The following is a 54247-nucleotide window of genomic DNA, read 5'->3' as shown; positions in this document are numbered from 1 at the left end:
GGCGACGAACTTCGGGTTCTTGAAGTCCTTCTGTTCGGTGATGTGAGTGAAACCGTTGCCGGTGAAGAAGCCGCGCATGTTGTCGAAATGCGCTTCGCCGCCGTAGATGAACTCCGATTCGTAACCGTGGCGGCCGAGGATGGAAGCCAGCGTCGCAAAATTGCGCTGGGCCAGCGACAGCTTGACGACGGCTTGCGCCGGCGTCGGCAGGAAGCCGGTGGTCACCGCCTCGATGCCGCGGATCGAGCGGGTGCCGGTGGCGTAGAGCTGCTCGAACCACCAGCCTTGTTCCTTCAGCTTTTCCAGGTTGGGCGTCACCGGGACGCCGCCGAGCGACTGAACGAAGGTCGCGCCCAGGCTTTCCTCGAGGATGATCACCAGGTTCAGCGGCTTGGCACGGCGTACCGTCGCCTGCTGGTCGACCAGGGTCGGAATTTCCGGGTCGCCGACCAGCGGATGCGGGTTGCCGAGGCTGGTGCGGGCGTGGCGGAACTCGGCGAGCATGTCGGCGCTTTCCATCTTGCCGTAGATCTCGCTCGAATTGGCCTCGTGCTGCATGCCGTAGATCGCGTGCGTCACCGACCAGGCGGAATTCAGGATCAACGTATTGACCATCGGGTCGGCGGTGAGCGCGAAGGTGGCCGGGTTGGCCGGCCGGTGCTGCAGGCTGGAACGGATGGCCAGGGCGCAGATCAGCACCAGCAGCGGCCAGCTCAGCCACAGTTTCCAGCCCGACCACGGCGCCTCGCGCCGTTGCCAGGCACGCATGATCCGCCACGCCGACCAGCCGAGCAGGCCGGTGACCAGCAGACCGCCGACCAGGTGCAGGCGGAAGCCGCTCCACAGCATGGCGACGACTTCGTTGGGGTATTTCAGGTATTCGACGAAGAGCCGGTTCGGCCGGCTGTCGTATTCGTTGATGAAGGCCGGCGAGGCGATCTCGAGCAGCGCCAGGGCGGCGATCATCAGCGTCATCCAGCCGACGTTCAGCCTGCGCCAGGCCGGCCACAGGCGCTTGCCGGCGAGCAGCGGGGCGAGCAGCAGCAGGGGCAGGGCGAGCAGGGAAAGCTGGATCACGTCGACACGCACGCCCTGCAGCAGCATCGTGCTCCAGATGCCGGTGGCGGCGACCCGCTCCGACTGCCACAGCATCAGCGCCGCGCGCGACAGCGTCAGCAGCGGCAGGCCGACCAGGAAGAGCATGGCGATGCCGGCGTAGGGGCCGCAGAAATCGAGGCGTTGCCAGAGACGGGAGATAGGGGAGGCGGGAATTGCGGCTTGAGGCATGGAAATCTCGTTGGAAGCGGGCCGGAAAAGTCTGGATCAGATCGATTAAACGGCCATTAAGTTCGTCCGGGAGCGCTATTGTGCCTCAGCCCGGTAGTCGCAGGCAGGCGAGCAGGCCGCCGAGCGGTGAACGGCCGAGGCTCAGCTCGCCTGCGTAGGTTTCGGCGATGTCGCCGGTGATCGCCAGGCCGAGGCCGCTGCCTTCGACGTCTTCGTCGAAGCGTCGGCCGCGTACGCCGGTTTCGCGGATCTGTTCCGCCGACAGGCCGGGGCCGTCGTCGCCGATTTCGACGACGACTTCGTCGTGCTGCCGGCGGGCGCGCACGCTGACCCGCGATCTTGCCCATTTGCCGGCGTTGTCGAGCAGGTTGCCGAGCATTTCCTCGAAATCGGTCTGTTCGCCCCGCCAGTGCAGGTCGCGGTTGACGTCGAGCTGCCAGCTCAGGCCACGTTCGCGGTGCAGGCGCTGCATCAGGCCGATCAGGCTGTCGATGCAGTCGCCGACCGCCACCTGGCGGACGCTGCCGGCACCGCTGCCGGCGCGGGCCAGGTGGCGGTCGATCAACTGGGTCATGGCGCCGACCTGCTGGCGCAACAGGGCATTGCGCTGCAGTTCGCCATCGGCGGCGAGCAGCGACAGCGGCTTTTTCAGCGCGTGGCTGAGGTCGGCGGCGTGGCCGCGGGCGCGGTCGACGATGCGCGCGTTGCGGGCCAGCACCAGGTCGAGTTCCTGGGCCAGCGGCGCCAGTTCCGGGCCGTAGTCGTTGCCGACGCTGGCGGCGCTGCCGGTGCGCACCGCCGCCAGCCGGTCGCGTAGCCGGCGCAGCGGCAGCAGTCCGAGACGGACCTGCAGGATGCTGGTGAGCAGCAGCGAGACGATCAGGCCGAGTTGGGTGAGGAGCAGGATGCGGTCGAGGCGATCGAGTTCGCTGGCGATCTCGGCGGCCGGGCCATAGACGTGCAGGTGGGCCGCTTGTCCATCCACTTCGATGACGCGGACGATGCCCATGACGGCCAGTCCTTGCGGGTCGACCCCCTGCCGCAGCTCGGGGTTGCCGGGTACGGGCCGGTTGCTAGCGGTATCCAGGCGGCTGTCCCACAGCGAGCGCGAAGCCTGCAGTTCGCCGCTGCCTTCCAACTGCCAGTACCAGCCGGAGAAGATGCGGCCGAATTCGTCGTTGCTGCGCCCGAGCCAGTGGATCTGGCTGCTGCCGGGCAGGATGGAGAAACCGGCGAGCAGTCGCTCGGTCCGTTCTTCGAGGCGTTGCTCGAAATGCCGGAGCAGGGTGCCCTGCACGCTCTGCCGCAAGATCCAGCCGCCGACCGTGCTGACCAGCAGGGCGGCGATCGCGGCCAGCGCGACCAGGCGCGAGGCCAGACCAAAACGGTGCAGCCGGCTAGACGGCATCGACTTCGGTAAGGCAGAAGCCGCGCCCGCGTTCGGTCTGGATCAGCGGCACGCCGAGCTTGCGCCGGATACGGCCGATCAGGACATCGAGGGTGTTGGAATCCGGGTCGAGGTCGCGCGCGTAGACGTGTTCGCTGATTTCGTTGCGGCTGACGACGCAATCCTTGCGCTGGATCAGGTAGGCAAGGATGCGTTTTTCCTGGGCGGTCAGGTTGAGCGGCGCGCCGTCGAGCGTGAAACGGTCGGCGTTGGCGTCGTAACTGAGTGGGCCGGCCTGCAGGATCGGCGAACTGTGACCGAGGGCGCGCCGCTTCAGGACACGCAGGCGGAGCGCGACTTCCTCGTGCAGGAAAGGCTTGGTCAGGAAGTCGTCGGCGCCGGCGTCGAAACTGGCCAGCTTGTCGCTCCAGCGGCCGCGCGCGGTCAGTACCAGCACCGGCAGGCGGCGCCCCTGCTCGCGCCAGTGGCGCAACACCGAGACGCCGTCCTGGCCGGGCAGGCCGAGATCGAGCACGGCGGCATCGTAGTCCTCGGTGCTGCCGACGAAAGCCGCCTCGTCGCCGTCGTGCACGGTATCGACGATCATGCCGTCGGCGCTCAGCGCGGCGGCGACTTTCGCGGCGAGTTCGCGGTCGTCCTCGACCAGCAGCACCTTCATCGGCTGACTTCCTCGTCGTTGAGCAGCTTGCCGCTGACCGCATCGATGTCGAGTTCGAAGACGCGGCCGTCGTTGAGTCGGACTTCGACCTCGTAGAAATAGTGGCCGTCCTGATCGTATTCCAGTTCGACTTCGTGGATGGTGCCGCGGTAGCGCGCGGGTAGGCGGGCGAGCAGGTCGGGCAGCGGCATCAGCTTTTTCAGGACCTCCTGGCGGTGGCCGTTGCCGTCGATCAGCTCGCCACTCCGGGCATCGATGACGAACTCGCGCAACTGTCCGTCCTGCAGGATGAGCTGGACCTCGTAGATCAGCCGGCTGTCGGCCGCCAGCTTCAGTTCCAGCTCGAGGACCTTGCCCGGGTGGCGGGCGAGCAGCGCGCGCAGCGCCTTGGCCATGTCGAGACGCGGCATTGCCGGTGTCGCGTGCGGCAACTCCCCGCCGCTCACCGCATCGACCAGCAGCTTGCTGCGTTGACCGTCGCTCTTGAGCACGGTGACCTCGTAGATACGCCTGCCGTTGAGGTCGCGTTCGAGATCGACGTCGAGTACCTTGCCTGGATGCGTTTTCTGGACACCGGCCAGGATTTCCGCCAGCGGTTTGAGCTGGCCGGCCTCGACGGCGCGGCGGATGACGTATTGCTCTTCGGCGTGGGCGGGCGGCAGCAGGAGTAGGGGGATCAGGAGGGCGGGCAGGAGTTTCATGGGGCGCATGCTGCGGCAACCAGGATAAACGGTTGATGAATTGTAGCGTCAGGCGGCGTTTAGCGTCGGGGCGGCAGGATGGTGCCGTCGTCGACTGCAACTGTTTAGGTCATGTCCACCACTCGCAGCCTCTCTGTTCCGCTTTCCCTATCCGCTCCCCGGCTACGCTGGCCGCACGGCGGCTTCCTGCTGGCGATCCTGTTCGTTCTCGCCGGTGCCGCGCTGTTCGGGCGCTGGCCGCTCGTCGCCCTGCTCTGGCAGCAGGCGACGGCCGATGCTGCGCAACGCGAGCAGGCGGTGTGGCTGCCCGACTACCGGGTCGACATCGAAGCCCGGCCGTTGGCCGGCATCGCCGCCAATCTCTCCGGACTGACTTACGACCCCGATCGCCGGAGCCTGTTCGCAATCACCAACGCCCCCCCGGAAATCATCGAGTTGTCGCTGAGCGGTGATGTGCTGCGCCGCATCCCGCTGAGCGGGGTGCGCGATCCGGAGGCCATCGAGTATGTCGGGCCCGGCGAGTTCGTGCTGACCGATGAACGGCGACAGGCGCTGGTGCATGTCCGGATCGACGCGGGGACGCGGGCGATCGATGCCGGGCGGGCGCCGCGCCTGGCACTCGGCATTGGCCGCAACGGCAACAAGGGCTTCGAGGGGCTGGCCTTCGACGCCGCCAGCGGTCGCTTGTTCGTCGCCAAGGAGCGCGATCCTCAGCGCATTTACGAGGTGCGCGGTTTCCCCTTCTCGGCAACGGCGGCCGTCGACATTGCCGAAGATGCGGCGCGCGATGCCGCCTTGCCCGGCACCGACCTGGCCGGCTTGCACTTCGACGCGGCAAGCGGCCACCTCCTGGCCTTGTCGGAGGAATCCCGCCTCCTGGTTGAATTTGCCACCGACGGCCGGCCGCTGAGCAGCCTCTCGCTGGCCGCCGGCCGCAGTGGCCTGCAGAAGGCGGTACCGCAAGCGGAGGGGGTGACCCTGGACGACCAGGGGCGGGTCTACGTGGTCAGCGAACCCAACCTGTTCTATCGCCTCACCCGCCCGCCGCCCGTAAGCCCTGCAGGCTGACCGCCAGGCCGCCGCTCGGCTGGTTGGCCAAGTGCAGGCTGGCGCCGTGCAATTCGGCGATGCGGGCGACGATCGCCAGCCCCAGCCCATTGCCTTCGGTTTTGCCCGGTTCGGCGCGGAAGAAGCGTTCGCCCAGGCGGGCCAGGACGGCCTCCGGGACACCGGGGCCGTTGTCGCTGATCGTCAGATCGTAGCTGGCGTCGTCGCGGCGCGCGATGGTGACGCGGATTGCGCTGTCCGGCGGGGAATAGCGCAGGGCGTTGTCCACCAGATTGCGCACGGCGATCTGCAACAGGTCGTCGTCGCCCTGGACGAGACAGGCGGCGTCCAGTTGCGGGCTGGCGACGGCGTGCTCGGCATGGCTGGCGACAATGACGCGGTCGACCAGCTTTCCGAGGTCGACCGTCTGACTGTGCGGCGGGCAACTCAGTGGGTCGAGTCGGGCCAGGCGCAGCAGTTGCTCGACCAGTCGGCCGGCCCGGTCGACACCGGCTTCGATTTGCTGCAGCGCATGCTCGCGTACCGGCGAATCGCCGCTCAGTCGTGCCACCTGGGTCTGAACCTTGAGCGCGGCGAGCGGTGTGCGCAACTCGTGGGCGGCGTCGGCGGTGAACCGGCGTTCGTTGTCCAGCGTGCGACCGACGCGGCCAAACAGTCGGTTGATTGCCGCCACCAGCGGTTGCGCCTCGGTCGGGACGCGGCGGGTGGTCAAGGGCGCCAGGCTGTCCGGCGTGCGTGATGCGACTTCGCGGGCCAACTGGTCCAGCGGTCGCAGGGCACGCATGATCGACAGATAGATCAGCAGGACCAGCACAGGCGTGATGAGCAGCAGCGGCAGCACCGTCTGGGTGGCGACTTCGAGCGCGGCGCGGTCGCGCAGGCCGATCGCCTGGGCGACCTGGACCCGGTAGCGACCGTCGGCGGAAACCGCGTTGAGTACCCGCCAGGCTTCTTCATGGCGGATGATGTCGTTGTAGCCGGCGACGCCGAGGATGGGAAACTCCGGCGCATCCGGCGAGCGGGCGAGGATGCTGCCGTCGCCGTGGCCGATCTGGAATTCGAGTGGGGGTTCGTAGATGTCTGCGGCGCCACGCACCGTTGCCAGCCGCGGGATGAGTTCGGCGAGGTCATCCTCGTTGTCGTGGGTGATCGCCAGCAGCAGGCGGGCGGTCTGCGCCAGGCTGCCGTCCATCAGCTCCTCGGCTTCGTGTTGCGCCTTGCTGTAACTGAACCATCCGGTGAGCAGCCAGGTCGTCATGACGACCGCACCGATCACGGCGAGCAGCCGCCAGCGTAGCGAGTTGAGGCGTTGCGACGGCAGCAGGCGGCGCATCGTCAGTCGTCGGTCAGCTGGTAGCCGAGGCCGCGTACCGTTTTGATGAAATCGGCGCCGAACTTCTTGCGCAGGTGGTGGATATAGACCTCGACGGTATTGCTGCCGGCCTCGTCGCCCCAGGCGTAGAGGCTTTCCTCGAGCTGGCTGCGGCTCTTGATGTGGCCGGGCTGGCTGATCAGGGCGTGGAGCAGGGCGTACTCGCGGGCCGACAGCGGCACTTCCTGGCCATTGAAGCTGACCCGCTTGCTCGCCGGGTCGAGACTGACGCCGCGATGCTCGAGCAGCGGCTGTGCCTTGCCGCCGGCGCGGCGGAGCAGGGCGCGGATGCGCGCCTGCAGCTCGCCGAGGTCGAAGGGCTTGGTCAGGTAGTCGTCGGCGCCGTGGTCGAGGCCGGCGATCTTGTCCTCCGCCGTGTCGCGCGCGGTCAGCAGCAGTACCGGCGTCTGGTCGCCGCGGCCGCGCATCTCGCGCAGCACGGCGAGCCCGTCCTTGCCCGGCAGGCCTAGGTCGAGGACGCAGGCGTCGTAGCTGTGATCGGCCAGGGCGAGCAAGGCCAGTTTGCCGTCCGGCACCCAGTCGACGGCGTAGGCGGCGAGCATCAGCCCGGCGCGGATGCCGTCGCCGAGCAGGGTGTCGTCTTCAACCAGCAACAGTCTCAATTAGCGTGCCTCTCCGGCGGTTTTGGCGAGCAGGGCGCGGATTTCCTGGCGCCGGCCCTGGTCGGCCACTTCGCGACCCGGGCGGGCCGGGGCGGCGAGGGCTTTTTCCAGATAGCGGCGGCCTTCGGCGACGCGGTCCTGATCGATCAGATACTCGCCGTAAAAGAAATTCGGGTCAATCCCGTCCGGGTTGACGGCCAGCGACTTCCTGAACAGCGCCTCGGCCTTTTCCTTGTCACCGAAGCCGAGCGGCCAGCGCGGCACCTTGGCGTAGAGCGTCGCCAGGCTGGTGTAAGCGGAGCCGTTGAGCGACTTCTCGTCGAGCTTCAGGCTTTCCTCGAGCAGCGCCCGGGCTTCCTTGGCCAGCGACAGGCCGCCGAGGCCACCGCGCACGCCGGCCTCGCTGGAGACGACGATGGCTTCCCAGATCAGCGCGGCAGCGAGGTTGGGGTTGTTGCGGGAAAGCTGTTTTGCCTGGGCGGCCAGGTCGCGGTAGAGGTCGGCTTGCCGGTCTTCCGGCTGGCGGTACTTGATCTCCGCCCAGCGGTCCTGGATCGGGCGGATCAGTTCGTCGCCGGGGGCGGCGTGAATCAGCGTCGCGCAACCGAGGCCGACGGCGAAAAGCAGGGATTTCAAACGGGACATGATGCCTCCTGTGTTCTGTTGAAGGTCACGCCTTGGTGGCGTGTTGTTTGATCTTGGCCAGCTTGCCGCGCAGGCCCTGGTCGACGAGACCGGGGGCGAAGCCGTTGAGCCAGGCGAAAAAGCGTTCCGGGAAACCGATATGGCCTTCGGCGACATCGTTGGCGAGCATGGCGACAATGTGCCGGGCAACCAGTTCCGGGCTGTCGGTGGCGCTGCCCAGGGTGCGGTTCAGCGCGCGCACCGCCGGCGGGTTGATCGGCGTGTCGATGGCGCGCGGTGCGACATGGATGACGCGTACCGTGCTGTCAGCGAGTTCGCGCCGCAGCGCCTGGGAAAAGCCGCGTAGCCCGGCCTTCGCCGCCGAATAGGCGGTAAAGCCGGCGAAGGGCACGCTGCCGAAGGTCGAGCCGATGTTGACCACCGCCGCCTCCGGCTGTTGCGTCAGCCAGGGCAGCAGCGCCTGGGTCAGCCGGATCGGCGCGCCGAGATTGGTCGCCAGGATGCGTTCGACGTCGTTCCAGTCCTGCTCGGCGAGCAGGCCGAAATTGGCAACGCCGGCGTTGTTGATCAGGATGTTGGCGCCGAAGCTGCGGGCGGCCTGGACCGTGCTGTCGATGCCGCCGCCGTGCGTCAGGTCGGCTTGCAGCAACTGGTAGTCGCAGCCGGCCGGCAGGTCGATGCGGGCCAGTGCTGCCGGGTCGCGGCCGGTCAGCAGCAGGGCGGCACCGGCGTTCGCCAGTTCGCGCGCGAGCACCCGGCCGAGGCCGCCGTTGGCGCCGGTGAGGACGATGCGGGCGCCTTTCAGTTGCATGCTGCGACCTCGACCGGCAGGGCGTGGAAGATGTCGCCGTAGAGCTTGAAGAAGACCTTGGCGGCGTGCAGCACGTCGGCCTGATCTTCCGGCGTCATCAGGTCGAGGATGTTGGCCAGGTGCTGCGTGTGTTCCTGGTCGAGCGTGCCGTGCGAGCGCAGGTAGGAGAAGGCCGTGTCGGGCAGGCCCAGCGCTGCCTGGATGCGGTCGGCGGCATTCAGCGCGAGGTCGACGCTGGTGCCTTCGAGGACGAAGACCATGCCGAAGAAGCCGGCCGGGTTGCCGCGGTTGATCAGGTCGTAGGCGTAGGCGACCATCAGTTCGGCCGGCAGATCGGGGCGGCTGTTGCGCACCGCGTCGGCGTCGCCGCCGGCAGCGGCGATGTCGTTGAGGATCCATTCCTCGTGGCCGATTTCCTCCTCGATGTACTCGGCGACACCGGCACGCATCCACGACAGGCGCTCGGGCAGGCGGCCACCGAGGGTCATCAGCAGCGGCGTCGTGTGGCGTACGTGATGGTAGGCCTGGGTCAGGAAGGCGAGATAGCTGTCGAGGCTGGCGCGGCCCTGCAGGCATTCGCTGATGATCGGCGCGGAAAGCAGGTAGGCGCGGGCCTGGGCGGTTTCGAACTTGAGCGTGTCGTAGAAGGACATCGGGGACTCCTCTGAAGAATGGAGCGCCGCCAGGGCGGCACGGTGATGGTCGATGATGGCTTGCCGGCGCGGCCGGCCGTTGCCGGTGGCCAGGCCGTTGCCCGGGGTGAAGGCGGGGCTGGCGATGAAATGGGCGATCTGCGCGTAATCCGGCAGGTTGGCGTTGGCACGGGCGATGGCTTCGCCGAGCGCGCCGTCCGGGATGCCGGGCAGCGGCACGACGATGGCGGACAGCGCCGGCTGGCCGTCGCCGGTGACGACGGCCTGGATGATCTGCGGCTGGGCGAGCAGCGCCGCCTCGACCCACTCCGGCGAGACGTTGCGGCCGAACGAGGTGATCAGCAGGTTCTTGCGCCGGCCCTGCAGGTGCAGGTGACCGTTGGCGTCGAAGCTGGCGAGGTCGCCGGTCGGGAAAGCATCGTCGGTGGTCGCGGCCTGCCCGGTGTAGCCGAGGAAGGCGCGGGTGCGCACGGTCAGTTCGCCGTTTTCGATGCTCAGCCGGGCGTGGCCGAGCGGGCGGCCGACGCCGTCGGCGTCGTCGCCGGGGCGGTTGATCGCCAGTACCGAGCCGCCTTCGGTCAGGCCGTAGCCCTGATAGGCGGGAATGCCGAGGGCGCGCGCACCGGCCAGCAGTTCCGGGGCGACGCGAGCGCCGCCGACGGCGACGAACTGCAGCGTGGCCGACGGCTGGCTGCGGGTGAAACCGAGGTAAGTCGCCCAGGCCTTGAGCAGTTCGGGCACCAGGATCACGCTGCCGGCGCCGGTTTCCTTGACCTTGCGGTCGAGCGCTGCCGGGTCGAAACCCTGCATGCCGGCCCAGCCGAGTTCGGCGAGCGGCGGCAGGTATACCGGCATGCCGCGCAGCAGCGGCGCATAGACGCCAGCGACGTTTTCCAGCAGCAGGGCCAGCGGCAATACCGCCAGATGGCGTTCGAGCGGCAGGTCAGCGAGGCGCTCATGCACTGCGCAGGCCGTGTCGAGCAGGCCGTCGCGGCTCAGGCAGACGCCCTTGGGGGCGCCGGTGCTGCCCGAAGTGAAGGAAATCTTGGCGCTGCCCGGCGGCAGTTCAACCGGCTCGACGACCCGGCGCATCCAGGTCAGGCCTTGCCAGCGACCGGTGATGGCGAAGCCGAGGTCGAGGGCGCCGATGCGTTCCGGCTGGTCGGTGAGCACGGTGTCGGCGCCGGCTTGTTCGAGTGCGTTGCGCAGTTGTTCGCCATGAAAGAAGGCGGGCAGCGGTAGGTGTACGCGGCCGGCGTCCTGGCAGGCGAGATCGGCGATGATCCAGGCCGGGCTGTTGTCGGCAAGCACGCCGACGACGCGGCTGCCGGCCAGGCGTTCGCGCAGGTTGAGCAGTTCGGCGACGATCTCGCCGGCATTCCAGCTGCGCTGGCTGTCGAGCAGCAGCGGCGTGTCGGTCGGGCGGGCAACGAGTTCGGCTTGCCAGGAGAAATCAGCCATGGCGCTTCACCATTTCCAGGGCGAGGGCGATGCGGCCGGCGACGACGATCGGCCGGCTGTCGTAGTAGCTGCCCCAGTCGGCGGCATCGGCGCCGAGGCGCTCCGGGTCGGCCGGCGCCAGGGCCAGCGGCGGCAGGCCGAGGCGGCGGAAGATGCCGATCAGCTCGCGGGTGGCGGTAAAGGCGACCCACTCGTAGCCGAGCCGGTCGAGGTGGCGGGCCAGGTTGAGGATGACATCGACGCTGCCGCCGGGGCGGTCGGCGGCGAGGTTGCCGACTTCGACGATCGCTTCGCGTCGCACCGGCTGCCCGGCGAGGCGGGCGACGGCGGCTTCGATCGGTTCGTCGAGGTAGGTTTCGAGAAAGAGCCGGTCTTCGCCGGCACAGCGCCAGCCGGCGGCGGCCGTGATGCGCTCGTTGTCTTCGAGCAGCATCAGGTTGGGGGCGAAGCTGCGCACCGTGGCGCCGTAGTGGCGGCGGAAGATGTCGCCGATGAAGGCTTCCGCCTGCGCCCGGCGCGGCGCGCCGACGATGGTGTGACGGACCGTCGCCACCGGTCGGCGGGTCTGGAATATCTTCTGGATGGCAGCCACGATGATGATCTCGTTGAACACTATGGCGCCAAGGATGCGACCGGCGAATTAAAGGAAACTTAAGCGTTTGCTTTTTTGCCATGCGCGATTCGTCGCTTGCGTTCCGGAAGTTTGCCGCTTGGGGCATCATTGCCCTTCCAACTGAAAAGTACCCGGGGGGGATATGGCATACACGCGCAACGTCGGCCTCAGCGCATCCGAGGACCGGATCGAGAAACTGATCGCCGAGCGGCTGGCGCCCGGCGCCGACAAGGACAAGATCGACGCCCGCATCTGGGATCTGTTCGGCGAGGAATGGGCGGTGATGTTCACCGACCTGTCCGGTTTTTCCAGCGGCGTCGCATCGTTCGGGATCATTCACTTCCTGCAGTTGATCTACGAATCGCAGCGCCTGCTCTCGCCGTGCATCGATGCCCACGATGGCATCCTGCTCAAGGTCGAGGGCGACAGCCTGCTGATCATCTTCCGCAATGTCGTCAAGGCGATCGAGTGCGCCGACGCCATGCAGCGCGTCTGCCAGGACTACAACGTCGGGCGCGAGCCGGCGGAGCGCATCGGCCTCTGCGTCGGTCTCGGCTTCGGGCGGCTGCTGCGGATCGGCGACCGCGATGTCTATGGCAGCGAGGTTAACGCGGCAGCCAAGCTGGGCGAAGACATCGCCCGTGCCGGCGAAGTCCTGGTGACCGACGCGGTGCGCGATGCGGCAGCCGGTGTCTACGCGTTCGAACCGATCGCCACCGTGCCGCCGGGCGCCAATGCGGCTTTCCGGATGGTCCGCTGAGGCGCGTCAGTCGCTACCGGGCAGCAGCGGCAGTCCGCTTTCCTCGTAGATCGCCGCGAAATCGGTGAGCAGTTCGACGCTCTTCAGTTCGACCGGGTCGCCGGCCGTCAGCGTGGCGAGCTGCCAGCCGATGTCGCCGCTGCGCCGGTGAATTTCGATCAGCGCCTCGTCCTGGCTGACGAGCATGTACTCGAGCAGGGTCGGCAGGCTGCGGTAGGCCTGCAGTTTTTCCCGGCGGTCGGTGGCGGCGGTGCTTTCGGAAAGCACTTCGACGATCAGGCGCGGATTATCGACCACCTGGTCGGCCGGGCCGACGCTCAGGTGCTGCGGGTCGCAGGTGACCAGCACGTCGGGGTAGTAGATGCTGTGCGTCTTGGCGACGCGCAGCTTGGTGTCGGCGATGAAGGCGCGGCACGGCGAACCGCGCAGATGGTTGCGCAAGAGGGCGAAGATGTTGCCGGCGATGACGTTGTGGCGCAGCGAAGCGCCGGTCATCGCGTGGATGCGGCCAGCGACGTATTCGTGGCGCACCGGGCTGCGCACTTCGTGGGCCAGGTATTCGGTTTCCGTCACGTAGATGTCATCGGCGAGTTTCATGGCGCCCTCCTGCGGTCGACGGAAAAATTATGCAATAAATCACCGCCTTAGTGGGCGGCTTCCCAGTTCGGCCCGACCCCGACTTCGACCACCAGCGGCACCTTCAACTGCGCCACCTGGGTCATCAGGCGCGGCAGGTGGGTGCGGATTTCCCTCAGCTCGCCGTCCGGCACTTCGAGCACCAGTTCGTCGTGCACTTGCAGGACCAGTTTCGACTGGCGGGCGGTCTGTTCCAGCCAGTTCTGGACGGCGATCATCGCGAGCTTGATCAAGTCGGCGGCGGTGCCCTGCATCGGCGCGTTGATCGCTGCGCGCTCGGCGGCCTGGCGGCGGTTGCCGTTGCTTGAACGGATTTCCGGCAGCCACAGCCGTCGACCGTAGACGGTCTCGACGTAGCCGTGCTCGCGCACCGTCGCCCGTGCTTCTTCCATGTAGCGGGCGACGCCGGGGTAACGGGCGAAGTAGCGGTCGATGTAGGTCTGCGCGGCGCTGCGCTCCAGGCCCAACTGGCGGGCGAGGCCGAAGGCGCTCATGCCGTAGATCAGGCCGAAGTTGATGCTCTTCGCGACGCGCCGTTGATCCGGGCCGACTTCCAGCGGCGTGACGCCGAAGATCTCGCCGGCGGTGGCGCGGTGCACGTCCTCGCCGTGGGCGAAGGCTTCGAGCAGGCGGGCGTCGCCGGAGAGGTGCGCCATGATGCGCAGTTCGATCTGCGAGTAGTCGGCCGAGACGATGCTGCTGCCTTCCGGTGCGACGAAGGCGGTGCGGATTTTCCGGCCTTCGTCGGTACGCACCGGGATGTTCTGCAGGTTGGGTTCGCTGGAAGCGAGCCGGCCGGTGACCACGGAGGCCTGCGAGAAGTGCGTATGCACGCGGCCGGTGTCCGGGTTGATCATGCGCGGCAGCTTGTCGGTGTAGGTGCCTTTCAGTTTCGACAGCGAGCGGTGTTCGAGCAGCAGCTTGGGCAGCGGGTAGTCGAGCGCCAGTTCGGAAAGCACTTCCTCGTCGGTGGACGCGCCGCCGGAGGCGGTTTTCTTCTTCACCGGCAGGCCCAGCTTGCCGAACAGGATTTCGCCGAGTTGCTTGGGCGAAGCGAGGTTGAACGGCTGACCGGCGAGTTCATAGGCCTGCGCTTCCAGCGCCATGATCTTCTGGCCGATCTCGTGGCTCTGGCGGGCCAGCGTGTCGCCGTCGATCAGGATGCCGCTGCGTTCCATCTGCCAGATCACCTGGCGGGCCGGCAGTTCGATCTCGTGATAGATGCGCGAGAGGCCTGGCTCCTTGGCGAATTGCGGGTGCAGCACGTCATGGACGCGCAGCGTCACGTCGGCGTCCTCGGCCGCGTAGGTGGCGGCGCGCTCGATGTCGACCTGGTCGAAGCCGATCTGCTTGGCGCCCTTGCCGCACAGGTCTTCGTAGGCGATTGTTTCGAGGCCGAGGTGGCGACTGCACAACTGGCCGAGGTCGTGGCCCTTGTCGGATTCGATGACGTAGCTCTGCAGCATCGTGTCGTGGGCGATGCCGGCCAGCGCAATGCGGTGGTTGGCGAAGACGTGCTGGTCGTACTTGGCGTTCTGCAGCACCTTCCGGCGCTCGGCGTTTTCCAGCCAGGGCTTCAGTTTCGCCAGCACTTCGTCGCGCGGCAACTGTTCGGCGACACCGGGGCCGTTGTGGGCGAGCGGGATGTAGCAGGCCTCGCCGGGCGTGACCGACAGCGAGATGCCGACGATGCGCGCGGCGAAGCTGTCGAGGCTGGTGGTTTCGGTGTCGAGCGCGGTCAACGAGGCGTTTTCGATCTTTTGCAGCCAGTGCTCGAACTTTTCCCAGGTGAACACCGTCTCGTAGCGGACCTCGCTCGGCGCGGCGGGCGGTGTGGTGGCCTCCTCACCGGCTGGCGGCGCGTCGCTGTCGAGTTCGCGCGTCCAGGTGCGGAAGTTGTAGCGGGTGTACAGCTCGCGCAGCGTGTCGCGGTCGCGCGCCGTGGCGGTCAAAGCCGCCGGCGCCGGCAAATCCGGCAGATCGCAAACGACGGTGACGAGCTTCTTGCCGAGCGGCAGGAAATCCAGATGGTCGCGCAGGTTCTGGCCGACCACGCCGGAGATCTTGTCGGCGTTGGCGACGATGGCGTCGAGCGAGCCGTATTGCGTCAGCCATTTGACGGCGGTTTTCGGCCCGCACTTGGCGACGCCGGGGACGCCGTCGACGGTATCGCCGACCAGCGCCAGGTAATCGACGATCTTTTCCGGCGGCACGCCGAACTTGGCTTCGACGCCGGCCGCGTCGAGCATTTCCTCGCTCATCGTGTTGTACCAGCGGATCTTTGGCCCGACCAACTGGGTCAAATCCTTGTCACCGGTGGAAATCAGGGTGTCGATGCCGTCGTTCGCAGCCTTCGTCGCCAGCGTGCCGATCACGTCGTCGGCCTCGACGCCGTCGACGCACAGCACCGGCCAGCCGGCGGCGGCGATGGCGGCGTGGATCGGCTCGATCTGGGCGCGCAGGTCGTCGGGCATTGGCGGACGGTGCGCCTTGTACTCGGGATACCAGTCGTCGCGGAAGGTCTTGCCCTTGGCGTCGAAGACGACGGCCTTGTAGTCCGCCTTGTGGTCGCTTTCCAGACGACGTAGCATGTTCAGCACGCCATACAGCGCGCCAGTCGGCTCGCCGGCCGGGTTTCGCAGGTCGGGCAGGGCGTGATAGGCGCGATAGAGATAGGACGAACCGTCCACCAACAAGAGAAGAGGCATGGGATGACCGAGAGCGATAAACTGGTGATGGGCATCGAGACCGAGGCCTTGCTGAAAAGCGCGACGGCCCGCGAGTCCTGGCGGATTTTCGGCATTATGTCAGAGTTCGTCGAGGCGACCGACCGCCTGGCGGCGATCAAGCCGGCGGTGACGATCTTCGGTTCGGCCCGGGTCAAGGAAGGCACGCCGTACTACGATCTGACCGAGCGCGTTGCCCGCCAGCTTTCCGATTCCGGCTTCTCGGTGATCTCAGGTGGCGGTCCCGGCATCATGGAAGCGGCCAACAAGGGCGCCTTCCACGGCAAGTCGCCGTCGGTCGGGCTCAACATCCAGTTGCCGCACGAGCAGCAGAGCAATCCCTATCAGGACATCTCGCAGACCTTCCGCCACTTTTTCGCGCGCAAGTACATGTTCGTCCGCTTCGCCAGCGCCTACGTCGTGATGCCAGGCGGCTTCGGCACGCTCGACGAACTGATGGAAGCGCTGACCCTGATCCAGACCGGTAAGGCGCGCAAGATTCCGCTGATCCTGGTCTGCTCGGATTTCTGGAAGGGTTTGATCGACTGGTTCAAGGACACTCTGGTGCGCGAGAAGATGATCGACCCCGAAGACACCGAACTGATCCAGATCATCGACGACCCGGAAAAGGTCGTCGAAGCGATCTTCAAGCATTACGAAGCACGCCCGTTCAGCCCCTTGCCGAACGAGCGGGAGATGATGCTCAACCTGTAATAAAATGGCCGGCATACCGAAAGGAAAAACCATGCGCCGTCTTCTCCCCATCCTGCTCTTCGCCGCCTTGCCCGTCTGGGCGCAACAGGGCGAACTGCAACCGCTGCCCGCCGTGCCGCCTCCGCCGCCGGAAATGGAACCGTTCGACGCCGCACTCGAACCGCAGGTGACCATCGTCCGCAACGACAAGGAAACGCGCGAGGAATTCCGCGCCAACGGCAAGCTCTACATGGTCAAGGTGACGCCGACGCACGGCAAACCCTATTACCTGGTCGATCGCCAGGGCGACGGCGTGATGGTCGAAAGCGAGATCAATCCCAACCCGGTGCGACCGCCGATGTGGGTCATCCATAGCTGGTAAGCCTTGTCCGTCTACACCACGGTCGGCCGCGCCGAGCTCGCGGCCTGGCTCCGGCCGCTCGCCGCCGGCGAACTGATTGACCACGCCGGCATCGCCGCCGGCATGCAGAATTCCAATTATTTCGTGACGACGAGCGGCGGCCGCTTCGTGCTGACGCTGTTCGAGGCGATCGATCCGGCAGCGCTCGATTTCTACCTGCGCCTGCAGGCGCATCTCGCCGATGCCGGCCTGCCCTGTCCGCGGCCGCTGGCCGATGCACAAGGCCGCCTCTGGCGCACCCTGTGCGGCAAGCCGGCCGCCTTGCTGAGCTGCCTGCCGGGGCGGGCAGTCGAGTTGCCGGACGCCGGGCAATGTCGTCGCGTCGGCGCCGCGCTCGCCCGTCTGCACCTGGCAGCGGCCGATCTCGCCGGAGCGCCGGCCAACCCTTGCGGCGCCGCCTGGTGTCAGGCTTTGGGCGACAGCTTGCTGCCGCTGTTGCCGGCGGCCGACGCCGCGCTGCTTGCCGACGAACTCGAATTCCAGTCGCGGCAGGACCGCTCGGCGCTGCCGCAGGGCGTGATTCACGCCGACCTGTTCCGCGACAACGTGCTGTGGCGCGACGATGGCGAACTTGGCGGCCTGCTCGATTTCTATTTTGCCGGCGTCGATGCCTGGCTGTTCGACCTGGCAGTGGTTGCCAACGACTGGTGCGGCGACGCCGGGCGACTGGCGGCGCTGATCGACGGCTATACCGGGGTGCGCCCGCTGACGGCAGCCGAAAGGCTGGCCTGGCCGGCCTTGCGGCGGGCGGCGGCGCTGCGTTTCTGGCTGCTGCGTCTTGACGCAAAATTGCGCCCGCGCGCCGGCGAAGTGGTGACGATCAAGAATCCTGACGATTTCAAGGCCCTGCTGCTGCGCTTGCGCCTTGCCGCCGACGCGCTCCCCGGCTAGCATCCGGCCATGAGCGAAAGTCCGCAATTCCCGATTCCCCCCGCGCCGTTCAAGGGCGACAGCCGTGAGGTCGACGCCGGCGCTTGTTTCGACTGGTTGGCCCAGGGCTGGGCGATGTTCCTCGCCCATCCCGGCATCTGGCTGGGGGCGAGCATCCTGCTGCTGGTCATTCTGATGGCCATTTCCATCGTCCCGCTGTTCGGGCAGATCGCCGCCCACCTGCTGGTGCCGCTGTTCGGTGCCGGCATGCTGCAGATTTCGCGCGCCATCGCTGACGGCGGCGAACCGCAGATTGGCGACCTCTTCGCCGGCTTCCGCAGCCAGGCCGGGCAACTGGTGATGGTTGGCGTCTTCTTCGCCATCGGCGTCTTCGGCATCGCGCTGATCGCCTTCCTGCTGATCAGCGGCGGTTTGCTGGGCGGCGCGATTTCCGGGCGGATCGGCGGCTTCGGCATCGCCTTCGGCGGCTTCATGCTGGCCGGCCTGCTCGTCATGCTGCTCTCGGTGCCGGTGATCATGGCCACCTGGTTCGCGCCGGCGCTGGTCTATTTTCACGACATGCCGGCGCTGGCCGCAATGAAGGCGAGCTTCGCTGCCGGCGCGAAGAACTGGCTGGTGATGGTGATCTTCGGCACCTTCCTGGTGGTGGCGGCGTTTTTCGCCATGCTGCCGATCGGTCTCGGGCTGTTGCTGCTGCTGCCGATCTTCTCGGCGGCGGTGTACGCGTCCTACCGTGACATCTTTGTGGGGGCCTGAGCGATGCGCGCGCAGACGCTTCCTGCAGCCAGCGGCTGGCAATGGGTGCTCGGTGGTTTCGCCATCTATCGCCGCAGCCCGCTGATGCTGTCGCTGCTGGTCATCACCTACTGGTTCATCGTCGTCTTTCTCAACCTGTTTCCGATGCTCGGCGCGCTGGCCGCGTCACTGGTCATTCCTGGCTTGTCGGTCGGTCTGATGCTGGCGGCGCGCAATATCGAACGTCACCAGCCGGTTTCCATCCAGACCCTGTTCGGTGGTTTCCGCGACAATACCAAGACTCTGGTCGTGCTCGGCGCCCTCTACCTGGTGGCAACTTTCGCCGTGCTCGGCCTGTCGACCGTCGCCGACGGTGGCGCCCTGCTCAAGTTCATGCTCGCCGACAGCCGCGCCGAACGCGCCCTGGTCGAGGATGCCGATTTCAGCTTGTCGGCGCTGATCGTCGTCGTCGGCATGGTGCCGGTGCTGATGGCCTGGTGGTTTGCGCCGGTGCTCGCCGCCTGGCACCGGCTGCCGCTCGGCAAGTCGCTGTTCTTCAGTTTCGTCGCCTGCCAGATGAACTGGCGGCCCTTCGTCGTCTACGGGCTGGGCCTGCTGATCGTCGCCGCCATGTTGCCCGGCCTGGTGCTGGGCTTGCTGCTCAGCCTGTTGCCGGGGCTGCAGGGGCTGGCGACGACGCTGGTCACCCTGCTGATGGGTCTGGTCATCGCGCCGACCGTGTTCGCCAGCTTTTACGTGGTCTATCGCGACATCTTCGGCATCTCCGAAATTGTCTGAGCCGCTGGCGATTTTCGGCGGCACCTTCGACCCGGTGCATTTCGGGCACCTGCGCCTGGCCGAGGAGTCGATCGCCCATCTCGGGCTGGGCGGCGTGCGCTGGCTGCCGGCCGGCAACCCGCCGCACCGCGGCGTACCGCAGGTGACCGGCGAGCAGCGGCTGGCGATGGTGCGTCTGGCCACCGCCGGCAATCTCCGCTTCACCGTCGATGCGGCCGAAGTCGAAGCCAGCGCGCCAAGCTACACGGTGCACACGCTCGAACGCCTGCGCTGCGAACTCGGTGGCGTCCGGCCGCTGGTCCTGCTCGTCGGCGCCGATGCCTTCGCCGGTCTGGCGGGCTGGCACCGCTGGCGCGACATCCTCGAGCTCGCCCACATCGCGGTCTCGCACCGCCCGGGTTTCCCGGTCGAAGCCGCCAGCCTGCCGGCGGAACTGGCCGCCGTCTTTCAGCAGCGCCGGCTGGCCGATGCGAGTGGCCTGTGTAGCGCGCCGGGCGGCGGCATCGTCACCTTCGCGATGACCCAGCTCGCCATTTCGGCGACGCAGATCCGCAAGCTGCTGGCCAACGGCCTGTCGGCGCGTTATTTGCTGCCGGACGCCGTTCTCGACTATATTCGCGCCCATTCCCTTTACAGAAATCCCTGATGGACATACGCAAGCTGCAAAAAATCGTCGTTTCCGCCCTTGAAGACATCAAGGGCAAGGACATCGAAGTGATCAACACCACCAAGCTGACCTCGATGTTCGATCGTCTGGTCATTGCCACCGGCGATTCCAACCGCCAGGTCAAGGCGCTGGCCCGCAACGTTCAGGAGAAGGTGCGCGAGGCCGGCGGCGAAATCGTCTCGGTCGAAGGCGAGGACGCCGGGGAATGGGTGCTGGTCGATATCGGCGACCTGGTCGTCCATGTCATGCAGCCGGCGGTACGCAGCTACTACAACCTCGAGGAGCTCTGGCAGGTGACCCCGGCCCAGCGGCGCAAGCTGGCGGAAGTCGCCGCCGGCGAATGAAGCTGGCCATCCTCGCCGTCGGCCACCGGCAACCCGCCTGGGTCGATGCCGGTTGCGCCGAATACCTCAAGCGCATGCCGCGCGAGGCGGCGGCCAGCGTCGTCGAGATCAAGCCCGAACCGCGCGGCTCGAAAACCCGCGAACAACTGCTTGCCGCCGAACGCGGGCGGATCGAGGATGCCTTGCCGACCTCGTGCCGCCTGGTCGTCCTCGACGAGAAGGGCGACGACCTGACCACGCTGAAGCTGGCGCAGCGGCTCGAACACTGGATGCAGGACGGGCGCGACGTCGCGTTGCTGATTGGCGGCGCCGACGGCATCGACGAGGCGCTCAAGCAGCGCGCCGTCGAGAAGATCCGCCTGTCCAGCCTGACCCTGCCGCACGGCATGGCGCGCCTGCTGCTGTGCGAGCAGTTGTACCGCGCGGTCAGCGTGCTCAAGAACCACCCCTACCACCGGGAAGGCTGATGCGTCTCTACCTTGCTTCGCGCAGCCCGCGTCGGCGCGAACTGCTGCACCAGATCGGCGTCGAGTTCGACACCCTGATCGGCGACGTCGATGAAAGCCCCTTGCCCGGCGAGCCGGCTGCCGCCTACGTCGAACGCGTGACGCGGGCGAAGGCGGCGCATGGCCTGCACCTGCTCAAGGAACGTCACCTGGTCGCTCACCCGGTGCTGGCCGCCGACACCACGCTCGAATTCGCCGGCGAGATCATCGGCAAGCCGGCCGATGCCACCGACGCCGAGGCCATCCTGCGCCGCCTGTCCGGGCAGACGCACCGCGTCCTGACCGGCGTCGCCGTCGCCGATGGCGAGCGCTGCGCCTTCGTTCTCTCGGTCAGCGAAGTGCGTTTCCGCGAACTTGCCGACGACGAGATCCGCCACTACGTCCTCTCCGGCGAGCCGATGGACAAGGCCGGTGCCTATGGCATCCAGGGCCGGGCCGGGCTGTTCGTCGCCCATATCGCCGGCAGCTATACCGGCATCATGGGTCTGCCGGTGTGCGAAACCGGGGAGCTGCTCAAGCAGTTCGGCTGGGGATTCTGAGCCGCTTGCGGGCCGTGCTTCCCGGCACTGCCACGGCTCGCTACATTGCTCCTCATAACGACAACCGAGGAGAGAGATCATGGGCCTGTTTTCGCTGTTTTCCGGCGATACGTCGGTGGCACGGCCGACATCCGGGGCGCCTCAGGCGGGCCAGCCGCAGAGTGGGCGCTTCGACTGCAACGTTCCGCCGACCGACTTCAGCCAGCTCGGCGTCGCCGGCGAAGCCGGCCTGCTGCTTTCCTTCGTGCCGCCGGAAACCGATTTTTCGCGGGTCAGTACGGCCTGGCAGCGCTTGTCCGGTAGCGGCCGTTCGGTGCTCAGTCTGTCGTCGACCGGCGCCCTGTGCGGCCAGGCTGGCGCTTCTCCCTACTGCGAGATGCAGGGCACGCAGGGTAGCTGGTTGTGGCTGCCGCAGGGCCTGATCGCCCGCCACGAGGTGCATGTCGTCGATCTCCACGTCAAGGACACGGCCACCGCCAGCCAGCGCGTCGCCGCCATCCGCCGCGAACTGGAGCAAATCCGGCCGGGCATCCCGCTCTCCGGCGAGCGCAGCTTCGCCCTCGTTTTCTGTGACGGGCTGTCGGCGTCCGAAGGTTTCCTGATGCAGGCCTGGTACCAGAGCGGGCGTTTCCCCTGTCTGGCGATCGGTGGCTCCGCCGGCGGCCGGCTCAATTTCAGCGGCACCTACATCGGCGCCGGCGGCTCGGTGCTGCAGGGCAAGGCGGTGCTGGTCTTCTGCCAGATGGCGGAGGGCAAATCCTTTGCCCCGTTCAAGAGCCAGAACTTCGAACCGACCCAGCAAAGCTGGCTGGTCGCCGAGGCCGACCCGGTCGCCCGTACCGTCACCTCGCTGTTCGGCAGCGACGGCCGGCCGCAGCCCATCCTCGACGTGCTCGCCGCGCATCTGCGTTGCGACCGCGGCGATCTGGCCCGGCAGCTGGAAGGCAAGACCTTCGCGGTCAAGGTCGAGGACGAGTATTTCATCCGCTCGGTCGCGGAAATCCGTAACGACCGCATCGCCTTCTTCTGCGACCTCGAATTCGGCGACCGCCTGCACCTGCTCAAGGCCACCGATTTCATCGCCGCCACGCGCAACGACTGGCAGCAGTTCGTCAGCCGCCACGGTCGGCCGAGCGCCGTGCTGCTCAACGATTGCGTGCTGCGCCGCGTCGGCAACAGCGGGCGGCTGAGCGAGGCGCGCTTCTTCGACGACGTGCCGGCCGCCGGGTTCTCGACCTTCGGCGAAATCCTCGGTGTGCCGATCAACCAGACCCTGTCGGCGCTCGCCTTCTTCGACCAGCGTAATGAGGCGATGGCGCGTTTTCCGGTCGATTACGCGGCTTATGCCGGGCATTACGCGCAGCGCGCGTTGCACCGCTGGACGGCCTTGAACAGTATCCAGTCGGCGGTGACCGAGCGCGTCGTTGACTACCAGCAGGCGATAGCGCCGCTGCTTGCCGCGCTGCCGCAACTGGAGCAGGCCACCCTGCACCAGGCCGATACCCTGGAGATCGCCCAGCGCAGCATCCGTTCGATCAGCGACGCCGCCACCCAGACGCGCTCGGCACAGTCCCGGCTGGGCAGCGAACTCGACGATCTGGAACGCATCTCGCAAGGAATCAGCCAGATCACCGGCGGCATCGGCGCGATTGCCGACCAGACCAACCTGCTGGCGCTCAACGCGGCGATCGAGGCGGCGCGGGCCGGCGAGGCCGGGCGCGGTTTCGCGGTGGTCGCCGACGAAGTGCGCAAGCTCGCCCAGTCGGCAAAGGATCAGGCGCAGGCGACGACCAAGAGCATCAGCGAGGCGGTGACGACGATCGCCAAGATTCGTGCGGTAGCCACCGAAACCGTCGGCACGACGCAGGAAATGGCCGACAAGAGCACGCTCGCCGCCGACCAGATCGTCAGCATGAGTCAGAATGCCGGCAAGGAACGCGACGAACTCAACGCCAGTCTGGCCCGCCTCGAGGAACTGGCGCAGGGGATGGAGGCGATGCAGGAAGCGGTTGAACAACTGACCCTGCTGCAGCGCCTGGCGACTTCCTAGCGCGTGTTCGCAGTAAGCTGCCGCCCGCCGTTTGCTGCGCTCCCGCCCTGGACTGTCGCCAGGATGCGGCGCGCCGCCTGGAGTGCGCCGTCCGGCTGCGGGCAAGGTGGTGCCGGTAGTGCCAGCAGGGTTTCCAGGTCGCGCACGATGTCGCCCCGGCGCAGGCGGTCGGCGGCGATTTCGCGGCAGCGGCCATGCTGCTCCAGCCAGTCGATCAGGCAATCCTGCTCCGGCCAGTCGTCGCGTCGCAGGTAAAGCACCGGTGTGCCGCAGCAGGCGGCTTCGGCAAAAGAACCGTAGCCTGGCTTGGTGATCACGGCATCGACCGAGGCGAGCAGGTCGGTGAAACTCAGCCCATGGTCATCGAAGGCGACCGCGTCCGGGTGCCGGCATTGCCAGCTGGCCGGTACCAGCCAGCGGGTGGCGGGCAGCCGCGGCCAGTCGTCGACCGGCAGGCGATGGTCGAAGCCGCCGAGGGCGATCAGGATCTTGCGCCCGGCACCGAATCCGAGATCGTGCCGGGTGCCGCGGGCGGCGATCGGGGCGATCGGTTCGACGCGGGCCAGGTCGTGCATCGGCATCCCTGGCGTCAGGCGCAGGAAGGCGTCGGCGTCGCGGTAGGCGGCGAGGATCTGGGCATGGATCGGCGGCGCCCAGGGTTCGCCGGGAAAATGGTGGGCAAACAGGTCGGCCCAGTTCAGCGAGCAGATCGCCAGCGTCGGAATGCCGGCCTGCCGGGCGCCGGCCAGCGGCAGGTAGGCAACGTTGCTGAGCACCGCGTGCGGCGCCAGCGAACGCAGGAATTCCGCTTCCGCCGCAACCCGCGCCGGCCAGTCGGCGTGTGCGGCGCGGTAGGCGGCGGCGCTGGCCTCCCGGTCGACGCGCAGAGCGTCGTGCATCACGTAGCCGAAATCGCTGGCGGCTTCGATCAGGGTGAAGGGCGGGGCGATCCGTTCGCGCAGTTTGGCGAGCGGCAGCCGGCTGCGTACGGTCAGGCGCAGCTCGGGCGCGATCTCGGCCAGCGCGTTGAGGACCGGCGCACTGATCGCCAGGTGGCCTAAGCCGTGGGCGGTGATGTCGGCAAACAGATGCATGGTTCAGTCGGTCTCCGGAAAGGGCGATTCGGGGTGGCGGAAGCGCTGGCGGTAAGCGGCCGGGCTGAGCCCGACCTGGCGCGCGAACAGGCGGCGGAAGGCCGAGCTGTCGCGGTAGCCGACCGTTTCGACGATGCGTTCGACGCTGTCGCGGGTCGTTTCCAGCAGTTCGCGGGCGTGTTCGATGCGCAGCGCCTGCAGGTAGGCGAGCGGCGCCATGCCGGCGGCGGCGACGAAACGCCGATGCAGGGTGCGGTAGCTGACGGCCAGCGCGGCGGCGAGTTCGTGCGTGCTGAAATCCTGGGCGGCGCGGCGACTCATCCAAGCCGCCGCCGCGTCGACCAGCGGGTCGGCGAAGCGCTGCGGCAGGGACTTGAACGGCCGCTGCGAACGGCGGGCGCCGTCGATCAGCATGATCCCGCCAACCTCGCGGGCGAGCGGGGCGCCGAACAGGCGGCGCAGGACATGCAGCGACAGGTCGACATGCGCCGTCATCGCGCCGGCGGTGATTGCCGGGCCGGCGTCGACCAGCGCCTGGTCGGCATCCAGTCGGACCTGCGGATAGCGCTGGCGGAAGGCGTCGGCCAGCCACCACGGGGTGGTTGCCGGACGCCCGTCGAGGCGACCGCTTTCGGCGAGGACGAAGCTGCCGTAGCAACTGGCGGCGACCAGGCGATCCGCCGGCAGCGCCGCCAGCCGCCGGATCGCCGGCTGCCAGACGGCAGCGAGCTGGCGCACTAGGTCGGCGAAATCCGCCGCGAAAAAGCCGGAGACGAGGACCGCCGCGTAGTCGGTCAGCGATTCCGGTAGCGTGTTGGTCTGCAAACGCAGGCCCGGCGCCAGTTCGATTTCGCCGCCGTTTGCCGACAACAGGTCGAGCCGGCAATCGGCAGCGGCCGGATGACGGCGGGCGATGGCGACCATGTCCAGCGTGCTGGTGACGCTCGATGGCGTGGAGCCGGGGGCGACGAGGAGGGCGATGGCGGTCATGGCAGATTCGGCACGAAGAATGTCAATTATGCCGCTGTTGCCGCCTTTTGCCGACGCGCATCATTGCCCTGCCCACTTACACGGAGATTGCCATGACTACCGACGCCTTCACCATCCTTCAGCGCTTCGCTCCGCCAAGCCCGCCGAACCGGCTCGCCGACAGCGTGTTGCTGATCATCGACGCCCAGTGCGAATACCTCGACGGCCAACTGGCCTTGCCCGGCATCGCCAGCGCGCTGGCTGCCGGTGCCCGCTTGCTGGCGCGTGCTCGCGCTGCCGGCACACCGGTCGTGCACGTCCTGCATCGCGGCGCCGGGCCGATCTTCAACCCGGAAACGTCGGCTTACCGGCCGCTCGACGAAATGCAGCCGCTGCCCGGCGAAAGCGTCGTCAACAAGACGCTGGCCGACGCCTTTGCCGGTACCGAACTGCAGGCGGTGCTGGCAGCCACAGGGCGGCAGAACCTGATCGTCATCGGTTTCATGACCCACAACTGCGTCAGTTCGACGGTGCGCGCGGCGACCGGGCGCGGTTTCCGGTGCACCGTCGTCGCCCCGGCCTGCGCTACCCGCCCGCTGCCGGACGGGCAGGGCGGGGTGATGGCCGCCGAGTTGCTGCACGAGGCCAGCCTGGTCGGCCTCAGCGACACGCAGGCGGTGATCGTCCGCGAGGTCGCTGCTATTCCCGACTGAACCTCAGCGGTTCTTGAAGGCCGGCTTGCGCTTCTCGACGAAGGCGGCCATGCCTTCCTTCTGATCTTCGAGGGCGAAGGCCGCGTGGAAAACGCGGCGTTCGAAGAGCAGGCCCTCGTTGAGCGAGGACTCGAAGGCGCGGTTGACCGACTCCTTGATCATCATCACCACTGGCAGCGAGTAGCCGGCGATGGTCGCGGCGGCCTTCAGCGTTTCGTCCAGCAGTTGCTCGGCCGGGATGACACGGGCGACCAGACCGGCCTTTTCGGCTTCGGCGGCGTCCATCATGCGCGCGGTCAGGCACAGGTCCATCGCCTTCGCCTTGCCGACGGCGCGCGGCAGGCGCTGCGTGCCGCCGGCGCCGGGCAGGGTGCCGAGGCGGATTTCCGGCTGGCCGAACTTCGCCGTATCGGCGGCGAAGATCATGTCGCACATCATCGCCATCTCGCAACCGCCGCCCAGCGCGAAGCCGGCCACCGCCGCGATCACCGGCTTGCGCGTGGTCTTGATGCGCTCCCAGTTGCGGGTGATGAAGTCGGTCTGGTAGGCGTGCATGTAGTCGAAGTCCTTCATGAAGCCGATGTCGGCGCCGGCGGCGAAGGCTTTTTCGTTGCCGGTGAGGACGATGCAGCCGATGTTCTCGTCGGCTTCGAAGGCGTCGATGGCGGCGGCGATGCCGTCGACGACATCGTTGTTCAGCGCGTTCATCGCTTCCGGCCGGTTGATGCGGATCAGACCGACCTTGCCGTGGATTTCGCTCAGTACGACGTTGCTCATTGGATTCTCCTGGATGTTCTTGTTGAAGGCTGGCGCCGCATTGTCCGGCGCGCGACAGTTGACGTTAACGTTAACCTGATAAGCTGTCACGAAAAACCATCCCGGAGGAGACAAGATGACCTATCCGATAGCCGCGGCCCCGTTGTGGACCCCGAACCCGGCCACCGTCGGCGATACCCGCATGGCGCAGTTCATGCAGGCGACCGGCCATGGCCGCTACGCCGAACTATGGCAATGGTCGGTCGATAAGCCGGAGGAATTCTGGCCACAGGTCTGGCGCTTTTGCGGCGCGGTCGGCGAACGTGGCGAAACGGTGCTCGAGGATGGCGGCAAGATGCCCGGCGCGCGCTGGTTTCCGCAGGCTCGCCTGAACTACGCCGAAAACCTGCTGCGCCACGCCGATGACGGCGAAGCGCTGGTGTTCTGGGGCGAGGACAAGGTCAAGCGGCGTATGACTCGCCGCGAGTTGCGCGGCGAAGTCGCCCGCTTCCAGCGTTTCCTGATCGAGGCCGGGGTCGGCGAAGGCGACCGCGTCGCCGGTTACCTGCCCAACCTGCCGGAAACGCTCGCCGCCATGCTGGCGACGACGGCGCTCGGCGCCATCTGGTCGTCGGCCTCGCCGGATTTCGGCGTGCAGGGCGTGCTCGACCGTTTCGGCCAGATCGAACCGAAGGTGCTGGTCTGCGTCGATGGCTACTGGTACAACGGCAAGGCGGTCGATTGTCTGGCCAAGAACGCGGAAGTCGCGGCGCAGATGCCGTCGCTGGTGAAGACCGTGGTCGTGCCGTATCTGGATGAAGCCCCGGAAATCGGCGCCATCGCCAACGCCGTCGCCTGGCCGGCGCTGCCGGCGGCCGATGCGGCGACGATGCCGGTGTTCAAACGGGTCGCCTTCGACCATCCGCTGTTCATCATGTACTCGTCGGGTACCACCGGCGTGCCCAAGTGCATCGTCCATTGCCACGGCGGCGTGCTGCTGCAACACCTCAAGGAGCATGTCCTGCACAGCGACGTGCGCCCCCGCGACCGTCTGTTCTACTTCACCACCTGCGGCTGGATGATGTGGAACTGGCTGGTCTCCGGGCTGGCCGCCGGCGCCACGCTGCTGCTCTACGACGGCTCGCCGTTCGCGGCCGGCGGCAAGGTGCTGTTCGACTACGCCGAGGCCGAGCGCATGACCCACTTCGGCACCTCGGCCAAGTTCATCGACGCTGCGGCCAAGCAGGGCCTGACGCCGGCCCGCACGCACGACCTGGGCGCCCTGCGCGCCTTGTTCTCGACCGGCAGCCCGCTGTCGCCGGAAGGCTTCGACTGGGTCTATCGCGAGGTCAAGGCTGACATCCTGCTCGCCTCGATTTCCGGCGGCACCGACATCATTTCCTGTTTCGTCCTCGGCAACCCGGTGCTGCCCGTCTATCGCGGCGAAATCCAGTGTCGCGGGCTGGGCATGGCGGTCGAGGTGTTCGATGAGGATGGCCAGCCGGTGCGCGGCGAGAAGGGCGAACTGGTGTGCACCCGGCCCTTCCCGGTGATGCCGGTCGGCTTCTGGAACGATGCCGACGGCAGCAAGTACCACGCCGCCTACTTCGAGCGTTTCCCGGATATCTGGTGTCACGGCGATTTCTCGGAACTGACCGCGCACGACGGCATGATCATCTACGGCCGCTCCGACGCGACGCTCAATCCGGGCGGCGTGCGCATCGGCACCGCCGAAATTTACCGCCAGGTCGAGCAGTTGCCGGAAGTGCTGGAGTCATTGGTGATCGGCCAGGACTGGCCGCCGGGCCGCAACGACGACGTGCGCGTCGTGCTCTTCGTCAAGCTGGCCGAGGGCGCCGTGCTCGACGCCGCGCTGGTCGAGCGCATCAAGCAGCAGATTCGCGCCAACACGACGCCGCGCCATGTGCCGGCGAAGGTTGTCCAGGTGCTGGACATTCCGCGCACCAAGTCGGGCAAGATCGTCGAACTGGCGGTGCGCAACGTGGTGCACGAGCGGCCGGTGAAGAACGTCGAGGCGCTGGCCAACCCGGAGGCGCTGGAAGGTTTCCGGCAGCGCCCCGAACTGGCCGATTAACCGCGTCCGGGCAGGGCCTGCAGGGCGCGGCGGCCCCACTGGCGGAGCAGGGCCGGCATCCGTACCTTGCCGGTCGGGACTTCGATCCAGCGATGGAAGGCCATGCCGGCGCCGATGCAGGCGCCCCAGGTGACCAGCGTCCACCAGGTGATCGCCGCCGCATCGCGCGGGGCGCTGTTGGCAAACAGCGCGTTGGCGAGGAGCAGGACGGGAAAGTGAACGAGGAAGACCGAGTAGGAAATGCGCCCGAAGAAGGCCGTCAGCCGCCCCTGCGGCCAGCGTTCGAGGAGGCCGCTGCGCCGGCTGAAGGCGAGCAGCAGCGCCACCGTCAGGGCAATCGCGATGCGCAGGCGGAAGTCTTCGACCAGCGCGGCGATGCCGACGGTGGCGATGAGTCCCAGCCAGAGCCGCAGGCGGCCGCGCGCCGACGCCCACCAGGCAGCGGCGCCGAGACCGTAGGAGCCGAAGAAGTAGATCGCCCAGTTGTCGAGACCGCTGTCGCGGTTGAAGTAAAACAGCGAGGCAATCGCCAGCCCGAGCACCGCCAGCAGCGCACCGGCCGGCTTTCTCCCCAGCCACAGCAGCAGCGCCATCAGGGCAAAGAGCTGGAAGTCGATGGCGACGTACCAGACGCCGGCGGACAGTGATTCGGCGCCGAGCACGCCGTGCAGCAGGAAGACATGGGCCAGCCACTGGCCGAAGGTGGCGCGGTCGGGCACCGCCGGATCGTCGAGCCACTGGTCGGCGATGGCCGAGACGATGACGGCGATGCTGATCGCCGCGACGAAGGGCAGGGCGAGGCGCAGGTAGCGGCGGCCGATCAGCGGCAGCGGGTTGCCTGCCAGCAGGCGGCCTTCCGGTGCCAGGCCGCGGGCAGCGAGGAAACCGGCGCAGACGAGGAAGACCTGGACCGCCATCCGTCCGTAATCGACCAGCCATTCGGCAACTTCCGGGAAGGTCGCGCCGAAAGCCACGGCCAGCGGGCCGTAGAGCGCGAAATGGTGCAACAGGACAAGCTGCGAGGCGCCGGCCTTGAGTGCATCAAGCAGAGGCATGCGCGAAGTTGTCGGTTTCATGACGGTAATATTACGCCAACTGCTGCGGTGCACAAAACCCGTTTCAGAACAAGCGGCTGACGAAGGCGCCGGCTGTCTCGGCGGGCAAGTCGATCCACACCGTGTGGCCGCTGCCCGGGGCGACGGGAACGGGTTCGCCGGCCGCGTTTTCCAGGCGGCCGATGCGTGACCGCAGGTTGCCCCGCGGCTGCACGCATTCGACGGTGTCGCCGAGTGCGAAACGGTTCTTGACGGCAACCCGCATCAGGCCGCGCGCTGCGTCGAAGGCGACGGCGTCGCCGACGTACTGGCTCTTGTCCGATTCGGAATGGCCGCGCAGGTAGTTCTGATAGTCGGCATCGTGGTGACGCTGGTAGAAGCCGTCGGTGTAGCCGCGGTTGGCCAGGTTTTCCAGTTCGCCGAGCAGGGTCGGGTCGAAGGGGCGGCCGGCGACGGCATCGTCGATCGCCTGGCGGTAGGCCTGGCAGGTACGGGCGACGTAGTACGGGCTCTTGGTGCGGCCCTCGATCTTCAGCGAATCGACGCCGATCTCGGTCAGCCGATGCACATGCTCGATGGCGCGCAGGTCCTTCGAATTCATGATGTAGGTGCCGTGCTCGTCTTCCTCGATCGGCATCAGTTCACCGGGGCGCTGGCGTTCCTCAAGCAGGATTTCCTGCTCCGGGTTCTGGTAAAAATTGACCGGCTGGCCATCCGAGGTCGATACCTTGTAATCCCAGCGGCAGGAATTGGTGCAGGTGCCCTGGTTCGGGTCGCGGTGGTTGAAATAACCGGAGAGCAGGCAGCGGCCGGAATAGGCGATGCACAGCGCGCCATGGACGAAGACTTCGAGTTCGATGTCCGGGCATTGCTGGCGGATTTCGGCAACTTCGTCGAGCGACAGTTCGCGCGACAGGATGACGCGGCTAATGCCCATCTTCTGCCAGAACCTGACCGCCGCCCAATTCACCGTGTTCGACTGCACCGACAGATGGATGACCTGATCCGGCCATCGCGTGCGCACCATGTCGATCAGACCGGGGTCGGACATGATCAGCGCGTCCGGCTGGAGCGCGATGACTGGCGCCATGTCGTCGAGGTAGGTCTTCAGCTTGGCGTTGTGCGGGTAGATGTTGCTGACGACGAAGAACTGCTTGCCGGCGGCATGGGCTTCGGCGATGGCGTCACCGAGGATCGCCAGGTCGCCGAAGGCGTTGTTGCGTACGCGCAGGCTGTAGCGGGGTTGGCCGGCGTAGATCGCGTCGGCGCCGAAGGCGAAGGCGGTGCGCATCATTTCGGGCGAACCGGCCGGGGCGAGGAGTTCTGGCGCCTTGCGCATAGTAAAATCTTGAAAAACCGCGAATTTTACTCCCATGACCGAAGAAATCCTGATCAACTTCACGCCCCAGGAGACCCGTGTTGCCGTGATGCAACAAGGGGTCGTCCAGGAACTCCACATCGAACGCACCGCCAGCCGCGGTCTGGTCGGCAATGTCTATCTGGGACGCATCGTCCGTATCCTGCCCGGCATGCAGTCGGCCTTCGTCGATGTCGGCCTCGAGCGCACCGCCTTCCTGCACGTCGCCGACATCTGGCAGCCGCGCGAGTCGGCGACCGAGCGGCCGATCGAGAAAATCCTGGCCGAAGGCCAGAGCATCGTCGTCCAGGTGGTCAAGGACCCGATCGGCACCAAGGGGGCGCGGCTGACGACGCAGCTTTCGATCGCCGGCCGCATGCTGGTTTACCTGCCGCAGGAGAAGCACATCGGCATCTCGCAGCGGATCGAGTCGGAAACCGAGCGCGAACTGCTGCGCGAACGTCTGACCCGGCTGGTGCCGGACGACGAAACCGGCGGCTTCATCGTCCGGACGATGGCCGAGAACGCCAGCGACGAAGAATTCGCCACCGACATCGCCTACCTGAAGAAAATCTGCGCCGACATCCGCCAGCGTTCGCGTAGCAGCGCTCCGCCCACCCTGCTCTACCAGGAACTGTCGCTTGGCCAGCGCGTGCTGCGCGATTTCGTCAACCCGGAGACGACGCGCATCGTCATCGACTCGCGGGAGAACTTCCAGAAACTCTCGCTGTTCGCTGGCGAATACACGCCGGCGGTGCAATCGCTGCTCGAGCATTACACCGGCCAGCGGCCGTTGTTCGACCTGCACGGCGTCGAGGATGAAATCCAGAAGGCGCTGGCCCGCCGCGTCGACCTGAAGTCCGGCGGTTACCTGATCATCGACCAGACCGAGGCGATGACGACGATCGACGTCAATACCGGCGGCTTCGTCGGCGTGCGCAACTTCGACGACACCATCTTCAAGACCAACCTCGAGGCGGCGGTCACCATCGCCCGCCAGCTGCGCTTGCGGAACCTTGGCGGCATCATCATTGTCGATTTCATCGACATGGAAAACGAGGAGCACAAGAAGTCGGTGCTGGAAGAGTTCAACAAGGCGCTGTCGCGCGACCACACGCGGCTGACGGTGAACGGCTTCACCCATCTCGGCCTGGTCGAAATGACCCGCAAGCGCACCCGCGAATCGCTGGCGCACGTGCTGTGCGAGCCGTGCCCGACCTGCGGCGGCCGCGGCGAGGTGAAGACGGCGCGCACCGTCGCCTACGAAATCCTCCGCGAACTGCTGCGCGAGGCGCGCCAGTTCAACGCCCGTGAGTACCGCATCCTGGCCGGTCCGGCTGTCGTGGATCTGTTCCTCGACGAGGAATCGCAGTCGCTGGCGATGCTCTCCGACTTCATCGGCAAATCGGTTTCCCTGCAATCCGAACCCAGTTATTCGCCCGAGCAGTACGATATCGTCCTGATGTGATTAGCCAAGGAGAGAGACATGAACGACCGCGCAGAATTTGACAGCCTGGTTCCGGCGCAGGGTTTCAGCCGGCGCGAGTTCCTGGTTACCAGCCTGGGAGCCGGATTTGCGCTGGCCACCCAGCCGGTGGCGGCGCAGACCGCAATCCACACCGATGCCGCCGGCCTCACCGCCGGTGAGGTCAAGGTGCCGGTAGGCGATGGTGAGATGGTCGCCTACCGCGCCACACCGGCCGGCGTTGGCAAGGCGCCGGTGGTGTTGCTGATCTCCGAGATCTTCGGCGTTCATGAGTACATCCGCGATACCGCGCGCCGCCTGGCCAAACTCGGCTATTTCGTCGTCGCCCCTGAACTGTTCGCCCGCCAGGGCGATCCCCGCCAGATTGAGAGCGTTGCCGAGATCATCGACAAGATCAGCAGCAAGACACCAGACGCCGAGGTGATGAAGGACCTCGACGCGGCGGTCGTTTGGGCCGCCGGCCAGGGCGCCGACACCGGTCGGCTGGCGATCACCGGTTTCTGCTGGGGCGGCCGCATCACCTGGCTGTACAGCGCTCACAATCCCGGGGTCAGGGCCGGCGTCGCCTGGTACGGCCGCCTGGTCAGCCCGGTCAATGCCTACAATCCGCGCCATCCGATCGACCTGGTCGGCGAACTGAAGGCGCCGGTGCTCGGCCTCTACGGCGGCGTCGATAGCGGTATCCCGGTCGATACCGTCGATGCCATGGAAGCGGCGCTGAAGACCGGCAGCCCGGCGGCAAAGGCTTCGCAGCTCCAGCTCTACGACAACGCGCCGCATGCCTTCCACGCCGATTACCGGCCGAGCTACCGCAAGGAAGAAGCCGAGGACGGCTGGCGCCGGATGCTCGACTGGTTTCGCAGGAATGGCGTGTAAACGCCATTCCGGGGCACGGGGCGGCGCTTTCATGCTACGCTTCGCCCCTTGTCCTGCCCGCTGTCGATCATGACCACCGCCGATTCCGCCACCACCGAAAAAACCACCGACGTTCGTGCCTTGCTCAAGGAACTGCAGGAGCGCTTCGCCGTATTCCGCAACTACAGTCCGCTGGCAATAGGCATCGACAAGCAGTTGTTCGCTGCGCTGCCGGACCTGAGCCGCAAGTCGGTGCGGCTGGCGATGCGCAGCCACACGATGAGCACGCGCTACCTCAAGGAAATGGAAAAGGCGGCGCAACGCCTCAATCTCGACGGTACGCCTGCCGGCGAAGTCACCGACGAGAATCGCCAGCATGCAACCGAGCAACTGAAGGAACGCTTCAAGAAGCAGGCCGAACAGCGCAAGGCCAGCGAAGCCGCCGCCAAGGCCGAAGCCATGAAGCAGAAGAAGCTGCTGGAACTGGCCGAGAAATTCGGGCGCAAGTAAGAGGCAAGCACTGCTAAAAAACACCGGGCCCCTTGAACGGGCCCGTTTTTTTTGCCCTGGCTTACTTGGGGGGGGGGGCGCCAGAAATGCAGCAAATCAGCCGTCAGAAACGACTTAGGCCGCCCGGAGGCGGCCTAAGTCATTGAAATTCTGGTGGGTCGTGAGTGATTCGAACACTCGACCTACGGATTAAGAGTCCGCTGCTCTACCAGCTGAGCTAACGACCCAGAATTATTCCTGGTGGGTCGGGCGAGACTCGAACTCGCGACCAACGGATTAAAAGTCCGCTGCTCTACCGACTGAGCTACCGACCCGCCCCACGGGAAGCGCGCATTATATGGGGGTCGCCGCTTGTCGTCAACGCCTGCGAACAAGTTTGGTGAGTGTTGCCTATGTAAGCCTGTCCGTTGAATGGTGAAGTTATGTAGCTAGCAAGCTTTCATGGATTAGCCCCGCTAAAATCAAAGCGGGATTTTCCCCTTATCGTTCAGGAGCTTGATCATGGATGCGCAAAGTTTATCCCGTTATCAGGACTGGCTGTTGGCGGCGGCGACAGATGTCGGTCTCAAGGTGCTGGCGGCAATTGTTTTCTGGGTGGTTGGCCGCTGGCTGATCGGCATTGCGGTCGGCATGGTGCGTGCGGCGCTGGAGCGGCAGAAGGTCGACCCGACGGTGTTGCGCTACGTCGGTTCGATTGTCACCGTGACTTTGAACATCCTGTTGGTGATCGGCATCCTCGGTTACTTCGGAATGCAGACGACGACCTTCGCGGCGCTTGTCGCCGGCGCCGGCATCGCCATCGGTGCCGCCTGGGCCGGCTTGCTCTCGAATTTCGCAGCGGGGGCCTTCCTGATCGTTCTGCGCCCCTTCAAGGTTGGTGACTTCGTGACGGTTGGCGGTGTCACCGGGACGGTGACCGAGATTGGCTTGTTCGCGACGACGCTGAACACGATGGACAACATCGCGACCGTGGTCGGCAACAACAAGATTTTCGGCGACAACATCCAGAACTACACCCACAACCCGTTCCGCCGGGTCGATCTGAAGTGTCAGCTAGCCGGTGCTGCCGATCACCGGGCGGCGATTGGGTTGCTGCGCGAGAAGATCGCGATGATTCCGAATGTGCTCGCCGAGCCGGCGGTTGATGTCGAGATTCTTGAATTCAACCTGGTGGGGCCGGTCCTCGCGGTGCGTCCGTATTGCCATAACGACCACTATTGGCAGGTTTATTTCGAGACCAACCGGATTCTGCGCGAAGCGCTGGCCGAAGCGGGGTTCCCGGCGCCGATGCCGGCGCAGAACGTGCTGCTGACGCAGTCCTGAGACGGGGAAGGGGCCGGCGTTGCCGGCCCTTGGCTCAGTTGCCGAGGCGGCGGCAGATTTCCAGGGTCAGCGGCGCCTGGTTCATGCTGTAGAAGTGCAGCCCCGGGGCGCCGCCCTGGAGCAGGCGGGCGCACAGTTCGGTGACCAGGTCGAGGCCGAAGGCGCGGATCGATTCGCTATCGTCGCCGTAGCTCTCGAACTTCTTGCGCATCCAGCGCGGCAGATCGGCGCCGCAGGCGTCGGAGAAGCGGGCCAGCTTGGTGAAACCGACGATCGGCATGATGCCCGGGATGATCGGGATGTCGACGCCGAGCGCGCGCGCTTCGTCGACAAAGTGGAAGTAGGCGTCGGCGTTGTAGAAATACTGGGTGATCGCCGAATTGGCGCCGGCCTTCACCTTGCGCGCGAAGTTCTGCAGGTCGTCCTGCGGGCTGCGCGCCTGCGGGTGCCATTCCGGATAGGCGGCGACCTCGATGCTGAACTGGCCACCGGTCTCGGCGCGGATGAATTCGACCAGCTCGTTGGCGTAGCGGAACTCGCCGGTTTCCGCCATGCCCGAGGGCAGGTCGCCGCGCAGCGCGACGATGCGGCGGATGCCGGCTGCCTGGTACTCGCCGAGGATTTCGCGGATCGATTCGCGCGTCGAGCCGATGCACGACAGGTGCGGTGCGGCGTCGAAGCCTTCGGCGGCGATTTCCTTGACCACCGAGAAGGTGCGCTCGCGCGTCGAACCGCCAGCGCCGTAGGTGACGGAGAAGAATTCGGGTTGCAGCTTGGCCAGTTCGGCGCGCGTCGCGCGCAGCTTGTCGACGCCTTCGGGCGTTTGCGGCGGGAAGAATTCGATGGAGATTTCGGGTTTCATTTTTTCAGCCAGATAAAGAATTCGCGGTTGCCGTCACCGCCGGTGATGGGGCTGGCTAGCCAGGCTTTTGCCGTCAGGTCGAGTTGCCGGGCGAGATCGAGGAAACGGCCCTCGACGTCACGGTACAGCGTCGGGTCGCGGACGATGCCGCCTTTGCCGATGTTGTGCGGGCCGACTTCGAACTGCGGCTTGACGAGCAGCAGCAGGTCGCCGTCGGCGGCGAGAAGCGCCGGCAGTTGCGGCAGCACCAGGGTCATCGAGATGAACGAGACGTCGCCGACGATCAGGTTGAAACCGCCGGCCGGCATGGCGTCGCCGAGGTCGGCGGCGGTCAGGGCGCGGCAGTTGATGCCTTCGAGCGCGCTGACGCGCGCGTCGCCTTTCAGCTTGCCGTGCAGTTGCCCGTGGCCGACATCGACGCCGACGACATGGGCGGCGTCGGCCTGCAGCAGGCAGTCGGTGAAACCGCCGGTGGACTGGCCGACATCGAGGCAGTGCTTGCCTTTGATGCTCACGCCGGTCGCCGCCAGCGCACCGGCCAGCTTGAGGCCGCCGCGCGAGACGTAGCGGTCGCTGTCGTCCGCCTGCACGGTCAGCACCGCATCAGCCGGCAATTCCTGCGCCGGCTTGCCGATCGCCTTGCCATCGGCGAACACCCGGCCTTCGCCGATCAGCCGTTGCGCCTGCGTGCGCGACGCCGCCAGCCCGCGCTGGACGAGCAGGGCGTCGGCGCGCAGCAGGCCATGGCGTTCGACCGGCGGTTTGGCCGCTTTTTCGTCACGCTGTCGGCCACCTTGCCGGGCGTGGAAGGAGTTCATGCTCATCGCCGGGATTTGCCCAACAACACGCTACTCAAAGCCCAGGAAATCAGGCTGTAGGCGAGCGAACCGAACAGGGCCGACCAGAAACCGCCGACCTGGAAACCGTCGACCAGATTGCCGGCGAGCTGGAACAGCAGCGCATTGATGACGAAGATGAACAGCCCCAGCGTCAGCAGCGTCACCGGCAGGGTGAGCAGGATCAGCAACGGCCGCAGCAGCGTGTTGATCAGGCCAAGCACAACGGCGACCAGCAGGGCGGTGCTCAGACCCGCCACCTGGATCGACGGCAGCAGATAAGGCAGCGCCAGCAGGGTCAGCGCATTGACGATCCAGATGGCGATCAGCTTGAACATGGTGATGAGCTTAGTAGCGGTAGTGGTTCGGCTTGTACGGGCCGTTCACCGGCACGCCGATGTACTTGGCCTGGGCCTCGCTCAGCGTCGTCAGGTTGGCGCCGATCTTCTTTAGGTGCAGGCGGGCGACCATTTCGTCGAGGTGCTTGGGCAGCACGTAGACGCCGATCGGGTAGTCGGCGGTCTTGGTGAACAGTTCGATCTGCGCCAGCGTCTGGTTGGCGAACGAGTTGCTCATGACGAAGCTGGGGTGGCCGGTGGCGCAGCCGAGGTTCACCAGGCGGCCTTCGGCGAGCAGGATGATGCGCTTGCCGTCCGGGAAGATGATGTGATCGACCTGCGGTTTGATGTTCTCCCAGGTGTACTGGCGCAGGCTGGCGACTTCGATTTCCGAGTCGAAGTGGCCGATGTTGCAGACGATGGCGTTGTTCTTCATCGCCTTCATGTGGTCATGGGTGATGACGCCGACGTTGCCGGTGGTGGTGATGAAGATGTCGCCCATGGCCGCCGCGTCTTCCATGGTGACCACGCGATAGCCTTCCATCGCTGCCTGCAGGGCGCAGATCGGGTCGATTTCGGTGACCCAGACAGTGGCGCCGAGGCCGCGCAGGGACTGGGCGCAGCCTTTGCCCACGTCGCCGTAGCCGAGGACGACGCCGATCTTGCCGGCGATCATCACGTCGGTGGCGCGCTTGATGCCGTCGACCAGCGATTCGCGGCAGCCGTAGAGGTTGTCGAACTTGGACTTGGTCACCGAATCATTGACGTTGATCGCCGGGAACTTCAGTTCGCCGCGTTCGAACATCTGGTACAGGCGATGCACGCCGGTGGTGGTTTCTTCGGTGACGCCCTTGACCTGGGCAAGACGGGTGGAATACCAGGTCGGGTCGGTCTTCAGCTTGGCCTTGATGCTGGCGAAGAGAACGACGGCTTCCTCGCTGTCCGGATGGTCGAGCACCGACAGATCCTGCTCGGCGCGGGCGCCGAGGTGCAGCAGCAGGGTGGCGTCGCCGCCATCGTCGAGGATCATGTTCGAGTAGACTTTTTGACCCTGGCCGCCGTCGGCCCATTCGAAGATGCGGTGGGTGTAATCCCAGTAATCGGTCAGCGATTCGCCCTTGACCGCGAACACCGGCACGCCGGTGGCGGCGATGGCGGCGGCGGCGTGGTCCTGCGTCGAGAAGATGTTGCACGAGGCCCAGCGGACTTCGGCGCCGAGCGCGGTCAGCGTCTCGATCAGCACGGCGGTCTGGATCGTCATGTGCAGCGAGCCGGTGATGCGCGCGCCCTTCAGCGGTTGCGTTTTCGCGAATTCCTCGCGGATGGCCATCAGGCCCGGCATTTCGGTTTCGGCGATGCGGATTTCCTTGCGACCCCAGTCGGCAAGGGAAAGATCGGCAATGACGTAGTCTTGGGTTTCAGCCACAGTAAAGCTCCTTGAACTGTGACCGGGGAGGGAGGTGCGGCATGCTCAGCTGCGCCCCCTGCGCCCGGCAGGGTTGGACAGTGAGCGCCGTTTTGAACCGAGCCTGGGAGTGACCTCCTGCAGCGCTCCTCGGTAGGTTGCGGATTATAAACGCGTTTTCAGCGCTTGTCGCCGGCCCACCAGCGGTCGATGTCGCGGATGCCCCATTTTGCCGCATCCTCGCGGCCGGCGATCTTTTCGCGGCTCCTGGCGATGTCGATGATCTCCGGCTTGAGGTAGGCCTGCGAGCGGGTCGAGAAGAAGACTTTGACCCGCGGCTTGAGCAGCGATAGTTCTCCCTGCTCGACGACGACGCCGAGCTTGCCTGATTCCAGTCGGACCAGCGAGCCGACCGGGTAGATGCCCAGGCTCCTGACGAAGGCCTGGAACACCGCCGGGTCGAAATGGCCCTGCCACTCGGCCATGCGCCGGATCGACTCGGCCGGATCCCAGCCCGCCTTGTACGGGCGGTTCGAGCTGATTGCGTCGTAAACGTCGCAGACCGCGCCCATGCGGGCCAGGAGACTGATCTGTTCGCCCTTGAGACCTGCCGGATAGCCGCTGCCGTCGAACTTCTCGTGATGGTGCAGGCAGATGTCGCGGACCGCTTCGCTGATGCTGCGGCCTGCGAGCAGCATCCGGTGGCCTTCGTCCGGGTGCGTCCGGATCACCGCGAATTCCGCGTCGCTGAGTTTGCCCGGCTTGTTGAGGATGGCCGGCGGCATCATGGCCTTGCCGAGATCGTGCAGCAGGCCGCCCATCCCGGCCTCGCGTACCTGCTGTTCGTCGAGACCGAGTTGGCGGGCCAGCGCGATCATCAATGCGCAGACCGCGACGCTGTGCAGGTAGGTGTAATCGTCGGCCGTTTTGAGACGGGCGAGGCTGATCAGGGCGCCGGGGTTGCGCAGTACCGAGTTGGAAATTTCGTCGACCAGCGGCGCCGCCGCATCGGCGTCGACCGCCTTACCCATGCGTGCTTCCTGGAACATCGAGACGACCGCTTCGCGGCCCCGGGCGACGATGCGGCTGGCCCGCTTGACCTCGTCGGCGAAGGTGGCCTTTTCCGGAGGGGACGCGTCTGGCGCCGCTTCCGGCAAGGTGTCGGCGGTTTCGTAGGCGATGCTTGCGTCAGCCGTTGGCTCGATATCGCATCCCTTGCCGATGTCGATCCACACCTCGCGGATCGAACTCTCGCGGATCAGCGCGAGGTCGTTGGGGTCTTCGATGACGAAGCGCGTGCGCCAGAACGGATGATCGAGCCAGGCGCCGCAGAAGGCCTGGAGATGCATGCCGAGACGGAGCTGGTCGACCGGAATTTTCTTGAGCATATCTGGCAATACTAACAAAAACGCGGGCCGTTGGCCCGCGTTGTCGTATGCCGGATTGCCTGCTTAGAGCCCGGCGTCGTTGCGCAGCACCGCCGCTCGATCCGTGCTTTCCCAGCTGAATTCCGGTTCGTCGCGGCCGAAATGGCCGTAGGCGGCGGTCTTCTGGTAGATCGGCCGCAGCAGGTCAAGCATGTTGACGATGCCCTTGGGGCGCAGGTCGAAATGCTTGCGCACCAGCGCAGTCAGCGTTTCATTGCTGACCTTGCCGGTGCCGAAGGTGTCGACCATGATCGACGTCGGGTGGGCAACGCCGATGGCGTAGGAAATCTGCACCAGGCACTTGCTGGCCAGGCCGGCAGCGACGATGTTCTTGGCGACGTAACGGCCGGCATAGGCAGCGGAGCGGTCGACCTTGGACGGGTCCTTGCCGGAGAAGGCACCGCCGCCGTGCGGGGCGGCCCCACCGTAGGTGTCGACGATGATCTTGCGCCCGGTCAGGCCGCAGTCGCCCTGCGGGCCGCCGACGACGAAGCGGCCGGTCGGGTTGACCAGATAGTTGATGTTGCCCTTGATCAGTTCCTTGGGCAGCACCGGCTTGATGATCTGCTCGATGGTTGCTTCGCGCAGGTCCTCCAGGCTGATGTCCGGCGAATGCTGGGTGGACAACACGACGGTGTCGATGCTGTGCGGCTTGCCGTCGACGTACTTGATGGTGACCTGCGACTTGGCGTCCGGGCGCGCCCACGGCAGGCGGCCGTCCTTGCGCAGCATGGCCTGGCGCTCGACCAGCCGGTGCGAGAGATAAATCGGCAGCGGCATCAGCGACGGCGTTTCGTCGCAGGCGTAGCCGAACATCAGTCCCTGGTCGCCGGCGCCCTGGTCGAGGTTGTCGTCGTAGGCCTTGTTCACGCCCTGGGCGATGTCGGGGCTCTGCTTGTCGTAGGCGACGAGCACGGCGCAGCCCTTGTAGTCGATGCCGTATTCGGTATTGTCGTAGCCGATGCGCTTGATCGTGTCGCGCGCCACCTGGATGTAATCGACGTTGGCGTTGGTCGTGATTTCGCCGGCGAGGACGACCAGGCCGGTGTTGCAAAGGGTTTCGGCGGCGACGCGGGAATGCTTGTCCTGAGCCAGGATGGCGTCGAGGATGGCGTCGGAAATCTGGTCGGCGACCTTGTCGGGATGGCCTTCGGAAACCGATTCCGAGGTGAACAGGTATTCGCTCATGGGGGTGCTCCTTGGTCCTTGTCTCCGGCGTTACCGGCTTCGGACCACGAGCAGGCGACGCTTTAGCGGATTTTGTGAATCGCCCCGCAAGTTGTCTGTTTAACTCGGCGATCCCATAATGATAAGCCTTTGCCGTCCGCTTTCAACCCCCGGGGCCTCATGGTTTTTCTGTTCCGTCTGCTCTCGCGCTTGCCCTTGAGCGTCATTCACCGGCTCGGCGCCCTGCTCGGGCAGCTGACTTACCTGTTCTCGCCAAGTTACCGGCGCCACCTGCGCAACAATCTGGCGCAGGCCGGTATCGATCCGGCGCTACGCCTGCCGGTGGCGGCCGAGACCGGCAAGCAGATGCTGGAGCTGTCCCGTATCTGGATGCGGCCGCTCGAACAGGCCAACGCCCAGGTCGTCGAGGTGGTCGGCCGCGAGTTGCTCGACGCCGCGCAGCAGGCCGGCAAGGGTGTCGTTTTCCTGACGCCGCATCTCGGCTGCTTCGAAATCACCGCCCAGTACCTCTCTTCCTTTGGCGACATCACCGTCCTTTACCGGCCGCCCAAGTCGGCGGCGGCGCAGCAACTGATCCTGATGGGGCGCAAGCGGGCGCAGCTGCATCTGGCGCCGGCCGATCTGTCCGGCGTGCGGGCGCTGATCAAGGCGCTGAAGAAGGGACAGATGGTCGGCATGCTGCCCGATCAGGCGCCGAAGACCGGCGAGGGCGTGTGGCTGGATTTCTTCGGGCGCAAGGCCTACACCATGACGCTGGCCGCCCGCCTGACCGAAACCGGCGCCGCCGTGCTGATGACCTGGGGCGAGCGCCTGCCTGGCGGGCGCGGCTACCGCGTGCACTTCCAGGCACTGGCGGCGCCGCTCGTCGGTGATACTGTGGCGCGGGCGCAACAGATCAACCACGAGATCGAAACCCTGATCCGACAATGTCCGACCCAGTACCTGTGGGGCTACAACCGCTACAAGACGCCGCGTGGCGCCGAGCCGCCGCCGGCCTAGAAACTGGCGGGGCAGGTATCATCCCGTTGTTGTCGGCCAGGGCCGCGCCGGCGGCAACCTAAAGACCATGGCCAACCGAGAACAGGATTTACCCATGAGCAGCCTGAACATCGAGATTCGCCCCATCACGCCGCCGGAAGTGCCGGCGATTGCCTCGCTGGCGCGGGAAATCTGGCAGGCGAGCTATCCCGGGATCATCACCCAGGAGCAGATCGACTTCATGCTCGAGCAGCGTTACGGTCACGAGCGCCTTTACGACGACCTGGAAGACGCCCACAAATGGCTCGATCAGGCGATCCACGACGGACGGCGTGTCGGTTTCGCATTCAGCGAGCTGTACAAGGGCGAGTTCAAGCTCGACAAGTTGTACATCCACCCCGATGTGCAACGGCGCGGCGTCGGTGGGCAACTGATCGCCCACGTCGCCGAGCGGGCGCGCAAGCAGGGTTACCCCTGCGTGATCCTGCAGGTCAACAAACGCAACGTGAAGGCGATCAACTCGTACATGAAGTATGGCTTCAGTGTGCGCGAGACGATGGTCGACGATATCGGTCGCGGTTACGTGATGGACGATTTCGTGATGGAGAAAAAACTTTAGGAATTTGAGATAACTAACTGTCTCTGTTATTCTTTTTCTTGATCAATAGTGGAGCGGTTCGTGAAGCTCAAATTCACCAAGATGCATGGCCTGGGCAACGACTTCGTCGTTCTCGACGGCGTGCGCCAGCAGTTTTCCCTGACCCCTGAGCAGTTGCGCTATCTTGGCGACCGCCATTTCGGCGTCGGTTGCGATCAGATTCTGGTCGTCGAAAAGCCGACGCAGGACGGCGTCGATTTCCGTTATCGCATCTTCAACGCCGATGGCGGCGAGGTCGAGCAATGCGGCAACGGCGCCCGCTGCTTCGTGCGTTTCGTGCACGAGCAGGGGCTGACCGACAAGCGAGAAATCCTCGTCGAAACGATGAAGGGCGTGATTGCACCGCGTCTCGAGGGCGACGGCAACGTCACCGTCGACATGGGTGTGCCGCGTTTCCTGCCGCACGAAATTCCTTTCCTGCACGACGACGACGTGGTCGTCTACAACCTCGACGTCGCCGACGAGACGCTGGAAGTCAGCGTCGTCTCGATGGGCAACCCGCATGCCGTGCAGGTCGTTGACAGCGTGGATAGCGCGCCGGTTGGCGAGCATGGGCCATTGATCGAATCGCACGCGCGTTTTCCGCAACGGGTCAACGCCGGGTTCATGCAGGTCGTCGACAAGCACGCGATCAGGCTGCGGGTCTACGAGCGCGGCGCCGGCGAAACCCTGGCCTGCGGTACCGGCGCCTGCGCCGCCGCAGTCGCCGGCATCCGGCGCGGCCTGCTCGAATCGCCGGTGCGCGTCAGCACGCGTGGTGGCGACCTGACCATCGCCTGGGGCGGTGACGGCCGTCCGGTGCTGATGACCGGTCCCGCCCAGACCGTATTTTCCGGAGAAATCGATTTATGAGCGCCCTGTTTCCCGAAGACGTCGCCGAGTACCTGAAGCGCAATCCCGGTTTCTTCGAGCAGTACGCCGATCTGATGGCGCAGATCTTCGTGCCCCATCCGCATGGCGGGCGTGCCGTTTCGCTGGCCGAAAGGCAGATGCTGACGCTGCGCGAGAAGAACCGCGCCAGCGAGTCGAAGCTGGCCGAACTGATCGCCTTCGGCGAGGAGAACGACCAGATTTCCGAAAAGGTGCATCGGCTGGCGGTCGGGCTGATCGCCGCCGAAACCTTCCAGGCGGTGATTCACCTGCTGAACTTCCACCTGCGCGACGATTTTTCCGTGCCGCACGTCGCCCTGCGCCTGTGGGACAAGCCCGCCGGCATCGAAGACCTGCCGGAATTCGCCGCGGTCAGCGAGGAGCTGCAGGTGTTTGCCGAGACGCTGGCGCGCCCCTACTGCGGTTCGACCGCCGGCTTCGGTACCGCCTCCTGGTTCGGCGAAGCGGCGCCGCACATCCGTTCGCAGGCGTTGATCGCCCTGCGCAACGGCGGCGGCACGATCGGCATGGTCGCTCTGGGCAGCGAAGAAACCCAGCGCTTCTATGCCGACATGGGGACGCTCTACCTCGAGCGCATCGGCGAGATGGTCTCGGCGGCGCTGGCGAGGGTCACCAAGAGCACGCTGTGACGCCGGCGGCCGCGGTCGACGCCTACCTCGGCGAACTCGCCGGGCAGCGCCGGCTGTCGCCGCACACGCTGAGCAACTACCGGCGCGATCTGGAGAAATTGCTGGCCGCAGCCGGCGAATTGCCGCTCGACCAGTTGCTGGTCCATCACATCCGGCGTTTCGTCGCCGGACTGCATGGCGGCGGCCTCTCCGGCCGCTCGCTGGCCCGCCTGCTCTCGGCCTGGCGCGGCTTCTTTGCCTGGCTTGGGGCGCGTGGCTTGATCCGGGCCAATCCCTGCGAAGGCATCCGGGCGCCGAAGTCGCCGCGCCTGTTGCCGAAGGCGTTGTCGGTCGACGAAGCGGCACAACTGATGCAGCCGCTGGTCGACGCCGACGACCCCTTCGAGCGCCGCGACGCGGCGATGTTCGAGCTGCTTTACTCGTCCGGCCTGCGCCTCGCCGAACTGGTCGGCCTCGATTGTTCGGCGATTGAAGGCATAGTGCATGAAGGCGAGGTCCGGGTTCTCGGCAAGCGCAACAAACCGCGCCTGGTGCCGGTCGGCACCCCGGCCCGGCAGGCGATCGCCGCCTGGGCGGCGGTCCGCAGCGCGCTGGCCTTGCCCGATGAAGCTGCGCTCTTCGTCAACACCCGCGGCCGCCGCATCGGGCCGCGCAGCGTCGAACAGCGGCTGGCGCAGCGGGCCGTCCAACTCGGCCTGCCGCAGCACGTCCATCCGCACATGCTGCGTCATTCCTTCGCTTCGCATGTCCTGCAGTCGTCCGGCGACCTGCGCGCGGTGCAGGAAATGCTCGGTCACGCCAGCATTGCTTCGACCCAGGTTTATACCCACCTCGACTTTCAGCATCTGGCCAGCGTCTACGACAAGGCGCATCCGCGGGCCAAGCGCTGAAGGCCGGCGCCGAAAACGGCAAACAAATCAAGTGGTAATTGACCGCCGTCCGGTCAACCCGGCATAATGCCCGTCTTTCAAAATTTCGCCGTAATCCGGAGTCAGTCATGGCCATCAACCGCAACCGCCGCAACATCCTGGAACGCCGCTGCGTTTCGAAAACCGTCAAGCGCCTGTTCAAGGGCGACGGCAAGACGACGTTCAAGACCATGTACGCCGTCGAGTGCCATCAGCGCAACCGCAAGCCGCTGGGCAACTAAGCCACAACACGCATTCCCGGCCCCGGTTATCGCAAGGTAACCGGGGCTTCTTGCATTCATCGTTCGAGAACGACATGGCCCAATTGATCCTGATGCCCGGCAAGGAACGCTCGGCGATGAAGCAGCGCCACCCCTGGCTGTTCGCCGGCTCGGTCGGCCGCCTCGAAGGGCGCGCCCGGCCCGGCGACACCGTCGAAGTGCTGGCCGACAACCTGCGTCCGCTCGGGCGCGCCGCCTACAGCCCGCAATCGCAGATCCGCGCCCGCTTCTGGACCTTCGATGCCGACGAATCGGTGGACGATGCCTTCTTCAAGCGCCGTATCGCCGCCGCCGTCGCCCGCCGCGACGCGTTGCCGGAGTTGCGCGGCCAGGACGGCGTGCGCCTGATCCACGCCGAATCCGACGGTCTGCCCGGCGTCATCGCCGACCGTTATGGCGATACCGTCGTCGTCCAGCTGACTTCGGCCGGCGCCGACAAGTGGCGCAAGGCGATCGTCGCCGGCTTGGTCAAGGCGACCGGCTGTGCCCGCGTCTACGAACGCTCGGATTCCGAAGTGCGCGCCCTCGAAGGGCTGGAGCCGACCACCGGCTGGCTGCACGGCGAGGCGCCGACGGTGCCGCTGGCGATCATGGAAAACGGTGTGCGGCTGGCGGTCGATATTGCCGGTGGCCACAAGACCGGCTTTTACCTCGACCAGCGCGAGAACCGCCGCTTGCTCGGCGAACTGGCCGCCGGCAAGGAAATCCTCAACTGCTTTTGCTATACCGGTGGTTTTTCGCTGCAGGCGCTGGCTGGCGGTGCCGCCAATGTGCTGTCGATCGACTCGTCCGGGCCGGCCCTGGCGCAGGCCCGCGCCAACCTGGCGCTCAATCCGCAACTGCCGGCGGAACGTGCCGAATGGCTGGAGGCTGACGTCTTCCAGGCGCTGCGCGATTTCCGCCAGGCTGGCCGCAAGTTTGACCTGATCGTCCTCGATCCGCCCAAGTTCGCGCCGTCGGCCGCCCACGCCGAGCGTGCCGCCCGCGCTTACAAGGACATCAACGTCCTCGGCTGCCGCCTGCTGCGCCCGGGCGGAATGTTGATGACCTACTCCTGTTCCGGCGGCATCGGCCTCGAACTGTTCCAGAAGATCGTCGCCGGCGCCGCCCACGATGCCGGACGCGAAGCGCGTATCGTCCGCCGTCTGGCGGGGGCGGCAGACCACCCGGTGGCGCTGAATTTTCCCGAGGGTGAGTACTTGAAAGGCCTGCTGGTACAGGTCGATTGAGCGGGGAACTTGCGGACTTTCCTTAAAACATTGCCATGAGCGGTCCGGGCATGCTAAAAAAGCTGCTCAGCGTGCGGAGTGCTCATGGTTTTCTCTTTTTTCAAGAAACAGCCCGAAAAAGTGGTGCCCAAGGCCACGGTGGCCAGGCCGCGCGCTCCGCTGCCGGAAATGAAGGTGCCGCCGCCGCAGGCCGGCGAGCCACAGAAGCTTGAAAAGCCGTTGCCGGATCTCGAGTTCTCCGTAGAGGCCTGCCCCCCAGCAAAGGCTGCTCCTCCTGCACCGGCGGCAAGGCCGCCAGTGGCGTCAGCACCGCCGCCGGGCCGGGTGCCGTTGGCGATGTCGGCGGAAGATGATTTCGACGGCGAATTCACCGCCTCGTCGGTGATGGCGATCGACGTGGTGCACGATATCGATCCCCTGCAGGCCGACGTCGAGCAGGTGGCGGTTCTTTTTGCCAACGGCCAGGACGATGCTGCGCGCGCGCTGCTGTTGAGCGTTTTGCAGACCTATTCGGGCAGCGAAGGCATCCGCCTGTGGCGGATGTTGTTCGATCTCTTGCAGATTCAGGGGGATCGCAGCGCTTTCGACCGTTACGGCATGGAGTTCGCGCGCAGCTGCGAAATGTCGCCGCCGGCTTGGCGGGACGCTTCCGGAATCAGCGCCGGGACGGCGTCGACTGCGAAGGGTTTCACGCTGCAGGGCGTGCTGGCCGGCGACGACAGTGATGCGTTGCGGCAACTTGACGAATCCTTGCAGCAGGTTGGCGACCTACTGGTCGATTGCAGCCGCCTGGTCGGTTGTGACGACATTGCTGCCGGCCGTCTGGCCGATGCGCTGATTGCCGCCCGGCGTGCCGGCAAGGTGGTGAGCTTGCAGGGTGCCGACATCTTCGCGCGCCGCCTCGAAGAGCGCCTGAAAACCGGCGAGGCCGTGCACGAATCGGCGTGGCGCCTGCTGCTGGAGTTGTTGCAGCGGCTTGGTACGCAAGTCCATTTCGAGGAAAAGGCGGTCGATTACGCGATTACCTTCGAGCTTTCTCCACCGTCGTGGGAAACGCTGCCGAAGGATGTCGTGGCCAAGCAGACGGCGCTTGCCGCCGCGCCGAAGGATGAGGTGTATTACCTGGCCGGCGATCTCAAGGGGTTGCGTTTCGAGGAACTGTTGCCCTTGCTCGAAGCGGGCGCTCCGGCGATCATCGATTTCTCCGCGGTCCGTCGCGTCGATTTCTATTCGGCCGGGCAACTGGTCAATCGGCTGGCGCCATTCAAGGCCGCCGGCCAGGATATCGTGATCCGCAGTCCGAACCATCTCGTTGCCGAGTTGATGGCCGTGGTCGGCCTCAACAAGCAGGCGCGCATCATCGTTCCCAAGTCCTAAAAAAGGTTATCCCATGGAACAATATCACGGCACGACGATACTGTCGGTGCGCCGGGGCAATGTCGTCACGATGGGTGGCGACGGCCAGGTGACGCTGGGCAACATCGTCATCAAGGGCACGGCGAAAAAGGTCCGTCGTCTCTATCAGGGCAAGATCCTCGCCGGCTTTGCCGGCGGCACTGCCGATGCCTTCACGCTGTTCGAGCGCTTCGAGGCCAAGCTGGAAAAACATCAGGGCAATCTGGTCCGTTCCGCCGTCGAGCTGGCCAAGGACTGGCGCACCGACCGTGCCCTGCGCCGGCTGGAGGCCATGCTCTCGGTGGCTGACCGCGAATCCTCGCTGGTCATCACCGGCAACGGCGACGTGCTCGAACCGGAATACGGCATCGTCGCCATCGGTTCCGGCGGCGCCTACGCGCAGAGCGCGGCGCGCGCGCTGGTCGAGAACACCGAATTGAGTCCGCTGGCGATCGTCACCAAGTCGCTGGAAATCGCCGGCGACCTGTGCATCTACACCAATCGCAACTTCACGCTGGAGACGCTGGAATGAGTGGCGCCACGATGACCCCGAAGGAGATTGTCTCCGAACTCGACAAGCACATCGTCGGCCAGCATGCGGCCAAGAAGGCAGTGGCGATCGCCCTGCGCAACCGTTGGCGGCGCGCCCAGGTGGCCGAACCGTTGCGCCAGGAAATCACGCCGAAGAACATCCTGATGATCGGTCCGACCGGCGTCGGCAAGACCGAGATTGCCCGCCGCCTGGCGCGGTTGGCCGATGCGCCCTTCATCAAGGTCGAGGCAACCAAGTTCACCGAGGTCGGCTACGTCGGCCGCGACGTCGAGACGATCATCCGAGATCTCGTCGAGATGGCGATCAAGGGGCACCGTGAGCGGGCCATGAAGGCCAACCGCGCGCGCGCCGAGGACGCCGCCGAGGAACGCATCCTCGACGCGCTACTGCCGCCGCCACGCAGCCCAGGTTTCTACGCCGAGGAGTCGGCGAGCAGCAGCGATAACACTACCCGCCAGAAATTCCGCAAGAAATTGCGCGAAGGCGAACTCGACGACAAGGAAATCGATATCGAGCTTGCCGCGCCGTCGATGCAGGCCGAAATCTTCGCCCCGCCTGGCATGGAGGAACTGACCCAGCAGATTCAGGGGATGTTCCAGAATGTGGGCGGCGGCAAGAAAAAATCGCGCAAGTTGAAGATCCGGGAAGCCAGCAAGCTGTTGATCGACGAAGAAGCCGTGAAGCTGGTCAACGACGAGGAAATCAAGCTGGAAGCGGTGAAGGCGGTCGAGCAGAACGGTATCGTCTTTCTCGACGAAATCGACAAGGTGGCCAGCCGCTCCGACGCGCAGGGCGCCGACGTCTCGCGCCAGGGCGTGCAGCGCGACTTGCTGCCGCTGGTCGAAGGGACGACCGTTTCCACCAAGTACGGGATGATCAAGACCGATCACATCCTGTTCATTGCTTCCGGCGCCTTCCACCTGTCCAAGCCGTCCGACCTGATTCCCGAACTGCAGGGCCGTTTCCCGATCCGCGTCGAGCTCGATTCGCTGTCGGTGGCCGATTTCGAATGCATCCTGACCCAGACTGACGCCTGTCTGACCAAGCAATACCAGGCGTTGCTGGCGACCGAGGGGGTGACCGTTGACTTCGCCGCCGACGGTATCCGGCGGATGGCCGAGATTGCCTACCAGGTCAATGAGAAGACCGAGAATATCGGCGCCCGCCGCCTGCATACGGTGATGGAAAAGCTGCTGGAAGAAGTGTCCTTCGAGGCCGGCAAGGTCGGGCTGGAAAACATCGCGGTCGATGCTGCCTACGTCAATGACAAGCTCGGCGAAGTGGCGGCCGACGAGGACCTGTCGCGCTACGTCCTCTAAGGACTATCCCCGATTGGCGGGCGGCGATGCTGCCCGCACAATCCGCTTTTCCATCCCTTGCTGAGGCCGAACCGTGGACGAAAGCAGCCTGACCTTCCGCCTGCTGGCCATCCTCTTCCCGATCTTCGGTATCGTCGCCGCCGGGTTTTTCTACGGCCGCAAGCACAAGCCGGAAATGGCGGTGGCCAACCGGCTGAACATGGATGTTTTCGTGCCGGCGCTGGTCTTTGCGGCGATGGCCGGCAAGTCCTTCGATCTCACCGCCTACGCGCCGCTGGCGCTCGGCGGTTTCATCGTGCTTGCCGTATGCGGCCTGCTCGCCTGGCCGATCGCCCGGCTGTGCGGCGTGCAGCCGAAGACGCTGGCGCCGCCGATGATGTTCAACAACTCTGGCAACATCGGCCTGCCACTGGCCGTGCTCGCCTGGGGCGAGAACGCGTTGCCGGCGGCGGTGATCTTGTTCATGGTCGAGAACACGCTGCATTTCTCCTTCGGCGCCAAATTGCTCGACCCGAAGACGCGCATCCTGATGCTCTGGCGCATCCCGGTGGTGTTTGCGGCCATTGCCGGTCTGGCCGTGGCGGTGCTGAAGATTCCGGTATGGACGCCGCTGGTCATCGCCATCAAGATGCTCGGCGACGTTTCGGTGCCGCTGTTGCTGTTCTCGCTCGGCGTGCGCATGACCGATGTTTCCTTCGGCGAGTGGAAGCTGTCGGTCGGCAGCGCCTTGCTGCGCCCGCTGGCCGGTATGGCCATCGCTTGGGGCGTCATCCAGCTACTCGGGCTGGAAGGGCGCGACGCGGCGATGTTGCTGGTGTTCGGTGCACTGCCGCCGGCGGTGCTCAATTTCCTCTTTGCCGAGCGCTATAAACAGGAGCCGCAACGGGTGGCGTCGATTGTTCTGGTCGGCAACCTGGCGGCACTGTTCTTCCTGCCGCTGGCCCTGGCGCTGGTGCTTTAGCCCAGACGGTCCATCTGTCGCCGGTTGCGTTTGGTCGGCCGGCCGTGGATGTCGGCAGCGGGTTCCTGGGTGAATTTGCGCCGCATCTGCTCGGCTTCGCGGGCGGCGATGCTCTCCTGCGTTTCTTCATAGAGCTGGCGGGCTTCCGGCGCCGGGCCGCGCTTTTCCGAGAGGCCGAGAATGACGACTTGCCAGCGGGTTTCGCTGTTGCTGACGTCGAGTCGGTCACCAACTTTGACCTCGCGCGCCGGTTTGGTCGGCGCGCCGTTCAGCTTGACCTTGCCGCCGCCGACCGCATCGGTGGCCAGGCTGCGCGTCTTGAAGAAACGCGCGGCCCACAGCCACTTGTCGATGCGGATGCTCACTGCGGCAGGAGGGATTCGCCGGCGTAGAGCTGTTCGACGGTCTCGCGCTGGCGGATGACGTACACCTGCTCGCCATCGACCATCACTTCGACGGCACGCGGCCGTGTGTTGTAGTTCGAGGCCATGGCCATGCCGTAAGCGCCGGCCGACATCACTGCCAGCAGGTCGCCGGCCTGGACGTTGAGTGGGCGGGCCTGGCCGAGGAAATCGCCGGTTTCGCAGACCGGGCCGACGACGTCGTAGTCGCGCGTGGCGCCGGCGCGCGGCACGACCGGCTCGATGTCGTGCCAGGCCTCGTAGAGCGCCGGGCGCATCAGGTCGTTCATCGCCGCGTCGATGATGGCGAAGTTCTTGGCCTCGCCTTCCTTGAGGAATTCGACGCGGGTGAGCAGCAGGCCGGCGTTGCCGACCAGGCGGCGGCCCGGCTCGAGGACGACCTTGAGGCCGCGGCCCTGCAGCTTGTCGAGCAGCGGGTTCAGGTAGGAAGCGACAGTCGGCTGCACTTCATCGGCGCGGTACTGGATACCGAGGCCGCCGCCGAGGTCGATGTGATGCACGGCGATGCCTTCGGCGGCAAGCTGGTCGATCAGCGCCAGGATGCGGTCGAGGGCTTCGGCAAACGGCGACGGATCGAGCAGTTGCGACCCGATGTGGCAGTCGATGCCGGCGACGGCGATGTTCGGCAGCGCGGCGGCGCGGCGGTAGAGCGCCAGCGCGTCGTCGTAGGCGACACCGAACTTGGCTTCCTTGAGGCCGGTCGAGATGTACGGATGGGTCTTCGGATCGACGTTCGGATTGACGCGCAGGCTGACCGGCGCTGTCTTGCCGAGCTGGCCGGCAACCTCGTTGAGGCGCTCGATTTCCGGGATCGATTCGATGTTGAAGCAGAAGATGCCGGCTTCAAGCGCCAGCTTCATTTCCGCCGCCGTCTTGCCGACGCCGGAGAAGACGACCTTCTGCGGATCGGCACCGGCCGCCAGCACGCGCTGCAACTCGCCGCCGGAAACGATGTCGAAACCGGCACCGAGGCGGGCGAACAGGTTCAGGATGGCGAGGTTGGAGTTGGCCTTGACAGCGTAGCAGACGAGCGCGCCGGCGCCGGCCGGATGGGCGCCGAGGACGTCGTGGAATTCCTTGAGCGACTCCGTCAGCGCAGCGCGCGAATAGACGTAGGCGGGCGTGCCGAATTGTTCGGCGATGGCCGGCAGGGCGACGGCTTCGGCGTGCAGGACGCCGTTCTTGAGGGTGAATTGGGTCATCGGGCGGTGCTGCGTTGTGCCGTGCTACCATCGCCCGCGCCGCCCTTGGGTGGCAATTCGAGCGGGCCCTTCATGCCGCAGGCGGCAAGGCTCAGGATGATCAGTACGGCGGCGATTCGGGGCATGGTTTCGGTCGCGGTCGGCGAAGATTGGGATGTTAGCACACGATGGATGACAAGGAATTCAACGCCTTGGCCGATCAGGCTTTGCAGCAGATCGAGGCGGCGCTCGAAGGCGCCGACATCGATTTTGAAATGGTGGCTGGCGGTGTGCTTGAAATCGAGTTTGACGATGGCAGCAAGATCATCGTCAATCGCCATGGTGTCGCCCGGGAAATCTGGGTCGCCGCCCGCAGCGGCGGCTTCCATTTTCGCTGGGATGGCGGGCAGTGGCTCGATACCCGCGATGGAACCAGGCTGATGGACAAGCTGGCGGCGCTAGCCAGCCTGCAGGCTGGCGTCTTGCTCACGTTTTCCTGATCAGTGGTTGCCCATCAGTTGGCGGACGCCTTGCGGCAGCGCTGAGGGGGCGGCATCGGGGCGCGGCGGGGCTGGTGCCTGGTCGTCGGGCGTCGATGGTTCCGCCGCGGTTTTCGGCAGATTTTCCGTATAGACCAGTTCTCGGCTCTTGCCGTCCGCGTCGGGGATGGCGCTCAATCCCGGCGGCGGCGATGGCAATTCCTCGGGAACGTTTTTCAGGGCGGTCGCCATGTAGCCGATCCAGATTGGCAGCGCTGCAACGCCGCCGGTTTCCCGGCTGCCCAGCTTGCGTGGCTGGTCGAAACCGACCCAGGCACAACCGGCGACTGTCTTCTGGTAGCCGCAGAACCAGGCGTCGACATACTCGTTGGTCGTTCCGGTCTTGCCGGCCAGATCGTGGCGCTTCAATTGGCTGGAGGCACGGGCGGCGGTGCCGTAGATGGTGACGTCGCGTAGCATCGAGTCGCTGAGAAAAGCGTTGCGGGCGTCGATCGCCCGGATCGATTCGTCGCCGGCCCTGGCCCCTCTGGCAACGGCGAGAACCCGGTTCTTTTCGTCGCGGATTTCACTGACGACGTAGGGGGTGACGCGGAAGCCGCTGTTGGCAAATACAGCGTAAGCGGTAGTCATCTGCCACGGAGTCACCGAGCCCGCGCCAAGTGCCATCGTCAGGTAGGGCGGGTGCTTCGCCGTATCGAAACCGAAGCGGCCGATGTAGTCCTGTGCGTATTGCGTGCCGATCGCCTGCAGCAAGCGGATGGAGACCATGTTCTTCGATTTGGCGAGTGCCGTTCGCAGCGGCATCGGACCGTCGTACTTGCCGTCGTAATTTTTCGGCTGCCAGGCCTGGGAGCCGGTTTCCCCGGCGGAGATGATGATCGGCGCGTCTTCAACGACGCTGCCCGGGTGAAAGCCCTTTTCCAATGCGGCCGAATAAATGAAGGGCTTGAAGCTGGAGCCCGGCTGTCGCCAAGCCTGGGTGGCGTGGTTGAACTTGTTGCGGTTGA

Annotated in this window: 56 protein-coding genes, 2 tRNA genes, 1 pseudogene and 1 riboswitch (2 of these 60 running past the window's edge); of the genes and pseudogenes, 30 read left to right on the top strand and 29 right to left on the bottom strand. The window is 65.9% G+C overall.

What is annotated here, in order from left to right:
• The 4 genes from ACLIIZ_RS07450 to ACLIIZ_RS07435 all read right to left on the bottom strand — a co-directional run.
• On the bottom strand, positions 1-1287 hold the 5' portion of the coding sequence (locus tag ACLIIZ_RS07450) for an LTA synthase family protein (RefSeq protein WP_416691487.1). It extends 720 nt beyond the left edge of the window; only the first 1287 of its 2007 coding nucleotides appear in the window; its start codon is at positions 1285-1287; the stop codon falls past the left edge of the window.
• Between the two features lie 85 nt (positions 1288-1372).
• On the bottom strand, positions 1373-2695 hold the full coding sequence (locus tag ACLIIZ_RS07445; RefSeq protein ID WP_416691486.1) for a sensor histidine kinase: 1323 nt from the start codon (positions 2693-2695) through the stop codon (positions 1373-1375).
• On the bottom strand, positions 2685-3353 hold the full coding sequence (locus ACLIIZ_RS07440; RefSeq protein WP_416691485.1) for a response regulator transcription factor: 669 nt from the start codon (positions 3351-3353) through the stop codon (positions 2685-2687). Before ACLIIZ_RS07440 ends, ACLIIZ_RS07445 begins: the two co-directional genes overlap by 11 nt.
• The gene (locus ACLIIZ_RS07435) at positions 3350-4054 is read right to left on the bottom strand and encodes a PepSY domain-containing protein (protein WP_416691484.1); all 705 of its coding nucleotides are present in this window, start codon (positions 4052-4054) and stop codon (positions 3350-3352) included. Before ACLIIZ_RS07435 ends, ACLIIZ_RS07440 begins: the two co-directional genes overlap by 4 nt.
• A 111-nt stretch (positions 4055-4165) precedes the next feature.
• Here ACLIIZ_RS07435 and ACLIIZ_RS07430 point away from each other — a divergent pair, with 111 nt between their 5' ends.
• A complete protein-coding gene (locus ACLIIZ_RS07430) occupies positions 4166-5122 on the top strand; it encodes an SdiA-regulated domain-containing protein (RefSeq protein ID WP_416691483.1) in 957 nt (318 codons plus the stop codon).
• Here the strand turns inward: ACLIIZ_RS07430 and ACLIIZ_RS07425 are convergent.
• From ACLIIZ_RS07425 to ACLIIZ_RS07400, 6 genes are read right to left on the bottom strand one after another with little or no spacing between them, the layout of a single operon-like run.
• Positions 5088-6455, bottom strand: a complete 1368-nt coding sequence (locus ACLIIZ_RS07425) for an ATP-binding protein (RefSeq protein ID WP_416691482.1) — start codon at positions 6453-6455, stop codon at positions 5088-5090. The two genes, ACLIIZ_RS07430 and ACLIIZ_RS07425, sit on opposite strands and share 35 nt — an antisense overlap.
• Before the next feature lie 2 nt (positions 6456-6457).
• Positions 6458-7117, bottom strand: a complete 660-nt coding sequence (locus ACLIIZ_RS07420) for a response regulator (RefSeq protein ID WP_416691481.1) — start codon at positions 7115-7117, stop codon at positions 6458-6460.
• Complete coding sequence (locus ACLIIZ_RS07415) at positions 7118-7762, bottom strand: tetratricopeptide repeat protein (protein ID WP_416691480.1); 645 nt, start codon at positions 7760-7762, stop codon at positions 7118-7120.
• Positions 7763-7787: 25 nt separating this feature from the next.
• Complete coding sequence (locus ACLIIZ_RS07410; RefSeq protein ID WP_416691479.1) at positions 7788-8573, bottom strand: SDR family oxidoreductase; 786 nt, start codon at positions 8571-8573, stop codon at positions 7788-7790.
• Positions 8564-10687 carry an AMP-binding protein gene (locus tag ACLIIZ_RS07405; RefSeq protein ID WP_416691478.1) on the bottom strand — a complete coding sequence of 708 codons (2124 nt, stop codon included), beginning with the start codon at positions 10685-10687 and terminating at the stop codon, positions 8564-8566. The genes ACLIIZ_RS07410 and ACLIIZ_RS07405 overlap by 10 nt, the downstream gene beginning before the upstream one ends.
• Entirely contained in the window at positions 10680-11279 is a 600-nt protein-coding gene (locus ACLIIZ_RS07400; protein ID WP_416691477.1) for a thermostable hemolysin, read from the bottom strand. The genes ACLIIZ_RS07405 and ACLIIZ_RS07400 overlap by 8 nt, the downstream gene beginning before the upstream one ends.
• Positions 11280-11442: 163 nt before the next feature.
• Between ACLIIZ_RS07400 and ACLIIZ_RS07395 the strand changes: the two genes are divergently transcribed.
• Positions 11443-12060, top strand: a complete 618-nt coding sequence (locus ACLIIZ_RS07395) for an adenylate/guanylate cyclase domain-containing protein (protein WP_416691476.1) — start codon at positions 11443-11445, stop codon at positions 12058-12060.
• A gap of 6 nt (positions 12061-12066) precedes the next feature.
• Here the strand turns inward: ACLIIZ_RS07395 and ACLIIZ_RS07390 are convergent, their stop codons facing one another.
• On the bottom strand, positions 12067-12657 hold the full coding sequence (locus ACLIIZ_RS07390; RefSeq protein ID WP_416691475.1) for a Uma2 family endonuclease: 591 nt from the start codon (positions 12655-12657) through the stop codon (positions 12067-12069).
• Positions 12658-12704: 47 nt separating this feature from the next.
• Entirely contained in the window at positions 12705-15404 is a 2700-nt protein-coding gene (gene polA, locus ACLIIZ_RS07385; RefSeq protein ID WP_416691474.1) for a DNA polymerase I, read from the bottom strand.
• A 3-nt stretch (positions 15405-15407) separates the two neighbouring features.
• Between polA and ACLIIZ_RS07380 the strand changes: the two genes are divergently transcribed.
• The 10 genes and pseudogenes from ACLIIZ_RS07380 to ACLIIZ_RS07335 form a co-directional block, all read left to right on the top strand.
• A complete protein-coding gene (locus tag ACLIIZ_RS07380) occupies positions 15408-16136 on the top strand; it encodes an LOG family protein (RefSeq protein WP_416691473.1) in 729 nt (242 codons plus the stop codon).
• Positions 16137-16167: 31 nt separating this feature from the next.
• Complete coding sequence (locus ACLIIZ_RS07375; RefSeq protein ID WP_416691472.1) at positions 16168-16497, top strand: DUF2782 domain-containing protein; 330 nt, start codon at positions 16168-16170, stop codon at positions 16495-16497.
• A 3-nt stretch (positions 16498-16500) separates the two neighbouring features.
• On the top strand, positions 16501-17427 hold the full coding sequence (locus tag ACLIIZ_RS07370; RefSeq protein ID WP_416691471.1) for a homoserine kinase: 927 nt from the start codon (positions 16501-16503) through the stop codon (positions 17425-17427).
• Between the two features lie 9 nt (positions 17428-17436).
• Positions 17437-18183 (top strand): BPSS1780 family membrane protein, encoded by a 747-nt coding sequence (locus ACLIIZ_RS07365; protein WP_416691470.1) that lies wholly within the window; start codon positions 17437-17439, stop codon positions 18181-18183.
• 3 nt (positions 18184-18186) lie between these two features.
• Positions 18187-18960 carry a BPSS1780 family membrane protein gene (locus ACLIIZ_RS07360; protein ID WP_416691469.1) on the top strand — a complete coding sequence of 258 codons (774 nt, stop codon included), beginning with the start codon at positions 18187-18189 and terminating at the stop codon, positions 18958-18960.
• Positions 18953-19606, top strand: coding sequence for a nicotinate-nucleotide adenylyltransferase (nadD, locus tag ACLIIZ_RS07355; RefSeq protein ID WP_416691468.1), 654 nt, complete (start codon positions 18953-18955; stop codon positions 19604-19606). Before ACLIIZ_RS07360 ends, nadD begins: the two co-directional genes overlap by 8 nt.
• Positions 19606-19971, top strand: coding sequence for a ribosome silencing factor (gene rsfS, locus ACLIIZ_RS07350; protein ID WP_416691467.1), 366 nt, complete (start codon positions 19606-19608; stop codon positions 19969-19971). Before nadD ends, rsfS begins: the two co-directional genes overlap by 1 nt.
• Complete coding sequence (rlmH, locus tag ACLIIZ_RS07345) at positions 19968-20438, top strand: 23S rRNA (pseudouridine(1915)-N(3))-methyltransferase RlmH (RefSeq protein ID WP_416691466.1); 471 nt, start codon at positions 19968-19970, stop codon at positions 20436-20438. Before rsfS ends, rlmH begins: the two co-directional genes overlap by 4 nt.
• On the top strand, positions 20438-21016 hold the full coding sequence (locus ACLIIZ_RS07340) for a Maf family protein (protein WP_416691465.1): 579 nt from the start codon (positions 20438-20440) through the stop codon (positions 21014-21016). Before rlmH ends, ACLIIZ_RS07340 begins: the two co-directional genes overlap by 1 nt.
• A gap of 79 nt (positions 21017-21095) precedes the next feature.
• A pseudogene (locus tag ACLIIZ_RS07335) lies at positions 21096-23027 on the top strand (methyl-accepting chemotaxis protein); the annotation flags it as partial.
• Positions 23028-23062: 35 nt separating this feature from the next.
• Here the strand turns inward: ACLIIZ_RS07335 and ACLIIZ_RS07330 are convergent.
• Positions 23063-24160 (bottom strand): hypothetical protein, encoded by a 1098-nt coding sequence (locus tag ACLIIZ_RS07330; RefSeq protein WP_416691463.1) that lies wholly within the window; start codon positions 24158-24160, stop codon positions 23063-23065.
• 3 nt (positions 24161-24163) lie between these two features.
• On the bottom strand, positions 24164-25150 hold the full coding sequence (locus ACLIIZ_RS07325) for a GlxA family transcriptional regulator (protein ID WP_416691462.1): 987 nt from the start codon (positions 25148-25150) through the stop codon (positions 24164-24166).
• 92 nt (positions 25151-25242) lie between these two features.
• Between ACLIIZ_RS07325 and ACLIIZ_RS07320 the strand changes: the two genes are divergently transcribed.
• Positions 25243-25842: an isochorismatase family protein gene (locus tag ACLIIZ_RS07320; protein ID WP_416691461.1), complete on the top strand. Its 600-nt coding sequence runs from the start codon at positions 25243-25245 to the stop codon at positions 25840-25842.
• A 3-nt stretch (positions 25843-25845) separates the two neighbouring features.
• Here ACLIIZ_RS07320 and ACLIIZ_RS07315 read toward each other — a convergent pair whose 3' ends face one another.
• Positions 25846-26619, bottom strand: coding sequence for an enoyl-CoA hydratase (locus tag ACLIIZ_RS07315; RefSeq protein ID WP_416691460.1), 774 nt, complete (start codon positions 26617-26619; stop codon positions 25846-25848).
• A 115-nt stretch (positions 26620-26734) separates the two neighbouring features.
• On the opposite strand from ACLIIZ_RS07315, the gene ACLIIZ_RS07310 reads away from it, so the two are divergent.
• A complete protein-coding gene (locus tag ACLIIZ_RS07310) occupies positions 26735-28693 on the top strand; it encodes an acetoacetate--CoA ligase (protein WP_416691459.1) in 1959 nt (652 codons plus the stop codon).
• Here the strand turns inward: ACLIIZ_RS07310 and ACLIIZ_RS07305 are convergent.
• Both ACLIIZ_RS07305 and trhP read right to left on the bottom strand, forming a co-directional pair.
• Positions 28690-29748 (bottom strand): acyltransferase family protein, encoded by a 1059-nt coding sequence (locus tag ACLIIZ_RS07305; protein ID WP_416691458.1) that lies wholly within the window; start codon positions 29746-29748, stop codon positions 28690-28692. The genes ACLIIZ_RS07310 and ACLIIZ_RS07305 overlap by 4 nt on opposite strands.
• Before the next feature lie 64 nt (positions 29749-29812).
• Entirely contained in the window at positions 29813-31087 is a 1275-nt protein-coding gene (trhP, locus tag ACLIIZ_RS07300) for a prephenate-dependent tRNA uridine(34) hydroxylase TrhP (RefSeq protein ID WP_416691457.1), read from the bottom strand.
• A gap of 34 nt (positions 31088-31121) precedes the next feature.
• On the opposite strand from trhP, the gene rng reads away from it, so the two are divergent.
• From rng to ACLIIZ_RS07285, 3 genes are all read left to right on the top strand, one after another.
• On the top strand, positions 31122-32573 hold the full coding sequence (rng, locus tag ACLIIZ_RS07295) for a ribonuclease G (RefSeq protein ID WP_416691456.1): 1452 nt from the start codon (positions 31122-31124) through the stop codon (positions 32571-32573).
• A gap of 18 nt (positions 32574-32591) precedes the next feature.
• Positions 32592-33467: a dienelactone hydrolase family protein gene (locus tag ACLIIZ_RS07290; protein WP_416691455.1), complete on the top strand. Its 876-nt coding sequence runs from the start codon at positions 32592-32594 to the stop codon at positions 33465-33467.
• A gap of 69 nt (positions 33468-33536) precedes the next feature.
• Positions 33537-33956: a ProQ/FINO family protein gene (locus tag ACLIIZ_RS07285; RefSeq protein WP_416691454.1), complete on the top strand. Its 420-nt coding sequence runs from the start codon at positions 33537-33539 to the stop codon at positions 33954-33956.
• Positions 33957-34107: 151 nt separating this feature from the next.
• Here the strand turns inward: ACLIIZ_RS07285 and ACLIIZ_RS07280 are convergent.
• Both ACLIIZ_RS07280 and ACLIIZ_RS07275 read right to left on the bottom strand, forming a co-directional pair.
• Positions 34108-34183, bottom strand: a tRNA-Lys gene (locus ACLIIZ_RS07280).
• 11 nt (positions 34184-34194) lie between these two features.
• Positions 34195-34270: transfer RNA gene (locus ACLIIZ_RS07275), tRNA-Lys, on the bottom strand.
• A 187-nt stretch (positions 34271-34457) separates the two neighbouring features.
• On the opposite strand from ACLIIZ_RS07275, the gene ACLIIZ_RS07270 reads away from it, so the two are divergent.
• Positions 34458-35279, top strand: a complete 822-nt coding sequence (locus tag ACLIIZ_RS07270; RefSeq protein WP_416691453.1) for a mechanosensitive ion channel family protein — start codon at positions 34458-34460, stop codon at positions 35277-35279.
• A 34-nt stretch (positions 35280-35313) separates the two neighbouring features.
• On the opposite strand, the gene metF is transcribed toward ACLIIZ_RS07270, so the two are convergent.
• The 6 genes from metF to metK all read right to left on the bottom strand — a co-directional run bounded on the left by metF (position 35314) and on the right by metK (position 41335).
• Positions 35314-36141, bottom strand: a complete 828-nt coding sequence (gene metF / locus ACLIIZ_RS07265; RefSeq protein WP_416691452.1) for a methylenetetrahydrofolate reductase [NAD(P)H] — start codon at positions 36139-36141, stop codon at positions 35314-35316.
• Entirely contained in the window at positions 36138-36959 is an 822-nt protein-coding gene (locus tag ACLIIZ_RS07260) for a TlyA family RNA methyltransferase (RefSeq protein ID WP_416691451.1), read from the bottom strand. Before ACLIIZ_RS07260 ends, metF begins: the two co-directional genes overlap by 4 nt.
• A gap of 2 nt (positions 36960-36961) precedes the next feature.
• Positions 36962-37315, bottom strand: a complete 354-nt coding sequence (locus tag ACLIIZ_RS07255; protein WP_416691450.1) for a phage holin family protein — start codon at positions 37313-37315, stop codon at positions 36962-36964.
• A gap of 10 nt (positions 37316-37325) precedes the next feature.
• Complete coding sequence (gene ahcY, locus ACLIIZ_RS07250; RefSeq protein WP_416691449.1) at positions 37326-38741, bottom strand: adenosylhomocysteinase; 1416 nt, start codon at positions 38739-38741, stop codon at positions 37326-37328.
• A gap of 75 nt (positions 38742-38816) precedes the next feature.
• A riboswitch (S-adenosyl-L-homocysteine riboswitch) is annotated at positions 38817-38878 on the bottom strand.
• Positions 38879-38899: 21 nt separating this feature from the next.
• Positions 38900-40108: an HD-GYP domain-containing protein gene (locus ACLIIZ_RS07245; protein WP_416691448.1), complete on the bottom strand. Its 1209-nt coding sequence runs from the start codon at positions 40106-40108 to the stop codon at positions 38900-38902.
• Positions 40109-40171: 63 nt separating this feature from the next.
• Positions 40172-41335: a methionine adenosyltransferase gene (gene metK, locus ACLIIZ_RS07240; protein WP_416691447.1), complete on the bottom strand. Its 1164-nt coding sequence runs from the start codon at positions 41333-41335 to the stop codon at positions 40172-40174.
• Between the two features lie 159 nt (positions 41336-41494).
• On the opposite strand from metK, the gene ACLIIZ_RS07235 reads away from it, so the two are divergent.
• From ACLIIZ_RS07235 to ACLIIZ_RS07185, 11 genes are all read left to right on the top strand, one after another.
• Complete coding sequence (locus tag ACLIIZ_RS07235) at positions 41495-42334, top strand: lysophospholipid acyltransferase family protein (protein WP_416691446.1); 840 nt, start codon at positions 41495-41497, stop codon at positions 42332-42334.
• Between the two features lie 94 nt (positions 42335-42428).
• Positions 42429-42932, top strand: a complete 504-nt coding sequence (locus ACLIIZ_RS07230; RefSeq protein ID WP_416691445.1) for a GNAT family N-acetyltransferase — start codon at positions 42429-42431, stop codon at positions 42930-42932.
• 60 nt (positions 42933-42992) lie between these two features.
• A complete protein-coding gene (gene dapF / locus ACLIIZ_RS07225; protein WP_416691444.1) occupies positions 42993-43823 on the top strand; it encodes a diaminopimelate epimerase in 831 nt (276 codons plus the stop codon).
• Positions 43820-44491, top strand: a complete 672-nt coding sequence (locus ACLIIZ_RS07220; RefSeq protein ID WP_374325973.1) for a DUF484 family protein — start codon at positions 43820-43822, stop codon at positions 44489-44491. The genes dapF and ACLIIZ_RS07220 overlap by 4 nt, the downstream gene beginning before the upstream one ends.
• Positions 44488-45381 carry a tyrosine recombinase XerC gene (gene xerC, locus ACLIIZ_RS07215; protein WP_416691443.1) on the top strand — a complete coding sequence of 298 codons (894 nt, stop codon included), beginning with the start codon at positions 44488-44490 and terminating at the stop codon, positions 45379-45381. Before ACLIIZ_RS07220 ends, xerC begins: the two co-directional genes overlap by 4 nt.
• Before the next feature lie 107 nt (positions 45382-45488).
• Positions 45489-45641 (top strand): hypothetical protein, encoded by a 153-nt coding sequence (locus ACLIIZ_RS07210; protein WP_374325977.1) that lies wholly within the window; start codon positions 45489-45491, stop codon positions 45639-45641.
• Positions 45642-45715: 74 nt separating this feature from the next.
• On the top strand, positions 45716-46909 hold the full coding sequence (locus ACLIIZ_RS07205) for a class I SAM-dependent rRNA methyltransferase (RefSeq protein ID WP_416691442.1): 1194 nt from the start codon (positions 45716-45718) through the stop codon (positions 46907-46909).
• Between the two features lie 84 nt (positions 46910-46993).
• Positions 46994-48286 (top strand): STAS domain-containing protein, encoded by a 1293-nt coding sequence (locus ACLIIZ_RS07200; protein WP_416691441.1) that lies wholly within the window; start codon positions 46994-46996, stop codon positions 48284-48286.
• A gap of 13 nt (positions 48287-48299) precedes the next feature.
• Positions 48300-48836 carry an ATP-dependent protease subunit HslV gene (gene hslV / locus ACLIIZ_RS07195; protein WP_416691440.1) on the top strand — a complete coding sequence of 179 codons (537 nt, stop codon included), beginning with the start codon at positions 48300-48302 and terminating at the stop codon, positions 48834-48836.
• Positions 48833-50176, top strand: a complete 1344-nt coding sequence (gene hslU / locus ACLIIZ_RS07190) for an ATP-dependent protease ATPase subunit HslU (RefSeq protein WP_465221440.1) — start codon at positions 48833-48835, stop codon at positions 50174-50176. The genes hslV and hslU overlap by 4 nt, the downstream gene beginning before the upstream one ends.
• Before the next feature lie 88 nt (positions 50177-50264).
• The gene (locus ACLIIZ_RS07185) at positions 50265-51137 is read left to right on the top strand and encodes an AEC family transporter (protein WP_416691494.1); all 873 of its coding nucleotides are present in this window, start codon (positions 50265-50267) and stop codon (positions 51135-51137) included.
• Here ACLIIZ_RS07185 and ACLIIZ_RS07180 read toward each other — a convergent pair.
• Genes ACLIIZ_RS07180 through lptM form a run of 3 tightly spaced genes read right to left on the bottom strand, consistent with a single transcriptional unit; the run spans position 51134 to position 52886 of the window.
• Positions 51134-51496: an RNA-binding S4 domain-containing protein gene (locus tag ACLIIZ_RS07180; protein ID WP_416691493.1), complete on the bottom strand. Its 363-nt coding sequence runs from the start codon at positions 51494-51496 to the stop codon at positions 51134-51136. The genes ACLIIZ_RS07185 and ACLIIZ_RS07180 overlap by 4 nt on opposite strands.
• A 2-nt stretch (positions 51497-51498) precedes the next feature.
• Complete coding sequence (gene lysA, locus ACLIIZ_RS07175; RefSeq protein ID WP_416691439.1) at positions 51499-52761, bottom strand: diaminopimelate decarboxylase; 1263 nt, start codon at positions 52759-52761, stop codon at positions 51499-51501.
• Positions 52758-52886: an LPS translocon maturation chaperone LptM gene (gene lptM, locus ACLIIZ_RS07170; RefSeq protein ID WP_416691438.1), complete on the bottom strand. Its 129-nt coding sequence runs from the start codon at positions 52884-52886 to the stop codon at positions 52758-52760. The genes lysA and lptM overlap by 4 nt, the downstream gene beginning before the upstream one ends.
• Before the next feature lie 42 nt (positions 52887-52928).
• Here lptM and cyaY point away from each other — a divergent pair, with 42 nt between their 5' ends.
• The gene (cyaY, locus tag ACLIIZ_RS07165; protein ID WP_416691437.1) at positions 52929-53240 is read left to right on the top strand and encodes an iron donor protein CyaY; all 312 of its coding nucleotides are present in this window, start codon (positions 52929-52931) and stop codon (positions 53238-53240) included.
• On the opposite strand, the gene ACLIIZ_RS07160 is transcribed toward cyaY, so the two are convergent.
• A protein-coding gene (locus tag ACLIIZ_RS07160) for a penicillin-binding protein 1A (protein ID WP_416691436.1) crosses the window boundary here: on the bottom strand, positions 53241-54247 show its 3' portion. The gene runs 1339 nt beyond the window's last position; 1007 of the gene's 2346 nt are visible here — the last part of the coding sequence; its start codon lies off the right edge, out of view; it ends in the stop codon at positions 53241-53243.

It is taken from the genome of Azonexus caeni (assembly GCF_048146105.1).
In the GTDB taxonomy this organism is placed as follows: Bacteria; Pseudomonadota; Gammaproteobacteria; order Burkholderiales; family Rhodocyclaceae; genus Azonexus; species Azonexus aromaticus_B.
This window is presented reverse-complemented; position numbering and strand designations above follow the sequence as displayed.

Bases quoted from the DNA above. Each gene is read 5' to 3' on its own strand.
- ACLIIZ_RS07390 (WP_416691475.1), bottom strand. From the start codon at position 12,657: ATGAAACTCGCCGATGACATCTACGTGACGGAAACCGAATACCTGGCC.
- ACLIIZ_RS07315 (WP_416691460.1), bottom strand. From the start codon at position 26,619: ATGAGCAACGTCGTACTGAGCGAAATCCACGGCAAGGTCGGTCTGATC.
- ACLIIZ_RS07200 (WP_416691441.1), top strand. From the start codon at position 46,994: ATGGTTTTCTCTTTTTTCAAGAAACAGCCCGAAAAAGTGGTGCCCAAG.
- hslU (WP_465221440.1), top strand. From the start codon at position 48,833: ATGAGTGGCGCCACGATGACCCCGAAGGAGATTGTCTCCGAACTCGAC.
- ACLIIZ_RS07410 (WP_416691479.1), bottom strand. From the start codon at position 8,573: ATGCAACTGAAAGGCGCCCGCATCGTCCTCACCGGCGCCAACGGCGGC.
- ACLIIZ_RS07430 (WP_416691483.1), top strand. From the start codon at position 4,166: ATGTCCACCACTCGCAGCCTCTCTGTTCCGCTTTCCCTATCCGCTCCC.
- ACLIIZ_RS07320 (WP_416691461.1), top strand. From the start codon at position 25,243: ATGACTACCGACGCCTTCACCATCCTTCAGCGCTTCGCTCCGCCAAGC.
- ACLIIZ_RS07270 (WP_416691453.1), top strand. From the start codon at position 34,458: ATGGATGCGCAAAGTTTATCCCGTTATCAGGACTGGCTGTTGGCGGCG.
- ACLIIZ_RS07285 (WP_416691454.1), top strand. From the start codon at position 33,537: ATGACCACCGCCGATTCCGCCACCACCGAAAAAACCACCGACGTTCGT.
- metK (WP_416691447.1), bottom strand. From the start codon at position 41,335: ATGAGCGAATACCTGTTCACCTCGGAATCGGTTTCCGAAGGCCATCCC.
- ACLIIZ_RS07445 (WP_416691486.1), bottom strand. From the start codon at position 2,695: ATGCCGTCTAGCCGGCTGCACCGTTTTGGTCTGGCCTCGCGCCTGGTC.
- ACLIIZ_RS07255 (WP_416691450.1), bottom strand. From the start codon at position 37,315: ATGTTCAAGCTGATCGCCATCTGGATCGTCAATGCGCTGACCCTGCTG.
- ACLIIZ_RS07245 (WP_416691448.1), bottom strand. From the start codon at position 40,108: ATGCTCAAGAAAATTCCGGTCGACCAGCTCCGTCTCGGCATGCATCTC.
- ACLIIZ_RS07395 (WP_416691476.1), top strand. From the start codon at position 11,443: ATGGCATACACGCGCAACGTCGGCCTCAGCGCATCCGAGGACCGGATC.
- lysA (WP_416691439.1), bottom strand. From the start codon at position 52,761: ATGACCCAATTCACCCTCAAGAACGGCGTCCTGCACGCCGAAGCCGTC.
- ACLIIZ_RS07375 (WP_416691472.1), top strand. From the start codon at position 16,168: ATGCGCCGTCTTCTCCCCATCCTGCTCTTCGCCGCCTTGCCCGTCTGG.
- ACLIIZ_RS07205 (WP_416691442.1), top strand. From the start codon at position 45,716: ATGGCCCAATTGATCCTGATGCCCGGCAAGGAACGCTCGGCGATGAAG.
- ACLIIZ_RS07325 (WP_416691462.1), bottom strand. From the start codon at position 25,150: ATGACCGCCATCGCCCTCCTCGTCGCCCCCGGCTCCACGCCATCGAGC.
- ACLIIZ_RS07360 (WP_416691469.1), top strand. From the start codon at position 18,187: ATGCGCGCGCAGACGCTTCCTGCAGCCAGCGGCTGGCAATGGGTGCTC.
- rng (WP_416691456.1), top strand. From the start codon at position 31,122: ATGACCGAAGAAATCCTGATCAACTTCACGCCCCAGGAGACCCGTGTT.
- cyaY (WP_416691437.1), top strand. From the start codon at position 52,929: ATGGATGACAAGGAATTCAACGCCTTGGCCGATCAGGCTTTGCAGCAG.
- metF (WP_416691452.1), bottom strand. From the start codon at position 36,141: ATGAAACCCGAAATCTCCATCGAATTCTTCCCGCCGCAAACGCCCGAA.
- ACLIIZ_RS07440 (WP_416691485.1), bottom strand. From the start codon at position 3,353: ATGAAGGTGCTGCTGGTCGAGGACGACCGCGAACTCGCCGCGAAAGTC.
- ACLIIZ_RS07425 (WP_416691482.1), bottom strand. From the start codon at position 6,455: ATGCGCCGCCTGCTGCCGTCGCAACGCCTCAACTCGCTACGCTGGCGG.
- hslV (WP_416691440.1), top strand. From the start codon at position 48,300: ATGGAACAATATCACGGCACGACGATACTGTCGGTGCGCCGGGGCAAT.
- ACLIIZ_RS07230 (WP_416691445.1), top strand. From the start codon at position 42,429: ATGAGCAGCCTGAACATCGAGATTCGCCCCATCACGCCGCCGGAAGTG.
- ACLIIZ_RS07310 (WP_416691459.1), top strand. From the start codon at position 26,735: ATGACCTATCCGATAGCCGCGGCCCCGTTGTGGACCCCGAACCCGGCC.
- polA (WP_416691474.1), bottom strand. From the start codon at position 15,404: ATGCCTCTTCTCTTGTTGGTGGACGGTTCGTCCTATCTCTATCGCGCC.
- ACLIIZ_RS07210 (WP_374325977.1), top strand. From the start codon at position 45,489: ATGGCCATCAACCGCAACCGCCGCAACATCCTGGAACGCCGCTGCGTT.
- ACLIIZ_RS07340 (WP_416691465.1), top strand. From the start codon at position 20,438: ATGCGTCTCTACCTTGCTTCGCGCAGCCCGCGTCGGCGCGAACTGCTG.
- ACLIIZ_RS07405 (WP_416691478.1), bottom strand. From the start codon at position 10,687: ATGGCTGATTTCTCCTGGCAAGCCGAACTCGTTGCCCGCCCGACCGAC.
- ACLIIZ_RS07330 (WP_416691463.1), bottom strand. From the start codon at position 24,160: ATGCATCTGTTTGCCGACATCACCGCCCACGGCTTAGGCCACCTGGCG.
- ACLIIZ_RS07435 (WP_416691484.1), bottom strand. From the start codon at position 4,054: ATGAAACTCCTGCCCGCCCTCCTGATCCCCCTACTCCTGCTGCCGCCC.
- ACLIIZ_RS07380 (WP_416691473.1), top strand. From the start codon at position 15,408: ATGACCGAGAGCGATAAACTGGTGATGGGCATCGAGACCGAGGCCTTG.
- lptM (WP_416691438.1), bottom strand. From the start codon at position 52,886: ATGCCCCGAATCGCCGCCGTACTGATCATCCTGAGCCTTGCCGCCTGC.
- ACLIIZ_RS07415 (WP_416691480.1), bottom strand. From the start codon at position 7,762: ATGTCCCGTTTGAAATCCCTGCTTTTCGCCGTCGGCCTCGGTTGCGCG.
- ACLIIZ_RS07260 (WP_416691451.1), bottom strand. From the start codon at position 36,959: ATGAACTCCTTCCACGCCCGGCAAGGTGGCCGACAGCGTGACGAAAAA.
- ACLIIZ_RS07235 (WP_416691446.1), top strand. From the start codon at position 41,495: ATGGTTTTTCTGTTCCGTCTGCTCTCGCGCTTGCCCTTGAGCGTCATT.
- ACLIIZ_RS07290 (WP_416691455.1), top strand. From the start codon at position 32,592: ATGAACGACCGCGCAGAATTTGACAGCCTGGTTCCGGCGCAGGGTTTC.
- rlmH (WP_416691466.1), top strand. From the start codon at position 19,968: ATGAAGCTGGCCATCCTCGCCGTCGGCCACCGGCAACCCGCCTGGGTC.
- trhP (WP_416691457.1), bottom strand. From the start codon at position 31,087: ATGCGCAAGGCGCCAGAACTCCTCGCCCCGGCCGGTTCGCCCGAAATG.
- ACLIIZ_RS07220 (WP_374325973.1), top strand. From the start codon at position 43,820: ATGAGCGCCCTGTTTCCCGAAGACGTCGCCGAGTACCTGAAGCGCAAT.
- rsfS (WP_416691467.1), top strand. From the start codon at position 19,606: ATGGACATACGCAAGCTGCAAAAAATCGTCGTTTCCGCCCTTGAAGAC.
- ACLIIZ_RS07365 (WP_416691470.1), top strand. From the start codon at position 17,437: ATGAGCGAAAGTCCGCAATTCCCGATTCCCCCCGCGCCGTTCAAGGGC.
- ACLIIZ_RS07305 (WP_416691458.1), bottom strand. From the start codon at position 29,748: ATGCCTCTGCTTGATGCACTCAAGGCCGGCGCCTCGCAGCTTGTCCTG.